Annotated in this window: 50 protein-coding genes and 2 tRNA genes (2 of these 52 cut by a window edge); 14 read left to right on the forward strand and 38 right to left on the reverse strand. The window is 66.8% G+C overall.

Features of this window, described 5'->3' with window-relative positions; translation table 11 throughout:
- On the forward strand, positions 1-475 hold the final stretch of the coding sequence (locus tag LT948_RS08015; protein WP_277600516.1) for a TonB-dependent receptor. The gene continues 2,462 nt to the left of window position 1, outside the view; 475 of the gene's 2,937 nt are visible here — the last part of the coding sequence; the start codon falls outside the window, past its left edge; the stop codon is at positions 473-475.
- A 144-nt stretch (positions 476-619) separates the two neighbouring features.
- Here LT948_RS08015 and LT948_RS08020 read toward each other — a convergent pair whose 3' ends face one another.
- From LT948_RS08020 to mdlC, 4 genes are all read right to left on the reverse strand, one after another.
- Positions 620-1,873, reverse strand: a complete 1,254-nt coding sequence (locus LT948_RS08020; RefSeq protein ID WP_009314331.1) for an OprD family porin — start codon at positions 1,871-1,873, stop codon at positions 620-622.
- 107 nt (positions 1,874-1,980) lie between these two features.
- Positions 1,981-3,450, reverse strand: coding sequence for an aldehyde dehydrogenase family protein (locus tag LT948_RS08025; RefSeq protein WP_073657328.1), 1,470 nt, complete (start codon positions 3,448-3,450; stop codon positions 1,981-1,983).
- 22 nt (positions 3,451-3,472) lie between these two features.
- Positions 3,473-4,813, reverse strand: coding sequence for an MFS transporter (locus tag LT948_RS08030; protein ID WP_103119279.1), 1,341 nt, complete (start codon positions 4,811-4,813; stop codon positions 3,473-3,475).
- 86 nt (positions 4,814-4,899) lie between these two features.
- A complete protein-coding gene (gene mdlC / locus LT948_RS08035) occupies positions 4,900-6,486 on the reverse strand; it encodes a benzoylformate decarboxylase (protein WP_023098163.1) in 1,587 nt (528 codons plus the stop codon).
- 100 nt (positions 6,487-6,586) lie between these two features.
- Between mdlC and LT948_RS08040 the strand changes: the two genes are divergently transcribed.
- Positions 6,587-7,483, forward strand: a complete 897-nt coding sequence (locus LT948_RS08040; RefSeq protein WP_011666777.1) for a LysR family transcriptional regulator — start codon at positions 6,587-6,589, stop codon at positions 7,481-7,483.
- 14 nt (positions 7,484-7,497) lie between these two features.
- Here the strand turns inward: LT948_RS08040 and LT948_RS08045 are convergent, their stop codons facing one another.
- Entirely contained in the window at positions 7,498-8,832 is a 1,335-nt protein-coding gene (locus tag LT948_RS08045) for an MFS transporter (protein WP_003095547.1), read from the reverse strand.
- A 378-nt stretch (positions 8,833-9,210) separates the two neighbouring features.
- On the opposite strand from LT948_RS08045, the gene LT948_RS08050 reads away from it, so the two are divergent.
- Positions 9,211-10,266, forward strand: a complete 1,056-nt coding sequence (locus tag LT948_RS08050; protein WP_003095551.1) for an aromatic ring-hydroxylating dioxygenase subunit alpha — start codon at positions 9,211-9,213, stop codon at positions 10,264-10,266.
- A gap of 14 nt (positions 10,267-10,280) precedes the next feature.
- Positions 10,281-11,234 carry a PDR/VanB family oxidoreductase gene (locus tag LT948_RS08055; RefSeq protein ID WP_003161300.1) on the forward strand — a complete coding sequence of 318 codons (954 nt, stop codon included), beginning with the start codon at positions 10,281-10,283 and terminating at the stop codon, positions 11,232-11,234.
- On the opposite strand, the gene LT948_RS08060 is transcribed toward LT948_RS08055, so the two are convergent.
- From LT948_RS08060 to LT948_RS08095, 8 genes are all read right to left on the reverse strand, one after another.
- Positions 11,231-11,944, reverse strand: a complete 714-nt coding sequence (locus LT948_RS08060; RefSeq protein WP_003109450.1) for a GntR family transcriptional regulator — start codon at positions 11,942-11,944, stop codon at positions 11,231-11,233. The two genes, LT948_RS08055 and LT948_RS08060, sit on opposite strands and share 4 nt — an antisense overlap.
- Positions 11,945-12,007: 63 nt before the next feature.
- Positions 12,008-12,769, reverse strand: coding sequence for an SDR family oxidoreductase (locus tag LT948_RS08065; protein ID WP_003095557.1), 762 nt, complete (start codon positions 12,767-12,769; stop codon positions 12,008-12,010).
- Positions 12,770-13,126: 357 nt separating this feature from the next.
- Complete coding sequence (locus LT948_RS08070) at positions 13,127-14,059, reverse strand: ornithine cyclodeaminase family protein (protein WP_023092677.1); 933 nt, start codon at positions 14,057-14,059, stop codon at positions 13,127-13,129.
- A gap of 70 nt (positions 14,060-14,129) precedes the next feature.
- Positions 14,130-14,846 (reverse strand): ABC transporter ATP-binding protein, encoded by a 717-nt coding sequence (locus tag LT948_RS08075; RefSeq protein ID WP_003095563.1) that lies wholly within the window; start codon positions 14,844-14,846, stop codon positions 14,130-14,132.
- Entirely contained in the window at positions 14,843-15,715 is an 873-nt protein-coding gene (locus tag LT948_RS08080; RefSeq protein WP_003095566.1) for an ATP-binding cassette domain-containing protein, read from the reverse strand. Before LT948_RS08080 ends, LT948_RS08075 begins: the two co-directional genes overlap by 4 nt.
- Positions 15,712-16,989, reverse strand: coding sequence for a high-affinity branched-chain amino acid ABC transporter permease LivM (gene livM, locus LT948_RS08085; RefSeq protein ID WP_003099983.1), 1,278 nt, complete (start codon positions 16,987-16,989; stop codon positions 15,712-15,714). The genes LT948_RS08080 and livM overlap by 4 nt, the downstream gene beginning before the upstream one ends.
- A gap of 10 nt (positions 16,990-16,999) precedes the next feature.
- Complete coding sequence (locus LT948_RS08090) at positions 17,000-17,914, reverse strand: ABC transporter permease subunit (RefSeq protein ID WP_003095571.1); 915 nt, start codon at positions 17,912-17,914, stop codon at positions 17,000-17,002.
- A gap of 234 nt (positions 17,915-18,148) precedes the next feature.
- On the reverse strand, positions 18,149-19,273 hold the full coding sequence (locus tag LT948_RS08095; protein WP_003135508.1) for a branched-chain amino acid ABC transporter substrate-binding protein: 1,125 nt from the start codon (positions 19,271-19,273) through the stop codon (positions 18,149-18,151).
- Positions 19,274-19,892: 619 nt separating this feature from the next.
- On the opposite strand from LT948_RS08095, the gene LT948_RS08100 reads away from it, so the two are divergent.
- Positions 19,893-20,831, forward strand: a complete 939-nt coding sequence (locus LT948_RS08100; protein WP_003095575.1) for a LysR substrate-binding domain-containing protein — start codon at positions 19,893-19,895, stop codon at positions 20,829-20,831.
- 56 nt (positions 20,832-20,887) lie between these two features.
- Positions 20,888-22,513, forward strand: a complete 1,626-nt coding sequence (locus LT948_RS08105) for a methyl-accepting chemotaxis protein (RefSeq protein ID WP_003095577.1) — start codon at positions 20,888-20,890, stop codon at positions 22,511-22,513.
- A gap of 46 nt (positions 22,514-22,559) precedes the next feature.
- On the opposite strand, the gene LT948_RS08110 is transcribed toward LT948_RS08105, so the two are convergent.
- Both LT948_RS08110 and LT948_RS08115 read right to left on the reverse strand, forming a co-directional pair.
- A complete protein-coding gene (locus LT948_RS08110; RefSeq protein WP_003095579.1) occupies positions 22,560-23,255 on the reverse strand; it encodes an NUDIX domain-containing protein in 696 nt (231 codons plus the stop codon).
- 14 nt (positions 23,256-23,269) lie between these two features.
- Positions 23,270-23,872, reverse strand: a complete 603-nt coding sequence (locus tag LT948_RS08115) for a nicotinate-nicotinamide nucleotide adenylyltransferase (RefSeq protein ID WP_073657330.1) — start codon at positions 23,870-23,872, stop codon at positions 23,270-23,272.
- Positions 23,873-23,981: 109 nt separating this feature from the next.
- Here LT948_RS08115 and LT948_RS08120 point away from each other — a divergent pair, with 109 nt between their 5' ends.
- From LT948_RS08120 to choE, 4 genes are all read left to right on the forward strand, one after another.
- Entirely contained in the window at positions 23,982-24,641 is a 660-nt protein-coding gene (locus LT948_RS08120) for a nicotinamidase (protein ID WP_003141693.1), read from the forward strand.
- Positions 24,642-24,643: 2 nt separating this feature from the next.
- The gene (gene pncB / locus LT948_RS08125; RefSeq protein WP_023096208.1) at positions 24,644-25,843 is read left to right on the forward strand and encodes a nicotinate phosphoribosyltransferase; all 1,200 of its coding nucleotides are present in this window, start codon (positions 24,644-24,646) and stop codon (positions 25,841-25,843) included.
- 28 nt (positions 25,844-25,871) lie between these two features.
- Positions 25,872-26,699 carry an ammonia-dependent NAD(+) synthetase gene (gene nadE / locus LT948_RS08130; protein ID WP_003109458.1) on the forward strand — a complete coding sequence of 276 codons (828 nt, stop codon included), beginning with the start codon at positions 25,872-25,874 and terminating at the stop codon, positions 26,697-26,699.
- Positions 26,700-26,832: 133 nt separating this feature from the next.
- Entirely contained in the window at positions 26,833-27,756 is a 924-nt protein-coding gene (gene choE / locus LT948_RS08135; protein WP_004347688.1) for a cholinesterase ChoE, read from the forward strand.
- 68 nt (positions 27,757-27,824) lie between these two features.
- Here choE and azu read toward each other — a convergent pair whose 3' ends face one another.
- Positions 27,825-28,271, reverse strand: a complete 447-nt coding sequence (azu, locus tag LT948_RS08140) for an azurin (RefSeq protein WP_003095591.1) — start codon at positions 28,269-28,271, stop codon at positions 27,825-27,827.
- Positions 28,272-28,546: 275 nt separating this feature from the next.
- Here azu and LT948_RS08145 point away from each other — a divergent pair, with 275 nt between their 5' ends.
- Positions 28,547-29,134 (forward strand): TIGR00730 family Rossman fold protein, encoded by a 588-nt coding sequence (locus LT948_RS08145; RefSeq protein WP_003109460.1) that lies wholly within the window; start codon positions 28,547-28,549, stop codon positions 29,132-29,134.
- Positions 29,135-29,146: 12 nt separating this feature from the next.
- On the opposite strand, the gene LT948_RS08150 is transcribed toward LT948_RS08145, so the two are convergent.
- The 5 genes from LT948_RS08150 to LT948_RS08170 form a co-directional block, all read right to left on the reverse strand.
- Positions 29,147-29,842 carry a peptidoglycan DD-metalloendopeptidase family protein gene (locus LT948_RS08150; protein WP_003095596.1) on the reverse strand — a complete coding sequence of 232 codons (696 nt, stop codon included), beginning with the start codon at positions 29,840-29,842 and terminating at the stop codon, positions 29,147-29,149.
- 186 nt (positions 29,843-30,028) lie between these two features.
- Positions 30,029-30,880: a mechanosensitive ion channel family protein gene (locus tag LT948_RS08155; protein ID WP_003095599.1), complete on the reverse strand. Its 852-nt coding sequence runs from the start codon at positions 30,878-30,880 to the stop codon at positions 30,029-30,031.
- A 250-nt stretch (positions 30,881-31,130) separates the two neighbouring features.
- The gene (locus LT948_RS08160; protein ID WP_003100003.1) at positions 31,131-32,066 is read right to left on the reverse strand and encodes a transglutaminase family protein; all 936 of its coding nucleotides are present in this window, start codon (positions 32,064-32,066) and stop codon (positions 31,131-31,133) included.
- Complete coding sequence (locus tag LT948_RS08165) at positions 32,066-34,564, reverse strand: circularly permuted type 2 ATP-grasp protein (RefSeq protein WP_033951291.1); 2,499 nt, start codon at positions 34,562-34,564, stop codon at positions 32,066-32,068. Before LT948_RS08165 ends, LT948_RS08160 begins: the two co-directional genes overlap by 1 nt.
- A 261-nt stretch (positions 34,565-34,825) precedes the next feature.
- Positions 34,826-37,069 carry a YgiQ family radical SAM protein gene (locus LT948_RS08170; protein WP_003162499.1) on the reverse strand — a complete coding sequence of 748 codons (2,244 nt, stop codon included), beginning with the start codon at positions 37,067-37,069 and terminating at the stop codon, positions 34,826-34,828.
- Between the two features lie 211 nt (positions 37,070-37,280).
- Between LT948_RS08170 and LT948_RS08175 the strand changes: the two genes are divergently transcribed.
- Positions 37,281-39,182 (forward strand): diguanylate cyclase, encoded by a 1,902-nt coding sequence (locus tag LT948_RS08175; RefSeq protein ID WP_009314344.1) that lies wholly within the window; start codon positions 37,281-37,283, stop codon positions 39,180-39,182.
- 1 nt (position 39,183) lies between these two features.
- On the opposite strand, the gene alr is transcribed toward LT948_RS08175, so the two are convergent.
- The 8 genes from alr to rnr form a co-directional block, all read right to left on the reverse strand.
- Complete coding sequence (gene alr, locus LT948_RS08180) at positions 39,184-40,260, reverse strand: alanine racemase (protein ID WP_003141709.1); 1,077 nt, start codon at positions 40,258-40,260, stop codon at positions 39,184-39,186.
- Positions 40,261-40,328: 68 nt separating this feature from the next.
- Positions 40,329-41,723, reverse strand: coding sequence for a replicative DNA helicase (dnaB, locus tag LT948_RS08185; RefSeq protein WP_003095622.1), 1,395 nt, complete (start codon positions 41,721-41,723; stop codon positions 40,329-40,331).
- Positions 41,724-41,851: 128 nt separating this feature from the next.
- The gene (gene rplI, locus LT948_RS08190; protein WP_003095627.1) at positions 41,852-42,298 is read right to left on the reverse strand and encodes a 50S ribosomal protein L9; all 447 of its coding nucleotides are present in this window, start codon (positions 42,296-42,298) and stop codon (positions 41,852-41,854) included.
- A 21-nt stretch (positions 42,299-42,319) separates the two neighbouring features.
- Positions 42,320-43,189 carry a hypothetical protein gene (locus LT948_RS08195; RefSeq protein ID WP_003095630.1) on the reverse strand — a complete coding sequence of 290 codons (870 nt, stop codon included), beginning with the start codon at positions 43,187-43,189 and terminating at the stop codon, positions 42,320-42,322.
- A 36-nt stretch (positions 43,190-43,225) separates the two neighbouring features.
- Positions 43,226-43,456, reverse strand: coding sequence for a 30S ribosomal protein S18 (gene rpsR / locus LT948_RS08200; protein WP_003095634.1), 231 nt, complete (start codon positions 43,454-43,456; stop codon positions 43,226-43,228).
- Positions 43,457-43,485: 29 nt separating this feature from the next.
- Positions 43,486-43,905 carry a 30S ribosomal protein S6 gene (rpsF, locus tag LT948_RS08205; RefSeq protein ID WP_003095636.1) on the reverse strand — a complete coding sequence of 140 codons (420 nt, stop codon included), beginning with the start codon at positions 43,903-43,905 and terminating at the stop codon, positions 43,486-43,488.
- A 214-nt stretch (positions 43,906-44,119) separates the two neighbouring features.
- Positions 44,120-44,866, reverse strand: coding sequence for a 23S rRNA (guanosine(2251)-2'-O)-methyltransferase RlmB (gene rlmB, locus LT948_RS08210; RefSeq protein ID WP_003095638.1), 747 nt, complete (start codon positions 44,864-44,866; stop codon positions 44,120-44,122).
- Complete coding sequence (gene rnr / locus LT948_RS08215; protein ID WP_073657332.1) at positions 44,863-47,580, reverse strand: ribonuclease R; 2,718 nt, start codon at positions 47,578-47,580, stop codon at positions 44,863-44,865. Before rnr ends, rlmB begins: the two co-directional genes overlap by 4 nt.
- A gap of 204 nt (positions 47,581-47,784) precedes the next feature.
- On the opposite strand from rnr, the gene LT948_RS08220 reads away from it, so the two are divergent.
- Positions 47,785-47,871: transfer RNA gene (locus LT948_RS08220), tRNA-Leu, on the forward strand.
- 129 nt (positions 47,872-48,000) lie between these two features.
- Positions 48,001-48,087: transfer RNA gene (locus LT948_RS08225), tRNA-Leu, on the forward strand.
- Positions 48,088-48,243: 156 nt separating this feature from the next.
- Here the strand turns inward: LT948_RS08225 and LT948_RS08230 are convergent.
- The 9 genes from LT948_RS08230 to mutL all read right to left on the reverse strand — a co-directional run.
- Positions 48,244-49,536 carry an adenylosuccinate synthase gene (locus LT948_RS08230; RefSeq protein WP_003095642.1) on the reverse strand — a complete coding sequence of 431 codons (1,293 nt, stop codon included), beginning with the start codon at positions 49,534-49,536 and terminating at the stop codon, positions 48,244-48,246.
- A 51-nt stretch (positions 49,537-49,587) separates the two neighbouring features.
- Entirely contained in the window at positions 49,588-50,772 is a 1,185-nt protein-coding gene (locus tag LT948_RS08235) for an ATP phosphoribosyltransferase regulatory subunit (RefSeq protein ID WP_003095644.1), read from the reverse strand.
- A 34-nt stretch (positions 50,773-50,806) separates the two neighbouring features.
- The gene (locus tag LT948_RS08240) at positions 50,807-50,992 is read right to left on the reverse strand and encodes a DUF2065 domain-containing protein (protein ID WP_014603355.1); all 186 of its coding nucleotides are present in this window, start codon (positions 50,990-50,992) and stop codon (positions 50,807-50,809) included.
- 95 nt (positions 50,993-51,087) lie between these two features.
- Complete coding sequence (gene hflC, locus LT948_RS08245) at positions 51,088-51,957, reverse strand: protease modulator HflC (protein WP_003106429.1); 870 nt, start codon at positions 51,955-51,957, stop codon at positions 51,088-51,090.
- Positions 51,957-53,159: an FtsH protease activity modulator HflK gene (hflK, locus tag LT948_RS08250; protein WP_003106427.1), complete on the reverse strand. Its 1,203-nt coding sequence runs from the start codon at positions 53,157-53,159 to the stop codon at positions 51,957-51,959. Before hflK ends, hflC begins: the two co-directional genes overlap by 1 nt.
- A gap of 94 nt (positions 53,160-53,253) precedes the next feature.
- Complete coding sequence (gene hflX, locus LT948_RS08255; RefSeq protein WP_003095652.1) at positions 53,254-54,555, reverse strand: ribosome rescue GTPase HflX; 1,302 nt, start codon at positions 54,553-54,555, stop codon at positions 53,254-53,256.
- Between the two features lie 12 nt (positions 54,556-54,567).
- Positions 54,568-54,816 carry an RNA chaperone Hfq gene (gene hfq, locus LT948_RS08260; protein WP_003095657.1) on the reverse strand — a complete coding sequence of 83 codons (249 nt, stop codon included), beginning with the start codon at positions 54,814-54,816 and terminating at the stop codon, positions 54,568-54,570.
- 105 nt (positions 54,817-54,921) lie between these two features.
- Positions 54,922-55,893 (reverse strand): tRNA (adenosine(37)-N6)-dimethylallyltransferase MiaA, encoded by a 972-nt coding sequence (gene miaA, locus LT948_RS08265; protein WP_003135563.1) that lies wholly within the window; start codon positions 55,891-55,893, stop codon positions 54,922-54,924.
- Between the two features lie 57 nt (positions 55,894-55,950).
- Positions 55,951-56,651: the 3' end of a DNA mismatch repair endonuclease MutL gene (gene mutL / locus LT948_RS08270; protein ID WP_003106411.1), read on the reverse strand. Its footprint extends 1,201 nt past the window's final position; only the last 701 of its 1,902 coding nucleotides appear in the window; its start codon lies off the right edge, out of view — the gene reads right to left on this strand; its stop codon occupies positions 55,951-55,953.

Raw genomic sequence — 56,651 nt, forward strand, 5'->3', positions numbered from 1 at the left:
CGACCTGTCGGCGACCTACTACCTGAAGACCGAGACCTGCGACGCCGCCTTCGCCGCCAGGCTGCGCGCCGGCGCCAACCGCTACCAGCGCACCGAGAACACGCCGAACTGCACGCCGGGCAGCTTCATGGGCTCCTATACCAACACGCAGAACCCGCCGCGGCTGGCGACCAACCTGACCGCCGGCCTGCGCTTCTTCGACCAGGCCCTGACCCTGGGCGGGCGCATGACCTATACCTCCGGCCCCACCGCCACGGCGGACAAGCCCTGGCAGGTCGGCGCCACCACACCGCAGATCGAGTACCGCTCGGTGCAGCTGTTCGACCTGTTCCTCAAGTACAAGCTGTTCGAGCACACCGAACTGAATGCCTCGCTGCAGAACCTTACCGACCGCTATTACCTCGACCCGCTGGCACAGAGTTTCATGCCCGCGCCCGGGCGTACCCTGCGGGTGGGGATGCAGGCGAAGTTCTGAGCCGCCCTCTCCCCCTCCAGGCGTTGTCGGCGGAGCGCCGCTCCGGTAGGGCGGATAACCGCCCAGCGGTTATCCGCCGAAGCACCGGGCCTCCCGCTCCCCGTCCCTCCGGAACTGTCCGGAGGAGCGGCGAGACAGCGTCCGTCACCACGACAACGGGTAACTCACCACCAGCCGCGTCTGGTCGAAGTCGCTGTTGAAGCTGCGTCGGTTGCTGGCGTGGTTGAGGCGCACGTTGAGCCGCGCCAGCGGACCGCTCTGCACGGTGTAGCCGAGTTCGACATCGCGCTCCCATTCCTTGCCACCGCTACCGGCCTTGGTGGTGGCGTTCGAGCCATGGCCGTAGCGGACCATGCCGATCAGGCCGGGCCAGCCGAGGCCGACGAAATCGTAGTCGTAGCGAACCTGCCAGGAGCGTTCGTCGGCGTTGGTGAAGTTGCCGTTGAACATGTCGTTGCCCATGCTCCGCCCACTGCTGCCGTAGACCGACTGCCAGCCGCTGTCGCCGCCGACCTTCTGCAGGCCAAGGTAGAAGGTGTGCAGGCCGATGCCGGCAGAAAATAGGCCGTAGACGGTATGGCTGTCGATCTCGCCGGCGCGCGCGGCGCCGTCGTCGCGGTCGACGAACAGGCCGAGGTTGGCGCCCAGGGTCCAGTCGCCGACACGCTGCTTGTGCAGCAGGTTGGCGTAGCTCTGCCGGTAGACGTCCTCCAGTTGCCCGTGCCACAGGCCCAGTTGGGTGCGCTCGCGGTTGAAGCGGTATTCGGCGCCGGCGTAGTTGAAACCGTCCGATTTCTGCGTCGGCGCGCTCCAGGCCGACAGGTCCTGCATGTCCGCCGAATTGCGCAGGCTCACCGCGTCGAAGCGTCCGGCCTGCAGGGCCAGGCCCGGCAGCTCTCGGGAAACCACGGCGAAGCCGCGGAACGTCTGCGGCAGCAGGCGTCCGTCGTCGTAGCGCAACAGCGGAATGTCCGGGAGCATCTCGCCGATCTTCAGTTCGCTGGCCGAAACGCGCAGCTTGGCGGCCACGCCGACACGCCCATAGTCGTCCGCCGCGCGACCGTCGTCGTGCAACGGAAGAAGCTCGGAATTGCTGGTGCCACGTCCGCTGTTCAGCTTCACGCCGAACAGGCCGATGGCGTCGAGGCCGACGCCGACCGTGCCCGGGGTATAGCCGGAACTGAACTTGAGGATGAAGCCCTGCGCCCACTCGTCCACCAGGCTCTTGCCGGCATCGTGGTCGCGGAAATCGCGGTTGAAGTAATAGTTGCGCAGGACCAGGTCGGTCTTCGCATCCTCCAGGAAGCCGCCCTCGGCAGCTTGCGCGGCAAGACAGGCGAGCATCGGCAGGACCGCCCCTGCGTTGCGCGGGACTGCGGTTTTACGACGGATTTTCATTGTTATTGTGCTCCGTTTTTCAGGGACGACCGGGCCCCGGCAGCCTCTGCGGGCCACCTGGCGACGACGGTCGGGTCAGCGGCGGGGCGCGGGCCCCGCCGCCAGGGTCAGAACGGGTACTGGCGCGGCGCGTGCTGCACGCTGATCCAGTGGTCGGTGGTGAATTCCTCGATGGCCCAGTCGCCGTTGAAGCGGCCAAGTCCGGAGTTCTTCTCGCCGCCGAACGGCGCGTTGGCCTCGTCGTTCACCGGAATGTCGTTGACGTGGGTCATCCCCGCGCGAAGCTGGCGGGCAAAGCGAACCGCGCGTTCCAGGTCGCGGCTGAACACCGCGCTGGACAGCCCGTATTCGCTGGCGTTGGCCAACTCCAGCGCATGCGCCTCGTCGCGCGCGCGGAGCAGGCCGACCAGCGGGCCGAAGATTTCATCGCGGGCGATCTCCATCGTCGCGCTGACCTCGCCGAATACGTGCGGAGCCAGCAACTGCCCATCGACGCCGCCCTCGTACAGCGGCTTGGCGCCTTCCTGGCGGGCCAGGCGGATCTTTTCCAGCAGGCCTTCGAGCTGGCGCGCGTTGACGATCGGCCCGACCGCGGTATCGGCGCGCTGCGGATCGCCGACCCGGAGACCCTTGACCCGCTCGACGAAGCGCGCGGCGAAGGCGTCGTAGAGGATGTCCTCGACGATGATGCGGTTGATCGCCATGCAGATCTGCCCCTGGTGGAGGAACTTGCCGAACACCGCGGCATTCACCGCCTGCTCCAGGTCGGCGTCGCCGAGCACCACGAACGGACTGTTGCCGCCCAGCTCCAGCGCCACGTGCTTGAGGTGCGCGCCGCCGCTGGCGATGCGGCCGATGTTGCGGCCCACCGGGGTCGACCCGGTGAAGGTCACCAGGCCCGGCACCGGGTGCTCGACGAAGGTGTCGCCGATCTCGCTGCCGGGGCCGACCACCACGCTGAACAGCCCGGCCGGCAGCCCGGCCTCTTCGAAGATCCGCGCCAGCAGCAGTCCGCCGCAGACCGGCGTGTCGCTGGCCGGCTTGACCACCACCGCGTTGCCCAGCGCCAGGGCCGGGGCGATGGAACGCTGGGTCAGGTGCAGCGGGAAGTTCCACGGGCTGATCACCCCGACCACGCCGATGGCGCTGCGGTAGACCCGGCTTTCCTTGCCCGGCACGTCGGACTCGACGATGCGCCCGTGCACCCGTGCCGGGAACGACGCCGACTCCAGGGTGATCGCGCGCGCCGCGCCCCATTCGATCTCGGCCTTCAGGCGGGTGCTGCCGGACTCGCGGATGATCCAGTCGACGATCTCCTCGTGGCGGCGGTCGAACACCTCCACCGCCTTGTACAGCACCGCCGCGCGTGCCGAGGGGCCAAGCGCGGCCCATGCCGGCTGGACCTCGGCGGCCTTGGCGTAGGCGGCATCGAGGTCGTCGCGGTCGGCCTGCTCGATCTCCAGCAGCAGGCTGCCGTCGAACGGATTGCTCACCTTCAGCCGGCGGCCGGCCCGGCCGTGGCGCCACTCGCCGGCCAGGGGCTGGAGACCGAGGTCGGTATAACGGGAATCGCTCATCGCTCTTCTCCTCTTTCGAAAATCACAGGGGTTTCTTCGCCGTCGCGTCGACGGACGCTTCCGCCGGCACGCGCGGCCGCAGGTGGATGCAGGCGATCGCCAGCGCGCCGATCACGCCAGGCGCGGCGAAGGCCAGGAAGTTCTGCTGGAACGGCAGCTCCAGGGCCAGCAGGCTGCCGCCGAGCATCGGCCCGGCGATGGCGCAGAGGCGGCCGACACCGGCGGCCCAGCCGACCCCGGTGGAGCGCACCCAGGCCGGGTAGAACTGCGCGGCGTAGGCATGGATCACCGCCAGGGTGCCGATGGTGGTGGCGCCGGCCACCACCAGCAGGCCGTTGAGCAGCCAGGGGCCTGGCCCCAGGCCGAGGACCGCCAGGGAGGCCGCGGCCAGGGCGAAGAACAGCACCAGGGTGCGGCCGGCGCCGAGGCGGTCGGCCAGCCAGCCGCCGAACAACGCACCGAGGGTCGCCCCGACATTCAGGGTGACGAGGAACGCCAGGCTCGAACCGAGGGCGTAGCCGCCGCCGGCCATCAGCTTCGGCAACCAGGTGTTGAGCCCGTAGCTCATCAGCATGCACATGGCGAAGGCCACCCACAGCAGCAGGGTGCCCAGTGCCTGGCGCCCCTCGAACAACTGGGCGACCCGTCCGCTCGGCGCTTCGGCCGCGACAGCGTTCGCCCGCTCGGCGCCGGGCCGGTAGTCGGGATCGACCTTGCGCAGCAGCGCGTCCAGTTCGGCGCGGCGGCCCTTGAGTTCGAGGAACGCCGCCGACTCCGGCAACCAGCGCAACATCAGCGGCACCGCCAGCACCGGCAGCACCGCCACGTAGAACACCGATTGCCAGCCCCAGGCGGGGATCATGGCGATCGCCAGTAGCGCCGAGAGCACCGCGCCCACCGAGTAGAAGGCCGACATCACCGTGACCAGGGTGCTGCGCCGCCCGGCCGGAGCGAATTCGCTGATCAGGTTGATCGCGCTGGGCACCAGCGCGCCCAGTGCCAGGCCGGTGAAGAAGCGTCCGGCGCCCAGTTCCAGCGGGTCGCGGGCGTGCCCGGTGAGGAAGGCGGCGAGGCTCGCCAGCAGGGTGGTGGCGATCACCAGGCGGCGCCGGCCGAAGCGGTCCGCCAGCGGCGCCAGCAGGGTGCCGCCGAAGAGCATGCCGAACAGCGCGCAACTGCCGAGGGTGCCGGCCTGCACCGGGCTCAGCTGCCACTCCTGCATCAGGCGTGGCACCACCGAGCCGTAGATGACCATGTCGTAGCCGTCGAACAGCATGATGAAACACCCCCAGCCGAGGATCAGCCAGTGAGTACGGTTAAAGCGGGCAGCGTCGATCACCGCCGCAGCGGATTGCCTGTTCATACCAACCTCTCTCTTGTTCTTGTTATGGGCGCACGCGGGCGTCGGTCGGCACCGCCCACTCTGGCATGGGGCGGCGCCGTGGAACATCAGGGTTCGATGGTTTGCGTCGGCACCTCGATCAAAACCGGGCGATCAGCGGCCAGGGCATGCTCCAAGGCACTTTCCAGCTCTTCGCGGGTGGCTGCGTGGAGTGCCTCGACGCCATAGCCGCGGGCGATCGCGCAGAAGTCCAGGCCGGGCACGTCGAGCCCCGGCGCATCGGGCACCTCGAGCACCCCGGCGAACCAGCGCAGGGCGCCGTAGGTACCGTTCTTGAGGATGATGAACACCGCCGGCACACGGTATTGCGCGGCGCTCCAGAGTGCGGTGATGCCATAGTTGGCCGAGCCGTCGCCGATGATCCCGATCACCTGCCGCCGCGGCTGCGCCAGTTGCGCGCCGACCGCCGCCGGCAGGCCGAAGCCGAGTCCGCCGGCGGCCGGGAAGAAGTAGCTGCCCGGCTCGCGCATCTCCACGCGCTGCCAGAAGGCGGTCACGGTGGAAGTCGACTCCTTGACGAAGATGGCGTCGCGCGGCGCCAGCGCATCGATCACGTCGAACACGGTTTCCGGCCGCAGCGGTCCGCCCTCCTCGGCCAGCGCCGGCGGTCGCGGCAGCGCCTCGGGCAACGGCCGCGCACTGGGGCGGACCTGTTCGAGCAGTGCCTCGAGGGTCAGCGCGATGTCGCCGACCAACGCGTCGCCCATCGGCGCCCGTGCTGCTTCGCCGGGATCGCAGGTGACCTGCACCAGCTCGGCGCCGGCCGGCAGGTAATCGCCGGGGGCGAACTGGTGATAGCGGAACACCGGCGCGCCGACCACCAGGATCAGGTCGTGGCCGTCCAGCAGCCGGCTGATCCCGGCGATGGCCGCCGGCAGCACGCCGCGGAAGCAGGCATGGCGGGTGGGGAACGGACAGCGCGAGGCCGACGGCGCGACCCAGGCCGGCATCCGCAGCTTCTCCGCCAGTTGCACGGCCAGGCCGTTGGCATTCGCCCCGTCGACGTCCGGACCGAGCACCAGCACCGGGTTGCGCGAGCGCGACAGGCGCTCGCCGAGTTCGGCCAGCAATGCCGGCGCCGGCAGCGCGGCGCCGCTGACCTGGCGCGCGGCCAGGTGTTCGACGCCGGCCGGCGCCGGTTGCGCCCAGTCGTCGTAGGGAATCGACAGGTACACCGGCGCCCGCGGCGGCAGGCTCGCGGTCTGGATCGCCTGGCTCAACGCGCGCGGCACATCCTGGGCGCAGGCCGGCTCGTGGCTCCATTTCACCAGCGGCTTGGGCAGTTGTCCGGCATCGACGTTGGCGAGCATCGCCTCGACCCCGATCATCGAGCGCACCTGCTGCCCGGCGGTGATGACCAGGGGGCTATGGGAGTACCAGGCGTTGGTCAGCGCGCCCATGCCGTTGCCGGTGCCCGCCGCCGCATGCAGGTTGACGAAGGCCGGGCGGCCGCTGGCCAGGGCGAAGCCATCGGCCATGCCGACCACCGCGCCCTCGTGCAGGCCGAGGATGTAGCGGAAATCCTCGGGGAAGTCCTTGAGGAACGGCAGCTCGTTGGAGCCGGGGTTGCCGAAGACGGTGGTCAGGCCGTGGCGACGGAGGATCTCGTAAGACGCGGAATGGACGGTTTTCATGCAGGCCTTCAAGCTCGTTTCCTGGATTTGCGCTACTGTTGCAGCCGCTCGATAATCAATCAAATCGATACTCTTTCTATAAAAAATAGAACTGGTCTATATGAGTCCGATCGATCTCAACCTGATCCGCACCTTCGTCACCCTCTACGAAGCGGGCAGCGTGACCCTCGCCGCGGAGCGCCTGTTCGTCACCCAGCCATCGGTGAGCTACGCCCTGGCGCGCCTGCGCGAACTGTTCGACGACGCGTTGTTCACCCGCACCCGCGACGGCATCCAGCCGACCTTCGTCGCCGAGCAGCTCTACGGCACCTTCCGCGAGTCGCTGACGCGCATCGAGGGCGCGGTACAGAGCGTTCGCCACTTCGATCCGGCGACCACCGAGCGACGTTTCCGCATCGCCCTCACCGATCTCGGCGAGGTGGGTTTCCTCTCGCTGATCCTCGAACGCCTGACCCGCGACGCGCCGTTCGCCGAAGTGGAAGTGCTGCCGCTGCAGGTGGACGAGGTCGGCGCCTGGCTGAGCAGCGCCAAGGTCGACGCGGCGATCTGCCGCCAGCCGGTGCCCGGCGCGCGCAGCCAGCGGGTCCTGCACGAGCGCTACGTGTGCCTGCTCAGCGACCGCCACCCACGGATCGGCGACAGCCTGAGCCTGGAGCAGTACCTGGCCGAGCGGCACATCGTGGTGACCCGCACCTCCGGCCACGGCATCGCCGAGGACGTGCTCGAGGCCATGCAGGTGCGGCGCCGCATCAGCCTGCGGGTGCCGCACTTCTCGGTGCTGCCGAAGATCATTCCCGGTACCGAGCTGCTGACCATCCTGCCGGCGCAGATCGCCTATCGCTTCGTCGCCGAAGGCGGCATGCGCATGCTCGAACTGCCCTTCACCCTGCCGCCGTTCGACGTCTCCCTGCACTGGCACGAGAGCAGCGAACGCTCGGCGGCGCTGAACTGGTTCCGCACCACCATCGCCGAGGCGATCATCGCCGCCCAACGCTGAAACGCCGGCGGCCCTCACGCAGCGTCTCCCAGCGTCGGCGAGCGCTCGCGACGCCGCGCACCGAGCAGCGGCAACACGGCGGCCGCGGCGACGAACACCGCCGCGAACGCCCCATAGAGGGACAGCGGCTGCCAGCCGTCGTCGAGCAGGAGCCCGGCCACCAGCGGCGAGAGGATCGCCCCACCGCGACCGACGCCGATCCCCCAGCCGACCCCGGTGGCGCGCACCGAGGCGTCGTAGAGGCTCGGCGCCAGGGCATACAGGCCGGCCACGCAGGCGTTGGCGCAAAGCCCGATCAGCAGTCCCAGCGGCAAGGCCGCGCCGGGCAGCCCGGCGCTCAGCGAGAACAGCGCGAGCAGAGCGGCGGTAAGCAGCATGAACAGCGCCAGCACCCGTTCCAGGCGAAAGCGCGCGGCAAGCCCGCCGAGCAAGGCGGCACCGAAGATCCCGCCGATGCTCAGCAGGGTGCCGCCGGTGATGCCCTGGGCGGTGGACAGGCCGGCGGCGACCAGCAGCTTCGGCGTCCAGCTCATGATGAAGTAGAAGCCGAACATCACCAGGAAGAACAGCGCCCAGAGCAGCAGCGTGGTGCGTCGCTGGGCGACGCAGAGCAACCGGGCGAGGCGGCTACCGTGCTCCGCTCCGCCGCCAGGCGGGCTCGGCAGTTCGGCGAGCGCCGCGCGGCCCAGGCGCCGGGCCAGCGCGTTGACCCGTTGCAACGCCCGCGGCGGCCGGCGCGCCAGGAGGAAGTCCAGCGACTCCGGCAGGCACAGGCAGACCAGCGGGATCACCGCCAGGGTCAGGCCAGCGCCGAAGACGAACACCGAGCGCCAGCCCCAGGCGCCGATCAGCCATACCGCGAGCAGTCCGCCAAGGGTCGCGCCGAGCGCGTAGCCGGTGGATTGCAGGCTTACCGCCAGGCCGCGCCAACGGCGCGAGGCGTACTCGCTGGCGATCACGTTGCTGCTGGCGAGGATGCCGCCGATACCCAGCCCGGTCAGCCCGCGCAGCAACGCCAGTTGCCAGGCCGCCTGGCTCAGCGCCGAGGCGAGCATGCCCAGGCCCGACAGCGCCAGGCAGGCGAGGATCAGCGGGCGGCGCCCCCAGCGGTCGGCCCAGGGCGCGATGAACAGCGAGCCGGCGGCCATGCCGAAAAGGCCGGCGCTGAGCAGCAGGCCGATCTCGGCGCCGCCCAGGTTCCATTCGGCGGCCACCGAAGATGCGGTGAAGGCCATCACCAGCACGTCGAAGCCATCGATCAGGTTGAGCACGATGCACACAGCCACCGCCAGCCACTGGAACGGCCGCATCGGTTCGTCGTCGAGAGCGCGGCGCAAGTCCCGGTTCATGGGCGGCCCTCCCCGAGCGGACAGGAAAGAAGCGACGGCAGGCGGGAGCGAGGCGCGGGAATGCAGGAATCCATCATCGGGAAGACCCTTTTTCTTGTTGTTGTAGGCACGGCAAGCGCAGGCACCCTGGCACCGTTGCGTCGATGCCGCAATCCTATTGGATCCATTTGTGCGACAAGAAAACGGAAGGCCAACGGATATCCCACTGTCAGCGAAATCTGAGAAAGGCTCTGGAACGAGATAATTGAGCGATTTATTCCTGAAGTTTTTTATGTGCGACTATCGAACGGATTATTTTTTGTACAGAAGCGGTTGACTTGGAAAAGTTGCCTCGCGAATCATTGGATCCAATTACAAAAACAACGAGAGGATCCGACGATGTTTCCGAAGAACGCCTGGTACGTGGCCTGCACCCCCGACGAACTGGCCGGCAAGCCGCTCGGCCGACGCATCTGCGACGAGCCGATGGTTTTCTACCGAGGCGAGGACGGCCGCGTGGCGGCCCTCGAGGATTTCTGCCCGCACCGTGGCGCGCCGCTGTCGCTGGGCTTCGTCGAGGACGGCGTGCTGGTCTGCGGCTACCACGGCCTGGCGATGGGCGAGGACGGTCGCACCCGCGCGATGCCCGGCCAGCGGGTCCGCGGCTTCCCCTGCATCCGTCGCTTCCCGGTGCAGGAGCGGCACGGCTTCGTCTGGGTTTGGCCGGGCGCGGAAGAACAGGCCGACGCCGCGCTGATACCCCGCCTGGAATGGGCGGAAAGCCCCGATTGGGCCTATGGCGGCGGGCTGTACCACATCCACTGCGACTATCGCCTGATGATCGACAACCTGATGGACCTGACCCACGAGACCTACGTCCATGCGTCCAGCATCGGCCAGAAGGAAATCGACGAGGCCGCGCCGGCCACGCGGGTGGAAGGCGACGAGGTGATCACCAGCCGCCACATGCAGAATGTCATGGCCCCGCCGTTCTGGCGCATGGCCCTGCGCGGCAACGGCCTGGCCGACGACGTGGCGGTGGACCGCTGGCAGATCTGCCGCTTCACGCCGCCCAGCCACGTGTTGATCGAGGTCGGCGTGGCCCACGCCGGCCACGGTGGCTACCAGGCGCCGGCGGAGCGCAAGGCGGCGAGCATCGTGGTCGACTTCATCACCCCGGAGAGCGCCACCTCCATCTGGTACTTCTGGGGCATGGCGCGCAACTTCCAGGCCCACGACCGGGCGCTCACCGAGAGCATTCGCGAAGGCCAGGGAAAGATCTTCGGCGAAGACCTGGAAATGCTCGAAAGCCAGCAGCGCAACCTGCTGCGCCATCCACGGCGCGACCTGCTGAAACTGAACATCGACGCCGGCGGCGTGCAGGCCCGGCGCATCATCGAGCGCCTGCTGGCGGACGAGCGCCAGGCCGCCGCCCCCAACCGCGCCCAGGCCTGACGGGAGCCTTCGCCATGATCGAGGTCATCGTCGGCGCCATCCGCCTGGAGGCGCAGGATATCCACAGCTTCGAACTGTTCCGGGCCGACGGGGCGGCCCTGCCGTCCTTCGAGCCGGGCGCACACATCGACCTGCACCTGCCCAACGGCCTGGTCCGCCAGTACTCCCTCTGCGGCCCCGCCGAACGGCCGCGCCACTACCGTATCGCCGTACTCCGCTGCCGCGACTCGCGCGGCGGCTCGGCCACGCTGCACGCCGAACTGCGGGTCGGCCAGCGGCTGCGCATCGGCGAGCCGCGCAATCTCTTCCCGCTGTCGCCGGAGCCCGGTCCGCGCCTGCTGTTCGCCGGCGGCATCGGCATTACGCCGCTGCTGGCGATGGCCGAACGCCTGGCCCGCGATGGCGCCAACTTCCAGTTGCACTACTGCGCGCATTCCGCCGAGCGCGCGGCCTTCGTCGACTATCTTGACCGGTGCGCCTTCGCCGACCGCGTGTACTGCCACTTCGACCACGGCGACAGCAGCCGCCGCGCGGACCTTCGCGCCCTGCTGGCGGCCAGTCCACGCGACGCCCAGCTATACCTTTGCGGGCCGGCGGGCTTCATGCAGTGGATCGAAGAAAGCGCCCGCGAACTGGGCTGGGAAGCAAGCCGCTTGCATCGCGAGCACTTCGCCGCCGCGCCACGGGACGCCAATGCGGACGGCACCTTCGAAGTGCAGTTGGCGAGCAACGGGGCGCTGATCCGGGTCGCCGCCGGGCAGACCGTGCTGGCGGCCCTGCGCGAAGCCGGGGTGGACCTGCCGGCCTCCTGCGAGCAGGGCATCTGCGGCACCTGTCTGACCCGCGTGCTGGACGGCGAGCCGGAGCATCGCGACCTCTACCTCAGCGAAGAGGAGCAGGCCGCCAACGATTGCTTCACGCCCTGCTGTTCGCGTTCGCGCAGCCCACGGCTGGTGCTGGATCTCTAGTCGGCGGCGACGTCGCCGTGAAGCACGGTGACGCCCTTCCGCGCCGGATCGAAGTAGTCGGCGTAGCGCAGGGTCGCGTTGGCGTGCTCGCGCATGATCGCCTCGGCGCGCGCCCCCTGGCCGTTGACCAGCGCGTCGACCACCGCGTGGTGCTGCATGTGGGCGAAGTTGAAACGGCGGAATTCCTGCTCGAGATTGTCGCGATCCACCGCCAGGGCGCTCACCGAGGCGAACGGCAGGTGGTCGTTGCGCGCCAGCGCCACGGCGATCGCCGGGTTGCCGCTGGCCTCGATGATGGTGCGGTGGAAGCGCATGTTCATGCGCTGGTAGCGCTCCAGCTCCTCCAGCAGGACCTGGCCGTTGGCGAACAACCGGTCGCCCTCGGCCAGGCATTCCTCCAGGGTCGCCCGTGCCTCGGCGGACAGCCCGCGCTCGGCCGCCTGGCGTGCCGCCAGGCCTTCCAGAACGCCGCGCACCTCGACCGCGCCGGCGATATCCTCGCGGGTCACCGCGCGCACCCTGTAGCCGCGCCCGGTCTTGCACAGCAGGCCTTCCTGCTCGAGGGTACGCAGGGCGATGCGCACCGGCATGCGCGAGACCTGCAGGCGTTCGGCGGTGGGAATCTCGACGATGCGCTCGCCGGCGGCGAGTTCGCCGGAAGCGATCAGCTTGCGCAGCTCGGCCAGCACGCGTTGGCCCGGTTTGCTCATGGAATTCGCTTATTCGATCGGGACGACCGGGGCATCATAGCGCGCCCCGGCCGCCTCCGCCGGTCAGCTTTCGCGGTGGATGGCGAAGCCGGCCCAGGACTGGCTCACCGGCATGATCTCGAGGCTGTTGATGTTCAGGTGGGCAGGCTGGTTCATGATCCAGAAGATGGTCTCGGCGATGTCTTCCGGCTGGATCGGATGGGCCCCGGCGTAGGTCTTGTCGTAGCGCGCCTGGTCGCCGCCGAAGCGGACCAGGGAGAACTCGCTCTCGCACAGCCCCGGCTCGAGGTTGGTCACGCGCACCCCGGTGCCCTGCAGGTCGCAACGCAGGTTCAGGGAGAATTGCTCGACGAAGGCCTTGGTGCCGCCGTAGACATGGCTACCCGGATAGGGCCACTTGCCGGCCACCGAACCCAGGTTGACGATGCTCGCCCCGGCGCCGTGGGCGATCAGCCGCGGCAGCAGCAGGCGCGTGCTGTAGAGCAGGCCCTTGATGTTGGTGTCGACCATGGTGTCCCAGTCGTCCAGGTCGCAGGACTGCGCCGGGTCGGTGCCCAGCGCCAGGCCGGCGTTGTTGATCAGGCCGCGCAGGGTGGCGAACTCTTCCGGCAGGTTGTCCACGGCCGCGCTCATCGCCGCGCGGTCGCGCACGTCCAGGGTCAGCGGCAACACCCGGGTCTTCGCCGAAAGCTCGCCGGCCAGGGCCTGCAGACGCTCCTCGCGACGGCCGGTGAGCACCAGCGACCAGCCGGCCTCGGCGAAACGACGGGCGCAGGCTTCGCCGAAGCCTGAGGTGGCGCCGGTGATGAACAGGGTGGACGACATGGGCATCTCCTCGTACGGGGCGGAAAAACGATATCCGGGGATTCTAGAGCCTCGCCGTGCCCGGTTGGCCATACAGTTGCGCACGAGTTTGCCGAGGCGCCTGCTCAAAAAACGACCAACCTCGCGGAACCCGCACCGTGCTTGGGCCGCAGCGAACAGCCACCAACTTGTCCACAGGGCGTCGCACAGTTTTCCTGAACAACTGTGGCAGCGGCATGACCACGCGCTGGGGATAAGTGCCCCGGCGCGAGCACTGATCATTTTCTGACCAGCCACGCCTAACCCTCGCCAATTCAAGGGCTTGGCGGTTCTTACCCACCTTATCCACAAGCCCCCGCACAGAAATCCTGAACAACCTCAGGCGGCGTTATCCACAACCCGGCGCGCGGCGACCAGGTCCTCCAGCGCATAACCCACCGACTTGAACAGGGTGATTTCCCCGGGATCGCCGCGCCGCCCTGCCCCGCCCAGCAAGTCGCGCAGTTCGGTGGATATCGCCTCGCGCCCGATGGCGCCTTCGGCGATCGCCTGCAACAGGTCGCCAGCCTCTTCCAGCGCGCCTGCGCGGGTATCCACCACGACCCGCGCGCGCGCCACCGCCAGGGCGTCAGTCTCGCGCATGGACGGCAGGAAGGCGCCGACCAGGTCGAGATGGACGCCCGGCTTCAGCCATGCGCCGCGCACCAGCGCTTCGCGGGAGGTGGTAACGCAACTGACGCAATCGGCCGCCTCCACCGCCGCGCGCAACCCGTCGGCCGCTCGCGCCGGGTAGCCCTCCTCGCGCAGCCGGGCGGCCAGCGCGGCGGCCTTGGCCGGATCGCGGCCCCAGATGTCGATGTGGCGATAGTCGCGCACGCAGGCGTGGGCCCGCACCATGTGCGCAGCCAGGGTTCCGCAGCCGACCACCAGCAGGCGCCGCGCATCGTCCCGCGCCAGGTAGTCGGCGGCCAGCGCCGAGCTGCAGGCGGTACGCCGGGCGGTCAGCTCCGAAGCCTCCAGCAACGCCAGCGGGCGACCGTCTTCGCCGTCGAACAGAGCGAACACCGCGGCCACCGCCGGCAGGCCACGCGCCCCATTGCCAGGGAACACCGTCACCAGTTTCACGCCGATCCCCTCACCGGCCTGCCACACCGGCATCTGTAGCAACGAGGCCTGCCCCGGCAAGGCATGGCAGCTGCGCAGCGGCGCACTGCAAGGCTTGGCCAGGCCGATGCGCAACGCCTCGATCAGTTGTGGATAAGACAGGCGCTCGGCGACCTCGGCGTTGCTGAAAAAGCGCAGGCTGTGCATAAGTCGAGTTTCCTCCGTCGCTGCAGGACAGCGCCCGCCCCGGCGGCCAGAGCGCCGAGGCGGGGCGCGCTCAATGTCCGCCGAGATAGGCGTTGCGCACCTCCTGGTTGCCGAGCAGTTCTTCGCCGCTGCCGCTCATGCGGATTTCCCCGGTGACCATCACGTAGGCGCGGTCGGAGAGCTTCAGCGCATGGTTGGCGTTCTGCTCGACGAGGAAGATGGTCATGCCGCTCCTGGCCAGCTCGCGCAGGGTCTGGAAGATCTGCTTGACCACGATCGGCGCCAGGCCCAGGGAGGGCTCGTCGAGCAACAGCAGCTTCGGCCGGCTCATCAGCGCGCGGGCGATGGCGAGCATCTGCTGCTCGCCGCCGGACATGGTCATGGCGCGCTGGTTGCGCCGCTCCTTCAGGCGCGGGAACAGCTCGAACATGCGCTGCATGTCCTCCTCGGCGTGGTCCATGCCGATGGGAATGGTACCCATCAGCAGGTTTTCCTCGACGCTCATGTCGGGGAACACCCGGCGTCCTTCCGGCGACTGCGCGATGCCGTTGGACGCCACGTAGTGCGCCGACTTCTGGCGGATGTCCTGGCCGCGATAGAGGATCTGCCCGGCCGCCGCGCGCGGCTGGCCGAAGATCGACATCAACAGCGTCGACTTGCCCGCGCCGTTGGCACCGATCAGGCTCACCGTCTCGCCCTCGTTGACCTGCAGCGAGACCTTCTTCAGCGCCTGGATCGGCCCGTAGAACACGTCCACCTCACGGAATTCCAGCAACGCCGCGCTCATGACAGCTCCTCTTCGTCGGCACCGAGATAGGCGGCGATCACCTTCTCGTCATGGCGGATCTGTTCGGGGTTGCCACGGGCGATCACGTCGCCGTGGTCGAGCACGATGATGTGGTCGGAGATGTTCATCACCATGCCCATGTCATGCTCGATCAGCAGTACGGTGATCCCGTGGTGGTCGCGCAGGTAGCGGACGATGTTGCTCAGGGCGTGGGTCTCGGCCGGGTTGAGGCCGGCGGCCGGTTCGTCCAGGCAGATGAGTTCCGGCCGCGTGCACATGGCCCGGGCGATCTCCAGGCGCCGTTGCTGGCCGTAGGACATCTCGCCGGCCAGGCGGTTGGCGCAGTCCACCAGGTCGACCACCTCCAGCCAGTAGAACGCGTGGTCCAGCGCCTCGCTCTCGGCGCGGCGATAGCCGGGAGTGTTGAGGATGCCGGCGAGCAGGTTGCGGTTGACGAACATGTGCTGCGCCACCAGCAGGTTCTCCACCACCGACATGTCCTTGAACAGGCGGATGTTCTGGAAGGTCCGCGCCAGCCCGGCGCGGTTCACCAGGTGGGTGCCGCCGAACATCTTGTAGTAGAGGCGACTGCCCAGTTGCGGCGGCTTGACGAAGTCGTCCAGCTGGAACGGCTCGCCGAGCACCTGGATGACGTCCGTGGTGCGCCCCTGGGTGTTGAGCAGGATGTTGCCGCCGGTGGCCTTGTAGAAGCCGGTGAGGCAGTTGAACACGGTGGTCTTGCCGGCGCCGTTGGGGCCGATCAGCGCGGTGATCGAACCGCGCTCGACGTCGAGGTTGACGTCGTTGAGCGCCTTGATGCCGCCGAAGTGCATCATCAGGTGCTCGACGCTGAGGATCTTGTCGCTCATGGCGCCACCCCCTTGCGCGGGGCGAAGCCCACCCGGCTGATGCGGATCAGCCCGCGCGGCCGCCAGATCATCATCACCACCATGAGTATCCCGAGCAGCAGCACGCGGATGTCGGCGAAGCTGCGCAGCAGCTCCGGCGCCACGGTGAGGACGAAGGCGGCGATCACCACCCCGACCGTCGAGCCCATGCCGCCGAGCACGACGATGGCGAGGATCAGCGCCGACTCGAAGAAGTTGAACGAGGACGGGTTGACGAAGCCCTGGTAGCTGGCGAAGAACACCCCGGCCAGTCCCGCGGTGGAGGCGCCGAGCATGAACGCCGAGAGTTTCACCAGCACATGGTTGAGGCCCATCGCGCGACAGGCGATCTCATCCTCGCGCAGCGCCTCCCAGGCGCGCCCGACCGGCATCCGGGTCAGCCGGTGCTTGATGTAGAGCACCAGCAGCACGACCAGGAACAGCACCACGTAGATGAACAGGAACTTCATGTTGGGGTTGTAGGCGATGCCGAGGAACTCGTGGATCGGCACCCCGCCATCCTTGGCCCGGCGGCCGAACTCCAGGCCGAGGAAGGTCGGCGCCGGCGCCGGCATGCCGTTCGGCCCGCCGGTGAAGGACAGCCAGTTGTTCAGTACCAGGCGGATGATCTCGCCGAAGCCCAGGGTGACGATCGCCAGGTAGTCGCCATGCATGCGCAACACCGGGAAGCCGAGGATCGCCCCGGCCACCGCGGCGGTCAGCGCGGCCAGCGGCAGGACGGTCCAGAAACCCAGGCCGAGGTACTGGTAGCCCAGCGCCAGGCCATAGGCGCCAATGGCGTAGAAGGCCACGTAGCCGAGGTCGAGCAGCCCGGCGAGGCCGACCACGATGTTCAGGCCCAGGCCCAGCAGCACGTAGATCAGGCCGAGGATGACCACCGCCAGCAGGTACTTGCTGGCGAAGAACGGGAAGATCACCGCGGCCACCAGGATCAGCGGCACGATCCAGCGCAAGCGGGTCTTGTAGCCCGGCGGCAGGACGTGGACGCCGCTGCCAGCCCCCTCGAAGCGCTCCAGCACGGCCCGCCCGCCGCGGGTCTGCAGGTAGAGGCTGAGCAGGAAGCGCCCGGCCATCACGATCGCGATGATCCAGCCGACCCGCTCGTAATGCAGGTTGAAGCCGTAGCCGTCGAGGACCACGCCGACGATGGGGCCGAACACCACCAGGGCGATCAACCCGGAGAGCACGGCATCGAGGACGCACTGCTTGAGATCGATGGAAGTCTCGTTGCTCATCGTCGTCCCCTTACACCTTGGCGATCTGCGGGCGGCCGAGCAGGCCCTGGGGACGGAAGATCAGGATCAGTACCAGCAACGAGAAGGCGAACACGTCCTTGTAGTCGGTGTTGACCATCCCCGAGAACTGCGCCTCGGCCACTCCCAGCACCAGGCCGCCGAGCATCGCCCCGGGCAGCGAGCCGATGCCGCCGAGCACCGCCGCGGTGAACGCCTTGATGCCGATGATGAAGCCGGCGTAAAAGTCGAAGGTGCCGTAGTTCATGGTGATCAGCACCCCGGCCAGGGCGGCCATCGCCGCGCCGATGACGAACACGTAGGAGATCACCCGGTCGGTGTTGATCCCCAGGATCGAAGCCATCTTGCGGTCCTGCTGGGTCGCCCGGCACATGCGCCCGAGCTTGGTGTAGCGGATCACGTAGGTCAGCACTGCCATGCCGATCAGCGAAGCGATCAGGATGAACAGCTTGGTGTAGGTGAGCTGGACGAAACCGTCGCCGACGTGGAATTTCAGGGCGCCGTCGAGCAGGGTCGGGATCCCCTGCTGGCGCGGTCCCTGTGCCACCTGCACGTAGTTCTGCAGGATCAGCGACATGCCGATCGCCGAGATCAGCGGCGCCAGGCGCGTGGAGTTGCGCAGCGGCTTGTAGGCGATGCGCTCGATCACCCAGCCGTAGGTGCAGGTCACCAGCACGGTGAACAGCAAGGTGCCGAGGATCAGCAGCGGGAAGTTCTGCAGGCCGAAGAAGGCCAGCAGGGCAAGGGCGATGGCCGACAGGTAGGCGGAGATCATGTACACCTCGCCGTGGGCGAAGTTGATCATGCCGATGATGCCGTAGACCATGGTGTAGCCGATGGCGATGAGGCCGTAGACCGAGCCGAGGGTCAGCCCGTTGATCATTTGCTGGAGGAAGATGCCGTCCATTTTTCAGTCTCTTCAGGGCGAATCGCGACGGCCTTTGTAAGGCGCGCCGGCGCTCGCCGGTGAAAGCGGACGGGTGCTACTGAAACGGCCCCGGATCGCGGGACTCCAGACCGACCACACGCAGACGTCTTCGGTGAATCCGCACTACGGCGGCAAGCACGGGCGAGCACTTCAGCAGCTCCCGGACTTACCCATGCGCCGAGCCTGTGCCCGGCGCATGGCGGTCGAGCGCGATCAGGGCAACTGGTGGTACTTGCCCTTGTCGTCCCACTCGTAGACCACGTAGTCGGAGACTTTCAGGTCGCCCTTCTTGTCCCATTCCTTCTTGCCCATCACGGTCTGCACCGGATGCGACTTCAGCCACTCGGCGGCCTTGGCCGGATCGTTGGCGCCGGCGCCGTTGAAGGCCGCCGCCAGGGACTGGATCGAGGCGTAGGAGTAGAGGGTGTAGCCTTCCGGCTCGAAACCGCCGGCACGGAACTTCTCCACCACCGCCTTGCCGTCGGGGATCAGCCGCGGGTCGGCGCCGAAGGTCATCAGCACGCCCTTGACGTACTGCGGACCGCCGGCGGTGGTCGCCAGTTCGTCGGTGACCACGCCGTCGTCGGACATGAACCTGGCGGTCAGTCCCTGTTCACGCATCTGCCGTACCAGCGGACCGGCTTCCGGATGCAGGCCGCCGAAGTAGACGACCTCGGCACCGGAGGCGCGGATCTTGGTAACCAGCGCGTTGAAGTCCTTCTCGCCGCGGGTCAGGCCCTCGTAGAGAACCTCTTTCACGCCGAGCTTGTTCAGTTGCGCCCTGGTGGCGTCCGCCAGGCCCTGGCCATAGGTGTCCTTGTCGTGGATCACCGCGACCTTCTTGGCCTTCAGCACCTTGACGATATAGTCGCCGGCGACCACGCCCTGCTGGTCGTCGCGGCCGCACATGCGAAACATCCCGGAGAGTCCGCGCTCGGTGACCTGCGGGTTGGTGGAACCGGGGGTGATGGCGATGATCCCGGCCTCGTCGTAGACCTCGGATGCGGGGATGGTCGAAGAAGAGCAGAAATGGCCGACCACGGCGATGGCCTTGTCCTGGTCTACCAGGCGGTTGGCCACGGCCACGGCCTGCTTCGGTTCGCAGGCGTCGTCGGCCTTGACCAGCTTGATCTTCTCGCCGTTGATCCCACCCGCCGCGTTGATGTCTTCCGCCGCCTGGGACGCGCCGCGCCAGTATTGCTCGCCGAAGGAGGCGTTGGCGCCGGTATGCGGTCCGGCCACGCCGATCACGACGTCGGCCAGCGCATGCGTGGAAAGACCCATCACGGATGAAACCGCGAGAGCCAGGATGCCTTTTCTGAACAGCTTCTTGGACATGGGGTGTTGCTCCTGAGGATGATGTTGGCGCTCGTAACTACGATGTTGTTGTTGTGTTTCGCTCAACAGGCAGAGCAAGCGGCGTGCCATTCGTTTTTTTCCTGAGTGGCCGGCCACAAGAACTTTAGCCCTCCTTTCCGTTTTTATCTTTGTTATTGGAAATCAGTCATTTAGACATTTCTCCGAATCCCCTTCGGAGAGCTACAGCCCAGGCTTCACAAGGCCTGAACCGTTCCTAGGAATAACTCTACAACGATATTGAAGCGGTTAGAAACTGCACGTCACTGGTGCGCTGCACGCACTAATTGAGGTCCTCTTTTTCAATAAAAGTGCAGGACAGAGCGGTTTTTAAAATTAATATGAACATGAACTTCCCGGGATTCGGTACTTGGCGGAAAAAGTCGATTCGAATACGACATGGACATATCCGTGAGCGACGCCACGTTCGGCGCAAAGCGCTGTGACGGATTCGTCATAAGCCAGCGAATGCTCTATCGCGAGACTTGCCGGCAGTAATAAGCGTCGCCCGGCACTCCGGCAAGCGAGCTTTCCTCCCCACGTCATTCCGTTTATTCATATAACGCGTTCCGCCCGCTCCACCCGCGCCAGGAAACCCTCCATGCTGAACAAACGCCGCCTGCCGTCGATGACCGCCCTGCAATGCTTCGAAGCGGTAGCCCGGCACCTGAGCTTCACCCGCGCCGCCGAAGAGTTGAGCCTGACCCAGAGCGCCATGAGCAAGCAGGTCGCGCAACTCGAGGAGCAGTTGCAGCACGCCCTGTTCCGCCGGGTGCGCAAGCGCTTGCAACTGACCCCGGCCGGCGAGCTGTACCTGGCCGAGGTACGACGCATCCTGCAGCAGGTAGAGCTGTCCACCCGCTTCCTGCTTTCCTACGGCGGCGAGACCGAAGTGCTGCGAGTGGCGACCCCGCCGACCTTCGGCGCGCGCTGGCTGATCCCGCAACTGAACGGCTGGCGCCACCGCCACCCGAACATCCACCTCGACCTGCGCCAGGAACTGGAACCGGACGACCTGCGCCAGGGCCATTGCGACCTGGCGTTCTTCTTCGGCCCCGGCACCCTGCCGGGCGCCGAGTGCATACGCCTGTTCGGCGAACAACTGGTGGCGGTCTGCGCGCCATCCCTGCTGCCGGCCGGCGGACTGGACGAACCGACCCAACTGGCGGGGCTGGTGCTGCTGCAGAACGCCAGCCGCGCGGAGGCCTGGCACGACTGGTTCGCCAGCCTGGAGCGAAATTGCCAGGGTTGCTACCACGGTCCACGCTTCGACACCTTCTACATGTGCATCCGCGCCGCCCAGGCCGGTTGCGGGGTAGCCCTGCTACCGCGCTTCCTGGTCGAGGAGGAACTCGCCGAAGGCAAGCTGGCGATCGCCTGGCCGCACGCCCTGCCCAGCCAGGAGGCTTACTACCTGGCCTATCCCGAGCATGCCGCGGAAGTCCCCAAGGTGCGCCATTTCATCGAGTGGATGGTAGAGCGCCTGGAGCAGGAGCAACCCTCAGCGGGCCCCCGCCAGACGCGCCACGGCCCGGTTTGACGTTTCCGCTGCGCGGAACCATCTTTACTCTCACTCGGTTCACCTCGGAACGTCCCATGCTCACTGGCGTCACGGTTCGAATCCGCCTGCTGGTCCTGGCGTTGCTGCCCCTGACGATGCTCGTCACGGTCATCGCGATGGCGCTGGCCAACGCCAGTCGACTCGATGCCAGCTTCCAGGACCTTTTCAACAACCGGATGAAGCCCATCAGCCAGCTCAAGATCGTCGCCGACGCCGTTGCGGTCAGCGTGGTCGACGCCCTGCACAAGTACCGTGCGGGTGTCTTCGATGAAGAGCGCCTGCAGCAGGAGTTGAGTGGGGCGCTGTCGCGCATCGAGAAGTCGTGGGCCGACTATTCCGCAGACCACCGGACTGCCGCCGAGAAGGAAATCATCGAGTCGCTGGTCCCCACCCTGGAACAGGTCAAGCGGATGACCCTGGCATACGGCGAGCAGGCCAGGGCCGGAAGCCTGCGAAACGTCGAGGCCGGAACGTTCAATCGCGAGATGTATGGTGCGTTCGATCCCCTGGGAACCGCGCTGTCGACGCTGATCGACCTGCAGCTCAGCGAAGGCGCCAAGCTCAACGAGCAGATGGAGAAACGCTACGACTCCATGCGCACCACCTTCCTGCTCATCGGCGCCGCAGCCCTGGTCCTCATCGTCGCCGCGGCCTGGTTCATCAGCCTGTCGATCATGCGCCCGCTTTCCGATCTGCGCGGGGTAATCCGCCGCGTGCAGGACTCCTCGAATCTCACGCTCCGCGCCGATGCGCGCGGGCGCGACGAAGTGTCCGATACGGCGCGCGCATTCAATATGATGCTGGAAAGCCAGCAGGCGCTGCTCCGCCATCTCGCCGAAACGGCCAGGAAGCTGACCGTCACCTCGGACGAGATGAGCGCCATCAGCAACCAGGTCAGCCATGTCGCCACGTCCCAGGGCGACCAGACCGACATGGTCGCCACGGCGGTACACCAGATGAGCATGGCGGTCCAGGACGTGGCGCGGAACGCCCAGGCCGCCGCGGCCAGCGCGGAATCGGCGAACAGCGAGGCGCACACCGGAACCGGCCTCGTGCATGCGAACCTCGACGCCATCCAGGGCCTGTCGGTCATGGTCGGAGAGGCGGGAGCCGTCATCGACACGCTGCGCAACAAGACCGAGGAAATCAGCACCGTTCTGGAAGTCATCCAGAACATCGCCCAGCAGACCAACCTGCTCGCCCTCAATGCCGCGATAGAAGCCGCACGGGCGGGCGAGGCCGGACGCGGGTTCGCGGTGGTCGCCGATGAAGTGCGCAGCCTGGCCACCAATACGCACAAGGCCACCGAAACCATCCGCGAGATGATCGAAGCCCTGCAGGCAGGCGCCAGCAGCGCGGTCAGCGTGATGCAGCAGTCACGCGAGCAGGCCCAGGTCAGCGTCCAGCGCGCCCACGAGGCGGGAAAGGCGCTCGGTCTCATCGCCCAGGCGATCGAAGGCATCGCCCAGAGCAACGCGCAGATATCCACGGCGACGGAAGAACAGACCGCCACCGCGAGCGAGGTCAGCCAGAACATCGACTCGCTCAATGCCAGCATCGGCGAAGTCGCCGAGGGCGCGGTGAAGACCTCCACCTCCAGTGTCGAGCTGGCGAAGCTGGCAAACGGGCTGGAGCAGCAGATCCAGCGCTTCACCGTCTAGCAAGCGCGGCAGGGAGCGGCCTCACCGGCCCTGCCGCACCCGTTTGTCAGGACGCCAGCAGGCTGCGGTCGAAAACGAAGGCGCCGCCCGGCTTCGGGGTGAAATGCAGGACGTGTTGCGGGCGCCCCATGGGCGGACGCTGGCGTTCGCCGGTGTCCTCGACCCAGCCAGCCTCCTTCATCCGCTCCAGGCGGCCGCGCAGGCTGGAATGCTGGACTTCCTGGCCGATGGCGCACTCGAAGGCCTTCAGCGCCTCGGCCACGGTGAAGCGCGGCGCCAGCAGGAACAGCGGCAGGGCGCTGTACACCGACTTGCTCGCCAGGCGCTCGCAGGCCTGCTGTACCAGTTGGGCGTGGTCGAACGGCAGGGCGAAGCGCTCGCTGCGAACGTCGCGCAGCGGCACGAAGTCGAGGTCGTCGTCCTCCACCCGGGTGTCCGGGCCGACCAGCACCAGGTAGAACACGCTCAGCGACCAGCCGCGCGGGTCGCGTACCGCGTTGCCGACCGTGGCCACCTGCTCGATGTAGGCCGGCTCCAGCCGCGCCTTGTCGCGCAGGGCGCGCACCGCCGCGTCGTCGAGGCTGTGGTCGGCGCTGCGGCCGTTGACCAGCACGCCGGGCAAGGCCCACTGGCCGGCGAAAGGCGCCTGGGCGCGGCGGATCAGCAACAGCTCCAGTCCGTGCCCGGGGTTCAGGCGCAACGCCACGATATCCACGCTGGCCAATACTTCCGCTGAACTCATCGTCACTCCTCTCTTCAGACCGCCTGGCGTTCGCCGCCATAGCAGTGCAGTTCGTCCTTCACTTCCGGCAGGCACCAGGCCTCCGGTATCGCCAGTCCTTCGCGCAGGCGCTGGCGGATCATCGAGCTGTGCAGCGGCAGCCGCTCCTCCGCCACCAGCCGGCCGAAGCGCCAGCACAATTCGGCGGCGCGTTCGAAGCGCGGCAGCTCCGCCTCGTTGTCGGCGCCGATCAGCAGGGCGATCCGCGCTGACGCCAGGCCGCTACGCGCGGCCAGCGCTTCCAGCAGGTCGATGCTGTAGACCGCCGGACGATCGGGCATCAATCCTGCTTCGATCGGCTCGCAATACACCCGCCGCGGATCGATCCGCCGGGCCAGCCGCGCCAGCCAGCGGCAGCGCAGCTCGAAATCGCCCATGCGCTTGCCGAAGGCGTGGCGGTGGCTCGGCACCAGGGCGACCCGTTCGGCGTAAAGCAGCGCCCGGCGGATCACCGACTCATGGCCGGGGTGCGGCGGGTCGAACGCCCCACCATAGACCGCGAGAGCGAAGTCGGGGGCGCGTCCGCCGCTCATCCCGGCAGGCAGTCGGCGAATCCGGTAACTTATTTCATCACGCATAGAAAATACCTTCCACTGCGAAATTTTGTAGTACAAGTGCTTGACGACTTATTTCACGTGATGAATTATGTACCCACATTCAGCCCCAACCCGTCAAGCGGAGGCTTCCATGAATCGCCCCAGCAAGATCGCCAGCTTCGATGTCGACGCCCAGAAAGGCTTCACCCCGCTGTGCCCGGACGAACTGCCGGTGCCCGGCGGCGACGCCATCGGCGCCGCCCTCAACCAACTGGCCAGCCGCGCCGCGCTGCGCCTGGGCAGCAAGGACGCGCACAGCCCGAAGGCTGCCTGGGTAGTGGAAAGCGCCGAGCAGATGCTGCGGCCGCTGGCCTATCCGGATGCCGACCTGACCTGGGTGAGCCACTGCGTACCGGGTACGCCGGGTTTCGAGCTGCTCGACGAACTGCCGCGGCCGATCGACTACGACTTCTTCGTCTGGAAGGGCGTGGAGCCGGACCTGCATCCCTACGGCGCCTGCTACCACGATCTGGCGGAACGCCGCAGCACCGGGGTCATCGAATACCTGAGGCAGAATGGCGTGAGCCATGTGCTGGTGGGTGGCCTGGCGCTGGACTACTGCGTGAAGAACACCGCCCTGCAACTGCGCCGCGCCGGTTTCGAGGTGCTGCTCTACCTGCCCGCCTGCCGGGCCATCGCCGAGGACACCGCGCAGCGGGCCTGCGACGAGATGCGCGACGCCGGGGTGATTCTCTGCGCCGACCTGGAACGACTGGATAGCGCCCTCACCGGCGCCGACAAGGAGAAGTGAACATGGCCGAAAGCGTCTTTGCCGAGCGCATCGTGCAGAACCTGCTCGATACCGATTTCTACAAGCTGACCATGATGCAGGCGGTGCTGCACAACTACCCCAACGCCGAAGTGGAGTGGGAATTCCGCTGCCGCAACGCCGAGGACCTGCGTCCGTACCTGGCGGAGATCCGCTACCAGATCGAGCGCCTCGCCGAAGTCGAGGTAACCGCCGACCAACTCGCCTTCCTCGAACGCATCCCGTTCATGAAGCCGGACTTCATCCGCTTCCTCAGCCTGTTCCGCTTCAACCTGCGCTACGTGCACACCGGCATCGAGGATGGCCAACTGGCAATCCGCCTGCGCGGCCCATGGCTGCACGTGATCCTCTTCGAGGTGCCGCTGCTGGCCATCGTCAGCGAGGTGCGCAACCGTTATCGCTACCGCGAAGTGGTCCTGGAACAGGTCGGCGAGCAGCTCTATCGCAAGCTCGACTGGCTCTCCGCCCAGGCCAGCAGCGAGGAACTCGCGGAATTCCAGGTCGCCGACTTCGGCACCCGCCGGCGCTTCTCCTACCGCACCCAGGAGGAAGTGGTGCATATCCTCAAGCGCGACTTCCCCGGGCGCTTCGTCGGCACCAGCAACGTGCACCTGGCCCGCGAGTACGATCTCAAGCCGATCGGCACCATGGCCCACGAATGGCTGATGGCCCACCAGCAGCTCGGCCCGCGGCTGGTCGACAGCCAGCAAGCGGCGCTGGACTGCTGGGTCCGCGAGTACCGCGGACAGCTCGGCATAGCCCTGACCGACTGCATTACCATGGATGCCTTCCTCGACGACTTCGACCTGTACTTCGCCAAGCTCTTCGACGGCCTGCGCCACGATTCGGGCGACCCGCTGGCCTGGGCGGAGAAAGCCATCACCCACTACCGCCGCCTGGGTATCGACCCGCTGAGCAAGACCCTGGTGTTCTCCGACGGGCTGGACATGCCCAAGGCGTTGCAGCTGTTCCGCGCGCTACGTGGCAAGATCAACGTCAGCTTCGGCATCGGCACCAACCTGACCTGCGACATCCAGGGAGTCGAGCCGATGAACATCGTCCTGAAGATGACGGCCTGCAACGGCCATCCGGTGGCGAAGATATCCGACGCCCCGGGCAAGACCCAATGCCGCGACGAGAACTTCGTCGCCTACCTCCGCCACGTCTTCAACGTGCCGGCCTAATCCTTTCGCACCTAACGGGAGCCCGAACATGCAACAGATCCAACGCGACATCGCCCAAGCCCTGCAGGTCCAGCCGCCGTTCCAGTCGGAGGCCGACGTGCAGGCGCAGATCGCCCGGCGCATCGCCTTCATCCAGCAGTGTCTGAAGGATGCCGGGCTGAAGACCCTGGTGCTGGGGATCAGCGGCGGCGTCGACTCGCTCACCGCCGGCCTGCTGGCCCAGCGCGCCGTCGAGCAACTGCGCGAGCAGACCGGCGACCAGGCCTACCGCTTCATCGCCGTGCGCCTGCCCTACCAGGTGCAGCAGGACGAGGCCGATGCCCAGGCTTCGCTGGCGACCATCCGCGCCGACGAAGAGCAGACCGTCAACATCGGTCCTTCGGTGAAAGCCCTGGCGGAACAGCTGGAAGCCCTGGAAGGACTCGAGCCGGCGAAGAGCGACTTCGTCATCGGCAATATCAAGGCGCGCATCCGCATGGTCGCCCAGTACGCCATCGCCGGCGCCCGCGGCGGCCTGGTGATCGGCACCGACCATGCCGCCGAGGCGGTCATGGGGTTCTTCACCAAGTTCGGCGACGGCGCCTGCGACCTGGCTCCGCTCAGCGGCCTGGCCAAGCATCAGGTACGCGCCCTCGCCCGCGCCCTCGGCGCTCCGGAGAACCTGGTGGAGAAGATCCCCACCGCCGACCTCGAGGACCTGCGCCCCGGCCATCCGGACGAGGCTTCCCACGGCGTCACCTATGCCGAGATCGACGCCTTCCTGCACGGCCAGCCGCTGCGCGAGGAAGCCGCGCGGGTGATCGTCGACACCTACCACAAGACCCAGCACAAGCGCGAACTGCCGAAGGCGCCCTGAGCCTCCCGGCCCGTGCGGCAGGCCCGTCGTCGACGGGCCTTTGTCGCGGGCGGGAATGTGCCTGTCGCAACCAGGTCTTCAAGTCCGCGCGGCGGCGCGCTAGAAGGAAGCTGAATCCCTGCGAAGGCCAGCCATGCGCACCCGTCTCCCCGCCCTGCTCCTCGGTGTCCTGCTGGCCGGCCAGGCCTGCGGACACACGTCCCCGCTGCTCGCGCCGGTACGGCAGATCCACGCCTTCGGCGACAGCTATTCGGACAACGGCGAAAGCCAGCGACTGACCCGCGAGATGCTCGCCAAGGGCATCGCCGGCGCCCAGGCATTGCCCGGCGAAGTCTACTGGCAGGGCCGCTGGAGCAACGGCCCGACCGCCGTCGAGGTGCTCGCCCGCCAGCTCGGCGCACAACTGGCCGACCATGCGGTGGGCGGCGCCAAGAGCGGAGCGGACAACTACTACGGCTGGATGAGCGCCTACCGCCATACCGGCCTCGCCGGCCAGGTCGACGCCTACCTCGCCACGCTGGACGGCAAGCCGGCCGACGGCCAGGCGCTGCACTTCATCTTCGTCTCCGCCAACGATTTCTTCGAGCACGAGGATTTCGCCGGCGAGCAGACCCTGGAACAACTGGCCGGCAGCAGCGTGGCGAACATCCGCGCCGCGGTGCAGCGTCTCGGAGAGGCCGGCGCACGACGCTTCCTGGTGGTCAGTTCGACCGACCTGAGCGTGGTCCCGGCGGTGGTCGTCGGCAACCGGGTCGAGCGTGCGCAGCGCTACCTGCAAGCGGTCAACGCCAGCCTGCCGATCCAGCTCGCCGCCCTGCGCAAGACCCGCGGCCTGGAGCTGAGCTGGTTCGACCATCTCACCTTCAGCCGCCACTTGCGGCGCAACCCGGCACGCTACGGCCTGGTGGAACTGGACGCGCCCTGCCAGCCGACCCAGCCCAGCGTCCGCCCGGCCTGCGCCAACCCGGACCAGTACTACTTCTGGGACGAGTGGCATCCGACCCGGCGCGTGCACCAACTGGCCGGCGAGGCGATGGCGGCGCGCTACGCGCGCTGAGCCCGGCGCGCACCCATGAAAAAGCCCGGCAGCGGCCGGGCTTTTTCATGCAGCGGATCGCTCGCGCATCACTTCAGGGTCAGGGTGCCCTTCATCAGCGCGGAGTGGCCCGGGAAGGTGCAGAAGAACATGTACTGCTCGCCTTCCTTCAGCTTGGAGACGTCGAAGGTCACCGAGTCCTTCTCGCCCGAGCCGATCAGCTTGGTGTGGGCGATGACACGGCTGTCGTCGGGCTTCAGGTAATCCTTGTCCAGGCCGGAAGCCATGCCGTCGGTGACCACGCCCTGCATGTCGGCGGCGGTGCTCAGTACCCAGTTGTGGCCCATGACGTTCTTCGGCAGGTTGCCGGGGTGGGACAGGTTGACGGTGAACTGCTTGCAGCTCTTGTCGACGGTGATGGCATTGGTGTTGAACTGCATCTGGTCGTTACCCTGGATGTCCACCGAGCACTCGGCAGCCAGCAGCGGCGCACTGAGCAGGGACAGCAGGGATACCGCAGCGAGTTTACGTAGCATGGAGCAGCCTCCTAGGCAGGTTGGGCGATGAATCCTGAAAGAGCAGACTGCCCGATCGGGCACCGAGTTCCACTGATTCAGGTCAAACCCGAACCGGACGTGGCGGGGCATCGAGCGGGATCTGCCCGGCGTTTACTACGGGGAACTCCTGTTTTAGCACAGATGTGCCGCTTCGCGCCTGCGACGCAACGTCCGGCAACGCTTCGCACGGCTTGGTCGAAGCGCTCCCAGCCGCTACCCTGTGCGCCTTTTTCCACCCCCGACAGGAGTCGATCATGACCTTGCGTTCCGTCTGCGTATTCTGTGGCGCCAGCCCCGGCGCTTCCCCGGTCTACCAGGAAGCCGCCGTGGCACTCGGCCGGCACCTGGCCGAGCGCGGCCTGACCCTGGTCTACGGTGGCGGCGCGGTCGGTCTGATGGGCACCGTGGCGGACGCCGCATTGGCCGCCGGCGGCGAAGTGATCGGGATCATCCCGCAGAGCCTGCAGGAGGCCGAGATCGGCCACAAGGGCCTGACCCGCCTGGAAGTGGTAGACGGCATGCACGCGCGCAAGGCGCGCATGGCCGAGCTGGCCGACGCCTTCATCGCCCTGCCCGGCGGGCTCGGCACCCTGGAAGAGCTGTTCGAGGTCTGGACCTGGGGCCAACTGGGCTACCACGCCAAGCCGCTGGGCCTGCTCGAAGTGAACGGTTTCTACGATCCGCTGCTGACCTTCCTCGACCACCTGGTCGACGAACGCTTCGTCCGCGCCGAACACCGCGGCATGCTGCAGCGCGGTGCCAGCCCGGAGGCGCTGCTCGATGCCCTCGCCGCCTGGACGCCAAGCGTGGCGCCGAAGTGGGTCGACCGCACCCCGCAGTGATCCGCTCCTCTCTCAGGACGGCGGCAGCAGGCTCAGCGGATCGAGCGGCCGGCCGTTCTGGCGGATCTCGAAGTACAGCTGCACCCGGTCGGCATCCGAGGAACCGGCCTCGGCGATCTTCTGGCCCTTGCTGACCATCTGCCCCTCCTTCACCAGCAAGCGGCTGTTGTGCGCGTAGGTGCTGGTGTACGAGGTACCGTGCTGGATGATCACCAGGTTGCCGTAGCCACGCATGTTGTTCACCGCGAACACCACCTTGCCGGCCAGCGAGGCCTGTACCGGCTGGCCCAGGGTGCCGGCGATGCGGATGCCCTTGTTGAGCTTGTCGGAACTGGAGAAGCGGCGGATCACCGGCCCCTTCATCGGCCACTGCCAGCCGCGCAGGGTCACCGACGGCGGCGGAGGCGGCGGCTTGCGCGCACGGCTGCTCGACGAGGAGCGGCTGCTGGCGACGTAGGTCGACTTGCGCCCGTCGAAGCGCACTACCTGGCCGACCTTGACCGCGTAGGGCGGGCGGATGCCGTTGGCGCGCGCCAGGTCCTTGTAGTTCCAGCCGTGCCGGGTGGCGATCGAATAGAGGGTGTCGCCGCGCTTGACGCGATACTCGCCGCGCACGACCTTCGGCACCGACGCCCCCGGGCCGGGAGCCTTGGAGCTGCACGCGGATACCGCCAGCAGGACGGCGATCAAGAGCAATCTGAAGAACACACGGAATCCTTTTCCCGATGAAACCCGGCCGGCTGCGGCGACGGTTGCAGGCCCGCACTATACCTTGTTCGCCGGGGTGCCCGTTGGACTCGCCGATGGCCCGTTTTCTCCGCGCGGCCCGCCACCCGGTCCGCGCACAAACGCCAACGCCCCGCAGGACGGGGCGTCGGTGCCGAGCGGGAAACGTCAGGCGCCGGCGGACTGCTGCACGATCACCGTCTGCGCCGGCATCGGTGCCGGGAAGTCGGCGCCGAGGGCGTCCTTGATCACCTTGTTGGTATCGAAATAGACCTGCCAGTAATGGTCGTTGTGGCAATACGGGCGCACCGCCAGCACCGGCCCGACCAGGTTGAACTCGAGGATTTCCACGTCCACCGGCGGCTCGCCGAGCACGTTGGGAATCGCCGCGACGCGCTGCTTGAGCAGGGCGATGGCCGCCTGGTAGTCGGCGGCACCGGAAAGCTGCGCCTTCAACTCGACCCGGCGGAACGGGTTGTGGGTGAAGTTCTGGATGTTGTCGCCGAATATCTTGTTGTTGCCGACCATGGTCAGCACGTTGTCCGGAGTGTTGATCGCCGTGGTGAACAGGCCGATCTCCTTCACCGTGCCGGTCACTCCGCCGGCGCAGATGAAGTCGCCGACCTTGAACGGCCGCAGGACGATGATGAAGCCGCCGGCCGCCAGGTTCGCCAGCAATCCCGACCAGGCCATGCCGATGGCCAGGCCGACCGCCGCGATCAGCGCCGCCAGGCTGGTGGTCTGGATGCCGAAGAAACCGAGGATGCCCACCACCAGCAGCACGTTCAGGGTCACCGTGATGAACGAACCCACGTAGCGCAGCACGGTGGGATCGACCTTTTGCCGCTCGAGGGATTTCTGCACCATGCCGACGGCGAAGCCAATCAGCCAGCGGCCGATCACCCAGAAGGCGATGGCCGCGAGAATCTTGATGCCGAAGGCGAAGGCGTACTGGGACACCGTCGCCCAGAGCGCGTTGATCTTCTCGGTACCTACGTTGACGATCGTCGTGTCATCCATATCGCTCACCGTGCGCAAGGAAGGAGTCTGGCTCCGTACGAGAACCGCCCCTGGCACCGGAAAGGCAGGCTCCGGCCCTTGGCCCGACAACGTCCGTAGCGGATTCTGGAAAAGCTAGCACGGCGCCGCGAATTTGCCGGAGCACCGCTTCGTTGTCCCCAAACGGCGTGGGCGAGGCTGTGGACAACCTGGGTGAAAAGGTCCGGGAGTCCCGGGCGGCAGGGCCTCCGCGGGACCGATCACTTTTTGATCAGCCGGCTGTTTCCTGTAGCGGCAGCACCGTCACCCGCACCTCCGGGTCATGGCTACCGCCACCGAGGATCACCCCGCGCAGCGGCGACACATCGGAAAAATCCCGCCCCCAGGCCAGGGTGATGTGCTCCAGGTCGGGCAACAGGTCGTTGGTCGGGTCGAAGTCCACCCAGCCGTTCTCCGGGCAATACAGCGAGACCCAGGCATGCGAGGCGTCGGCGCCGATCAGTCGCGCCTGTCCGGGCGGCGGGCGGGTCAGCAGGTAGCCGCTGACGTAGCGCGCCGCCAGTCCGCGCGCGCGCAGGCAGGCGAGCATCAGGTGGGCGAAGTCCTGGCAGACCCCGCGACGGCGCTCCAGCACTTCGTCCAGCGGCGTCGCCACCTGGGTGGCCTGCGCATCGAAGGCGAACTCGCGGAAGATCTTCTCCATCAGTGCCGCCGCCGCCACCAGCAACGGCCGTCCGGGCGGGAAGCAGTCGGCGGCGAACTCGGCGAATCGCCGCTGGATGCGCACATAGGGCGACTCGACGCGATAGCGGCAGGCTTCCAGCTCGGCGGCGGACAGCGCCCGCCCGGAAAATGCCAGCCCGGCGGCGACGGTTTCCCATGCCGGCGACGCGGTCAGTTGCGCCGGCGCATGGGCGAACACTTCGACCTGCAGTCGCGCGCTGACCCGCAGCGCCTCGTGGGGACGCTCGAAGGCCAGCCGGCTCAGCGGATTGCCGAATGCGTCGTGGCCATCCTCGCGCCGGCTCGGCCCCGGCTCGATCAGCAGTGCCCGCTCATGACAGGCCTGCCAGGCGCATTCGCGTGGCCAGAGATGCGCCAGTTGCCGCGACAGCGAGACCGGCGTCGCATAGCGGTAATGGGTGTCGTGCAGCACCTGGTAGCGGGCGCCCTGGAGCGGAACGGAGCGAAGCGCGGGTGCGGACATCAGGTGGATACCGTTCTCTGGCTGACATCGTCGACATGGGCGAAATAGCGCAAGCCTAGCCGATCGGAGACCTGTCCGGCGCAGGCGGCGATGTCGCGCAGCAGTCGCGCCAGCCCGACGAGCACCTCGTCGAGTCCTGCCGCGCCGAACAGCGGGCTTTCCAGGGCCGCCAGATCGAAGCTGCGCAGGCGTTCGCCCAGGGTCCTGAGTTCCCGCTCGCGTGGCGCGCCGAACTCCTCGTGCAGGCGCTCCAGCGAACGCTCCAGGGCCTGCAACTGGAAGCGCAGCGAGTGCGGGTTCTGCTCGTGCAACAGGAGCAGGTCGAGCACCGGGACCAGTTGCGGCGACGCCAGGTAGCGCGAGCGGTAGGTGATGCCGCTGTTACCCAGTTCCAGCAGCCATTCCAGCGCGCCGGCGTCCCAGGCGCTACCGCCGTCGAGGAAGGCGGCGATGCTCTCGGCGAAGAAGCGCACGCGCTCGATGCGCCGGCCGATCATCAGGAAACGCCAGCCGTCGTCGCGGGTCATGTCGTCGAGGGCGAAACCGGACAACGCGGCCAGGGACATCACTAGCCGGTTGAGGAAGTCCAGCGCTTCGCCGAGGTCGGTGCGTGCCGGATCGAGCGCCTGCATGTCGCGTTGCAGCTCCAGCAAGGCCAGCCAGTTCTCCCCGGACAAGCGCCCGCGCACCTGCGCCGCCGCCCAGTGCAGGCGCCGCAGGTTGGCGCACAGGCTCGCCGGCCAGTGCTCGTCGAGCAACGCCCGCAACAGGCACCTTTCCAACGGCTCGCCATCCCCGGGCAGCAGGCCGATGCCGCCGGCCAGGGCCAGGGCGCTGCGCAACGCCTCTTCGTCGCCATCGGCATCCACGTAGCGCGACAGCACCACCCGCAACAGGCGCGCATGGTCGTCGCAACGCTCGGCATAGCGGCCGTACCAGAACAGGTTCTCCACCACCCGCGACGGCAGGTAGGGGTCTTCGCGGACCAGGTCGCGCACGCCGAGCCGGCGCGGTCGCAACGGCTCGCCGCCGACTGCTCGCTCGGCCAGCACCCAGGTGTCCTTGCTCGCCCCGCCGCGTTGCATCGACACCACCTCGGCATCCGCCGCCGAGGCTACGCGGGTCAGGCCGCCGGGCATCACCCAGTAGCGGCCGTCGCTGGCGGCGACGGCGAATACGCGCATGCCGATGGCCCGCGACTGCAGGCCGACGCCGGCCTTGCCGTCGCGCCAGACCGGTGCCTGGGACAACTGCGCCAGGCGTTGCGCCACGTAGGCCTGCGGGCGCTCGCGCAAGCGCTCGCCGAGGGATGCCAGGCCGGCACTGTCGAGGGCGTGGCCGAACAGCGGTTCGCAGCGCTGGCCGGGAAAGGCCGGCTTGATCACCAGGTCGGGCAGTGCCGCGAGTATCGCCTCGAGGGCTTGCGGCTCGCCGCACCAGCGGGTGTCGAGCGAGGGCAGCGCCAGTTCCTCGCCGAGCAGGCGGCGACAGGCCTGCGGCAGGAAGCCGAGCAGGCCGGGCGACTCCAGCACTCCGCTGCCCAGTGCGTTGGCCACCAGCACGCGTCCCTGGCGTACCGCCTCGAGCAGGCCGGGAATGCCCAGCGCCGAGTCGGTACGCAATTCCAGCGGATCGCAGAAGTCGTCATCGAGGCGCCGCAATACCGCATGCACCCGTTTCAGGCCGCCGAGGGTCTTGAGATAGAGGGTGGCGTCGCGCACCGTCAGGTCATGCCCCTCGACCAGCGGGAAACCGAGCTGGCGCGCCAGGTAGAGATGCTCGAAGTAGGTTTCGTTGAAACGTCCGGGAGTCAGCAGCACCACCAGCGGCGTCTCGCCGTCGCCGGCGGCCTGGCTGGCGAGGGTCTCCTGCAGGGTGCGGAAATACCCGGCGAGATGCTGCACGCGCAGGTCGCGATAGAGTTCCGGCAAGGCCCGCGAGACGATCTGCCGGTTCTCCAGCGCATAGCCCGCGCCGGACGGAGCCTGGGTGCGGTCGGCAAGGACCTGCCAGCGTCCGTCGGCATCGCGCGCCAGGTCCACGGCATAGCTGTGCAGGAAGATCCCGCCGGGCGGCCGGATGCCGAGCGCCGGCCAGAGGAAGTTCGGATGGCCGAAGACCAGTTCGCTGGGCAGCAGCCCTTCGGCGAGCAGACGCTGCTCGCCGTACAGGTCGGCCAGCAGCGCGTTGAGCAGCCGAGCACGCTGTGCCACGCCGGCGGCGATCGGCTGCCACTCGGCGGCGGACAGCAGGTTCGGCAGAAGGTCCAGCGCCCAGGGGCGGTCGGTGCCCTTGGGATCGGCGTAGACGTTGTAGGTGACGCCGTTCTCCTGGATCTGCCGTTCCACCAGGGCCTGGCGCTGGCGCAGTTGCTCAGGGCTGCTGCGCTCCAGTTGGCGGAACAGCCGCTGCCAATGGGGACGCACGCCACCCTGGCGATCGAGCAGCTCATGGTAGGCCGTATCGGTGAACGGATAGTGGGCAAGCAGCTCGGGCATCGAAGGCTCGCGGGGCTGGGGTTGCGGTCACTGTAGCGGAGTCGGCGACGCGCCGCCGGAGCGAAGCGACGAGGCGTTGCCGGGTCCGCCAGCGCGGTTCTCCGCGAAGACCGGGTTGCCCCGGAAGCGCAAGACTTGTGCCAGCGCCGCCAGCCCCGGGCGGCCAGGAGGTCGCGCCACGGCGATGCACCGCGACGGTGCGCGACCGCTGGCAGGGTTGCAGCCACGCACCCTTTGCGGGCGGCAGGGCCGCCCCGGCGATCAGCGCGGGATGTTCGGCTGGCGCGACTTCTTCTTGCCCTTGGCGAAGGCCGTCGCCTTGTTCTGCTGGCCCTTGCTCCACGGCTTGCCGCCGTCGCTGGCGCGTGGCGGCAGGCCGGTATGCTGGGTCAGCAGCTTGCCGGCCTTCTTGCTGCCGGCCGGCGTCGAGTTCTTCCGCCGGGCGCTCTGGTATTCGCCGGTATCCGGCTGGTAGGTCGGGACCAGGTGGTGCTTGCCATTGCCGATCAGGTCGGCGCGCCCCATCCGCTCCAGCGCCTCGCGCAGCAGCGGCCAGCCTTTCGGGTCGTGGTAGCGCAGGAAGGCCTTGTGCAGGCGCCGCTGCTGGTCGCTCTTGACGATGGTCACGCCATCGCTCTTGTAGGTGACCTTGCGCAGCGGGTTCTTGCCCGAGTGATACATCGCGGTGGCGGTGGCCATCGGCGAGGGATAGAACGCCTGGACCTGGTCGGCGCGGAAGCCGTTGCGCTTGAGCCACAGGGCCAGGTTCATCATGTCTTCGTCGGTGGTCCCGGGGTGGGCGGCGATGAAGTACGGGATCAGGTACTGCTCCTTGCCGGCTTCCTTCGAGAACTTCTCGAACATCTGCTTGAAGCGGTCGTAGGTGCCGATCCCCGGTTTCATCATCTTGTCCAGCGGACCGCGCTCGGTGTGCTCCGGGGCGATCTTCAGGTAGCCGCCGACGTGGTGGGTCACCAGTTCCTTGACGTACTCGGGCGACTCGACGGCGAGGTCGTAGCGCAGGCCGGAGGCGATCAGGATCTTCTTCACCCCCGGCAGCGCCCGGGCCTTGCGGTACAGCTCGATCAGCGAGCTGTGGTCGGTATCGAGGTTCTCGCAGATGCCGGGGAACACGCAGGACGGCTTGCGGCAGTGCCGCTCGATGTCCGGGCTCTTGCAGGCGATGCGGTACATGTTCGCCGTCGGTCCGCCAAGGTCGGAGACCACGCCGGTGAAGCCGGGCACCTTGTCGCGCATCTCCTCGATCTCGCGGATGATCGAGTCGTGCGAGCGGTTCTGGATGATCCGTCCCTCATGTTCGGTGATCGAGCAGAAGGTGCAGCCGCCGAAGCAGCCACGCATGATGTTCACCGAGAAGCGGATCATCTCGTAGGCGGGAATCTTCGCCTTGCCGTAGGCCGGGTGCGGTACGCGGGCATAGGGCATGCCGAACACGTAGTCCATTTCCTCGGTGCTCATCGGAATGGGCGGCGGGTTGAACCAGACATCCACTTCGCCGTGCTTCTGCACCAGGGCACGGGCGTTGCCCGGGTTGGTCTCCAGGTGCAGCACGCGGTTGGCGTGGGCATAGAGCACCGGGTCGTTGCGCACCTTCTCGAAAGACGGCAGGCGGATCACGGTCTTCTCCCGGGTCAACCTGGGGTTCGCCAGCAACTGCACGACCTTGGCTTCCTGCGGGTCCTCCTGCGCGCCCTTTTCCTGCTCGATGGCGCAGGCGGCGGTGTCCTGGGTGTTCACGTAGGGATTGATGATCTTGTCGATCTTGCCCGGCCGGTCGATCCGCGTGGAATCGATCTCGAACCAGCCCTCCGGGGTGTCGCGACGGACGAAGGCGGTGCCGCGCACGTCGGTGATCGCGCTCAGCGGTTCGCCCTGGGCCAGGCGCTGGGCGATTTCCACCACCGCACGCTCGGCGTTGCCGTAGAGCAGGATGTCGGCCGTGGCGTCCATCAGGATCGAGCGGCGGACCTTGTCCTGCCAGTAGTCGTAATGGGCGATACGGCGCAACGAGGCCTCGATCCCGCCGAGGATCACCGGCACATGGCTGTAGGCCTCCTTGCAGCGCTGGCTGTAGACCAGGCTGGCACGGTCCGGGCGCTTGCCGGCCAGGCCGCCGGGGGTGTAGGCGTCGTCGGAACGGACCTTCTTGTCCGCGGTGTAGCGGTTGATCATCGAGTCCATGTTGCCGGCCGCCACGCCGAAGAACAGGTTCGGCTCGCCGAGCTTCATGAAGTCGTCCTTCGACTGCCAGTCCGGCTGGGCGATGATGCCGACGCGGAACCCCTGGGCCTCCAGCAGGCGGCCGATGATGGCCATGCCGAAGGACGGGTGGTCGACGTAGGCATCGCCGGTGACGATGATGATGTCGCAGGAGTCCCAGCCGAGCTGATCCATCTCTTCCCTACTCATAGGCAGGAAGGGCGCCGGACCGAAACACTCGGCCCAGTACTTGGGATAGTCGAACAGCGGCTTGGCGGCTTGCATCACGGGCACCAGGGGGTATCTCTAGGAATAGGGGGTCGCGAAAACGCGGGCGCGGAATATAGCACAAAAAATGAGCAATTCCGACGTTTTCACTGGGCATTGCCTGCCGTCGGCCGGCCTCAAAAAATGCCATCATTTCGCCACCTTGTTTCTATACTCCATTCATCGTCATCTCACCCGGCCTCTAAGGCAGGCCCCCGGGAGAGTCATCGTGCGCCATCCTCTTGCCCTGCTCGCGGTCATCTTCTTGCTACTGGCCAGCGCCGTTTCGCGCGCCGCGCCGGAGTTTCCAGCGCCCCCGGCCAGCGGCGCCTGGTTGAACGGCTCGCTGGACCTGCTCGAAGACCCCGATGGCAACCTGGCGGTGGAGGACCTCGAACAAACGGAGCAGGCCGGCCGCTTCGTCGCCGCCGCCGGCCGCACCAGCGTCGGCCTCAGTCGCAGCGTCTGGTGGCTGCGCCTGGACCTGCCGAGACGCGAGGCGGTATCCGGCGGCTGGTGGCTGGAAGTCGCCAGCGCCAGCCTGCACGACCTGCGCCTGTACCTCCCCGACGAGCGCGGCGGGTTCCGCGAACATCGCAGCGGCGAAGCGGTGCCCTTCGCCGAGGGCCGCGACCACGCCTATCGTCATCCGCTGTTCCAGCTCCCTCCCGGCGATGGGCCGTTGCGCGTCTACCTGCGCAGCTACGATCCCGGCGGCAACGCCTTTCCGCTGAGGCTCTGGAGCCACGACGAACTGCTGGAATACCGCAGCCAGGGCAACCTGCTGTTCGGCATGGCCTACGGGCTGATCCTCGCCCTGCTGCTGTACAACCTGTTCCTCTTCACCAGCCTGCGCGATCGCGCCTATTTCTGGTACGTGCTGACCGCTGCCAGCGCGCTGGTGCTGACCCTGAGCATCAGCGGCCATGGTTTCGAGTATTTCTGGCCCGAGCGGGCGGTGCCCTGGTGGCTTGACCGCCTGGCGCTGCTGGCGATCTGGGGCATCTGCGTGATCCGCTTCAGCCAGAACCTGCTGCAAAGCCGGCAGCACGCACGCTGGGCCCACCACCTGCTGAACGCCTGTTGCCTGCTGTTCCTTGCCTGCCTGGCGTTCAACGCCGCCGGCTGGCGCTGGCAGGCGGCCGGCGTGCTGGCGCTGACCCTGCTGGCCAACCTGCCGATCGCCATCGGCCTGGCAGTGCAGCGCTGGCGCCAGGGTTCGGCCACGGCGCGCCTGTACCTGGTCGGCTTCGGCCTGGTGCTCGGCAGCGTCAGCCTTGGCGTGATGCGCGCCACCGCGCTGGTCCAGCCGACCTCGGCCAACGCCATGGTCTTCCCGCTGGCGCTGACCCTGGAGGCCCTGCTGTTTTCCCTGGCGCTCGCCTCGCGCATCCAGGACCTGAAGCAGGAAAGGGCCCTGGCCCTGGACCAGGCCGACCAGGAAAAGAATGCGCGCCTGGCCCTGCTGCACAGCGCCCAGCGCGACCTGGCACGCGCCGTGGAAGTCCGTACCAACGAGCTGAGCGAGGCCAATCGCCAGTTGCAGATGCGCGAAGCGCAACTGCAGTACGCCGCCCATCACGACCCGCTGACCGGGCTTGGCAACCGCAGGCACCTGATGGAGTTCGCCGAAAGTGCCCTGGACGACGCGCGCCGCCACGGCAACAGCATGGCGCTGCTGCTGATCGATCTGGATCACTTCAAGCCGATCAACGACACCCATGGCCACGATGCCGGCGACTTCGTCCTGCAGAACGTGGCCCAGCGGCTGCGCCATTGCGTGCGCACCGAGGATTGCGTGGCGCGCCTCGGCGGCGACGAATTCGCCGTGCTGGTCGGCGGGTCGAATGCCGAGCAGCATGCCCGCGACATCGCCGAACGCCTGCTGCGAGAACTGGCGAAACCGGTGGAGTTCGCCAAGCAGTGGCTGGTGATCACACCGAGCATCGGCGTCGCCCTGTTTCCCGGCGACGCCCTGCAGTTCGGCAAACTCTACAAGGCCGCCGACCAGGCGCTGTACCGGGTCAAGGGCGCCGGGCGCGCCGGCTATGCGATGGCTGCCGACGATGAACGCGAGACCGCGCCGGCGCTCCCCTGGCCGACCGCCCTGGCACCGGAGCGTATCTCCTGAATCAGTGGCTGTAGCGTCGCGGAACCCGAGCCGTGACCTTGCTCAGAAGCTCGTAGCCAAGGGTGCCGCAGGCACGGGCGACCTCGTCCACCGACAACCCAGCGCCCCACAACTCCACCGGGTCGCCAACGCGAGCCTCCGGCAGGTCGGAGAGGTCGACCGCCAGCATGTCCATCGAGACCCGCCCGGCCAGGGTCGCGCGGCGTCCCCCGACCAGTACCGGAGTCCCGGCTGGCGCGGTGCGCGGGTAGCCGTCGGCGTAGCCGCAACTGACCGTGCCGATCCGCGCCGGCCGCTCGGCGATCCAGGTGGCGCCGTAGCCGACGCTCTCGCCCACGGCCACCTCGCGCAGCGAAATCAACTGCGCGCCCAGGCTCATGGCCGGCCTCAGGCCCAGTTCGGCGGCACTCAGGTCGGCCAGCGGGGTCGACCCGTAGAGCATGATCCCCGGCCGTAGCCAATCCATGTGGGCGGCCGGGATGGTCAGCACCGCCGCCGAGTTGGCCAAGCTGCGCTGGTCGAAATCCAGGTCGAGCAGGCCGAGGAAACTCTCCAACTGCTGCTCGGTGAGCGGATGGTTGCGTTCGTCGGCGCAGGCGAAATGGCTGATTAGGTTCAGTTCGCGCACACCGGGATGGTTGCGCAGGCGCGCATGCCAGGCGCGCAGCGCGACGGGATCGAAGCCCAGGCGGTGCATGCCGGAGTCGAGCTTGAGCCAGACGTTGAGTGGAATATCCAGGCCGGCGGCGAGGAACGCCTCGCCCTGTTCCGCGCCCTGGATCACCAGGTCCAGGCGCAATTGCCCGGCGAGGGCGTATTCGCTCGCCTCGAAGCAGCCTTCCAGCAACAGGATGCGCGCGCTGGCGTGCAAGGCGCGGACTTCCGCGGCCTCCTCCAGGCAGGCTACGGCGAAGCCATCGGCATCGTCGTGCAACGCGGTAACCACTTCGCGCGCACCGTGGCCATAGGCGTTCGCCTTGACCACCGCGAACGCCTGGCGCTGCGGCGCGCAGCGCTTGGCCAGGGCATAGTTGTGGCGAATGGCGGAAAGGTCGACGGTGGCAACGAGGGGACGCATGGCATCGGGTCCTGCAACTGAAACGGGTGCCTATGGTAAGGCGCCCGCCGGGCAAGACCCAAGCCGAGTCATTCGTCCTCGAAGTTGTACATGCCGGCGGCAAGGTTCTCGAAGCGCGTGTATTTGCCGATGAAGGCCAGGCGCACCGTGCCGATCGGACCGTTACGCTGCTTGCCGATGATGATTTCGGCGACGCCCTTGAACTCGGTCTCCGGGTGGTACACCTCGTCGCGGTAGACGAACATGATCACGTCGGCGTCCTGCTCGATCGCCCCGGATTCGCGCAAGTCGGAGTTCACCGGGCGCTTGTTGGGTCGCTGCTCCAGGGAGCGGTTGAGCTGCGACAGGGCGATCACCGGGCAGTTGAATTCCTTCGCCAGGGCCTTCAGCGAGCGGGATATCTCGGAAATCTCGTTGGTCCGGTTGTCGCCGCTGGAGCCGGGTATCTGCATCAGCTGCAGGTAGTCGATCATGATCAGCGCCAGGTCGCCGTGCTCGCGCACCAGGCGACGGGTCCGCGCACGCATTTCCGAGGGGCTGATGCCGGCGGTGTCGTCGATGAACAGCTTCTTGTCGTTGAGCAGGTTGATCGCCGAGGTCAGGCGCGGCCAATCCTCGTCGTCGAGCTTGCCGGAACGGACCTTGGTCTGATCGATGCGACCGAGCGACGAGAGCATACGCATCACGATCGAGTCGGAGGGCATCTCCAGGGAGTACACCAACACGGCCTTGTCGGTGCGCATCACCGCATTCTCGACCAGGTTCATGGCGAAGGTGGTCTTACCCATCGACGGACGCCCGGCGACGATGATCAGGTCGGCCGGCTGCAGGCCGCTGGTCTTCTCGTCGAGGTCGGTGAAACCGGTGGACACCCCGGTCAGCGCCTCGCTGGTGTTGAACAGGTAGTCGATGCGGTCGATGGTCTTGACCAGGATATCGCTGATCCCCACCGGCCCGCCGGTCTTCGGTCGCGCTTCGGCGATCTCGAAGATCTTCCGCTCGGCCTCGTCGAGGATCTCGTTGGCGCCGCGCCCTTCCGGGTGGAAGGCGCTGTCGGCGATCTCGTTGCTGATGCCGATCAGTTGGCGCAGGGTGGCGCGCTCGCGGATGATCTGCGCGTAGGCCTTGATGTTGGCGACCGACGGAATGTTCTTCGCCAGTTCGCCGAGATAGGCCAGGCCGCCGACCTGGGCCAGTTGTCCTTCCTTCTCCAACTGCTCGGAGAGGGTCACCACGTCGATCGGCTGGTTGGCCTCGGCCAGCTTGTAGATGGCGCGGAAGATCAGGCGATGGTCATGGCGGTAGAAATCGCCGTCGGACACCGAGTCCGACACCCGCTCCCAGGCGTTGTTGTCCAGCATCAGGCCACCCAGCACGGCCTGCTCGGCCTCGATCGAGTGCGGCGGCACCTTCAGGGCTGTGGTTTCCAGGTCGTATTGCTCGGGGCTGGTGATCTCGTTCATAGACTCGACGCAAGAAAAAGGAACAGCGGAAAAAACAACGGGCACGGTGCCGTTGCCGGTACCGTGCCCGATGTTAGCGGACTGCCGCGGACACGCATATGCCCGCCCAGCCCTACCGATCGGATCGCTTACTCAGCGACGATGATCAGCTTCAGAGTGGTTTCCACGTCGGTGTGCAGGTGCACGGCGACGTCGAACTCACCGGTGTTGCGCAGCGCGCCGTTGGGCAGGCGAACTTCGGCTTTTTCCAGCGGGTAACCGGCAGCGGAAACGGCTTCGGCGATGTCGCGGGTGCCGATCGAACCGAACAGCTTGCCTTCGTCGCCAGCGTGGGCGCCGAGGGTTACCACCAGCTCGGAGAGCTGGGCAGCACGGGCTTCGGCAGCGGCCTTCTTCTCGGCGGCAGCCTTTTCCAGCTCGGCGCGGCGGGCTTCGAACGCAGCGACGTTCTCGGCGGTGGCGACGGTGGCCTTGCCCTGCGGCAGCAGGAAGTTACGGGCGTAACCGCCCTTGATGTTCACCTTGTCGCCCAGGTTGCCCAGGTTGGCGACTTTTTCCAGCAGGATGACTTCCATTTGAGTCTTACCTCTTAACTTTTAACCTTCACCGTTCGTGGAACCCTGGCGCCGGGCCAGGCGTCCACGAAAATCAAACAGACTGTCGACAACCGCTAAAAGACAGATCAGGTTCCCCAGCAGCAATACAGCCAGGTACAGGCCCACCAGCCAACCACCCGCGAGGCGCTTCAGGGCGATCAGGCCATGCCCGAGCGCCACGCCGGCGATGATCAGCGGCACGCTGCACAACGGGCCGAGCACCGCGGCCTGCACTTCCAGCGCCGGGACCACGACGGCCCCCAGCAGCAGGATCACGGCAACCGCCGGCGCCAGCCGCAAACTCCGGAATTCGCGGCCGAAGCCGCCCGGGTTGTACAGCGAAGCCTGCCAGTACCGCGCGAGCATCAGGCAGAGCAGGCAGGTCACCTGCAGCGAGGAAGCCATGACCCCGGTCAGGGTCGGCACCAGCGCCACCTGCAACTTGTCCAGCTCTTCGCCCGACAGCTGGGACTCCCCGCGAAGCTGGGTCAGGACCTTGGTGACTTCCGTCGCCAGGGCGCCGATCAGCTCGCTGGAGGTATGCCCCAGCACCAGCGCGAATACCACGCCAACTGCAACACTGCCCAGCAGCACATGGCTCCAGGACGTGCTGGCGCGCAGGATCTGCGCCAGCGTCAGGGTACCGAGCAGGACCAGAAGGATGCTCGGATCGCCCAGGTACCACCAGAACATCGCCGGTAGCACCGCCCAGGCCAGGACGCCGAAGGCGTCGCCGAATCCGCGCCGCAGCAGCACCAGGCTACCGGCGGCGGCACTCAGCCAGAACAACAGTGGAACAACCGCGGAGCCTGCCACGGCGAGCGTGGCCTGCATGCGGCCGCGCATGGTGAACTCAGCCAGTGCGCGCATGCGATCTATCCCTTACCAGCGTTCGACTGCCCGATCTCAACGGCCGTGGCTGTCGGTGTAAGGAAGCAGGGCCAGGTAGCGGGCGCGCTTGATAGCGGTCGCCAGCTGACGCTGGTACTTGGCCTTGGTGCCGGTGATACGGCTCGGAACGATCTTGCCGGTTTCGGAAACGTAGGCCTTCAGGGTGTTGAGATCCTTGTAATCGATCTCTTTCACGCCTTCGGCGGTGAAGCGGCAGAACTTACGACGACGGAAGAAACGTGCCATGTGATTGGCTCCTCAATACTGGTCCGGAATTACTCGTCAGCGTTATCGCTATCGCTGTTGTCGTCGCCATCGGCGCCTTCAGCGTTATCGTTCGGACGCTCACGACGCTCGCGACGCTCGTTGCGGCTTTCTTCAGCCTTGAGCATCTCGGACTGCTCGGTGACAGCTTCGTCGCGACGCATGACCAGGTTACGGATCACGGCATCGTTGTAACGGAAGTTGTCTTCCAGCTCAGCCAGGGCCTTGGCGCTGCACTCGACGTTCATCAGAACGTAGTGGGCCTTGTGCACGTTGTTGATGGCGTAGGCCAGCTGACGACGGCCCCAGTCTTCCAGACGGTGGATCTTGCCGCCGTCTTCTTCGATGGCCTTGGTGTAACGCTCGACCATGCCACCGACTTGTTCGCTCTGGTCCGGGTGAACCAGGAACACGATTTCGTAATGACGCATAAATGCTCCTTACGGGTTGCAGCCTGCCGCAGAACGGTCAGGCAAGGAGTGAATGTTTTCTTGGCTTGCCTGGCGGAGAGGCGAACGAACGCCTGCCCGCGCGGCAAGGGGCGACATTCTAGAGAAGGGCAACCGGCGAAGCAAGGAAGATTGGCGAATATTTGTACAGCGGATGGAATGGCGCGGGGCCGCGCCGCGGCGGCCCCGCACGCGCTCACTCCAGCGGGGTGCGCTGACGGAGGATCTCGAACAGGCAGACGCCGGTGGCGACCGAGACGTTCAGGCTGCTGACGCTGCCGGCCATCGGCAACCTGGCGAGGAAGTCGCAGTGCTCGCGGGTCAGCCGGCGCATGCCCTTGCCTTCCGCGCCCATCACCAGCACGGTCGGCCCCTTGAGGTCGAGCTGGTAGAGGGTCTTGTCCGCCTCGCCAGCGGTGCCGACCACCCACAGGCCGCGCTGCTGGAGCTTTTCCAGGGTGCGCGCGAGGTTGGTCACCGCCACCAGCGGGATCACCTCGGCGGCGCCGCAAGCGACCTTGCGCACGGTGGCGTTGAGGGTCGCGGACTTGTCCTTGGGCACGATCACCGCCTGCACCCCCGCCGCATCGGCGGTACGCAGGCAGGCGCCGAGGTTGTGCGGATCGGTGACGCCATCCAGGGCCAGCAGCAGCGGCACGCCCTCGCTCCGCTCGAGCAGTTCCTCGAGCATGTTTTCGCCCCAGACCTGGCTGGGGCTGACTTCCGCGACCACGCCCTGGTGGACGCCTTCCGCCCACTCGTCGAGTTCGCGCCGATCGCGCTGCCCTACCGGAATACGGAACCCGGCGGCCAGCTCGGTGAGCACCTGGACCCGCGGATCATGCCGCCCCTCGGCCAGCCACAACTGCTTGACCCGCTTCGGGTGATGACGCAACAACGCTTCCACGGCATGCACGCCGTAGACCTTTTCCCACTGACTCATGACTTGGCCTTACGTTTGCGCGCCCCGGTGGCGGCCGGAGCGTTGTCGGCCTTCGGCTTGGAAGGCCCCTTGCGATGCTTGGTCGGCTTTCCCGGCTTGGCGGCAGCGGCGGGCTTGCCGCCCTTGGCCTTGCCCTTCGCGCTCTTGCCCGCAGGAACGACCTTGCCCTTCTTCCCGCCCTTGTCCTTGCCGCCGCCGACGCGCGCCTCGGCGAGCAGCGCCTGCTTCACCTCGCGACTCTTGCGCACGTCGGTGTTGCCGAGCATCTCCGCGGCCTGCGCCAGCAGCTCCGGCGCGACCGGCGGCAGCGCCTGCACCTTGCCGGCCTTGCGCCGCGGCACCACCGCGGCGTCGGGACTGGCCAGCGCCGGCTCCAGGTCGACCTCGGGCACGGATGCGCCCTTGCGCCCCTTCGGCGCCTTGCCGGCGTTCGCCGACTTGTCGCCGTTGCGCTTCTTGCGTCCGATCGGCGCGCTCAGCACGTTTCCGGCCAGCTCGAAATCGATCTTCCGCTCGTCCAGGTCGACCCGCGCCACTACCACTTCCGTGGTGTCGCCGAGACGGAAGCTGCGCCCGGTGCGCTCGCCGCTGAGGCGATGGTGCACGGCGTCGAAATGATAGTAATCGCCGGGCAGCGCGGTCACATGGACCAGGCCTTCGACGAAGATGTCGGTCAGCTCGACGAACAGACCGAAACCGGTGACCGCGGTGATTACGCCAGGGAAGGTCTCGCCGACCCGCTCGCGCATGTATTCGCACTTCAGCCAGTTGGTCACGTCGCGGGTGGCCTCGTCGGCACGCCGCTCGGTCATCGAGCACTGCTCGCCCAACTGGTCCAGGCGCAATTCGTCGTACGGATAGATGCGCGCCTTGGGCATGCTCGCCGCGCCGGCCCGCTCCACGTGCGGAGTCTCCGCCTTGGAGCGGATCACACTGCGGATCGCACGATGCACCAGCAGGTCCGGGTAGCGCCGGATCGGCGAGGTGAAGTGGGTGTAGGCGTCGTAGTTGAGGCCGAAGTGGCCATTGTTGTCCGGGCTGTACACCGCCTGGCTGAGCGAACGCAGCATGACCGTCTGGATCAGGCGGAAGTCGGCGCGGTCGTGGATCTTCTCCAGCAACTCCTGGTAGTCGCCCGGGGTCGGCGCGGCCTTGCCGCGGCCGAGGCTCAACCCCAGCTCGCCGAGGAACTGGCGCAGGTTGTTGAGCTTCTCCTGCGGCGGGCCGTCATGCACCCGGTACAACGCCGGGATGGCGTGCTTCTGCAGGAAGCGTGCGGTCGCCACGTTGGCGCAGAGCATGCACTCTTCGATCAGGCGGTGCGCATCGTTGCGCTGGGTCGGGCGGATTTCCGAGATCTTCCGGTCGGCGCCGAAGACGATGCGGGTTTCCTGGGTCTCGAAATCGATCGCGCCGCGGACATGGCGGCCGGCCAGCAGCGCTTTATACAGCGCATACAGCTGCTGCAGGTGCGGCACCACGCCGGGCAACTGCTGGCGCAGGTTCTCGGCCTCGACGCTGTCGGGATGCTCGAGCAACTGGCTGACCTTGGTGTAGGTCAGGCGCGCATGGGAGTGGATCACCGCTTCGTAGAACTGATAGCCGGTCAGCTTGCCGGCCTTGGACAGGGTCATCTCGCAGACCATGGCCAGCCGGTCGACCAGCGGATTCAGCGAGCAGAGACCATTGGACAGCACCTCCGGCAGCATCGGGATCACCCGCTCGGGGAAATACACCGAGTTGCCGCGCCTGGCCGCCTCTTCGTCCAGCGCCGAACCGACCTTCACGTAGTGCGAGACATCGGCGATTGCCACGAACAGGCGCCAGCCGCCGCCGCGCTTGGCCTCGGCGTACACCGCGTCGTCGAAGTCGCGGGCATCCTCGCCGTCGATGGTGACGAAGGGCACCTGGCGCAGGTCGACACGCTTTTCCTTATCCTTCTCCGCCACTTCCGGCTTGAGCTTGGCCGCTTCCTTCTCCACCGCGGCCGGCCAGACGTGGGGGATATCGTAGCTGCGCAGGGCGACTTCGATCTCCATCCCCGGCGCCATGTAGTCGCCGAGCACCTCGACGATCTCGCCCTGGGCCTGGCGGTGGATGCTCGGCCATTGCTCGATGCGCACCTGGACGAACTGGTTGTGCCTGGCCTTGCCGGCCTTGCCCGGCGGGATCAGGACTTCCTGCTGGATCTTCGGGTTGTCCGCGACCACCACGCCGATGCCGCTTTCCTCGAAGTAGCGGCCGACCACGATCTCGTGGGCCCGCTCGATCACCTCGACCAGCTGGCCTTCGCGGCGTCCGCGCCGGTCATGGCCGGACACCCGGGCCAGGGCGCGGTCGCCGTCGAACACCAGGCGCATCTGGGTGGGGCTGAGGAACAGGTCGTCGCTGCCATCGTCGGGGATCAGGAAGCCGAAGCCATCGCGGTGCCCGCTGATGCGGCCGCGGATCAGGTCCAGCTTGTCCACCGGCGCGTAGGCGCCACGACGCGTATAGATAAGCTGCCCGTCGCGCTCCATGGCGCGCAGGCGACGACGCAAGGCCTCTTCCGGCTCCTCGCCGGCGAGCCCGAACTCGTCGAGCAACTGGGAGCGAGTCGCCGGAGCGCCTCGCTCGGATAGGTGAGCCAGGATCAGTTCCCGGCTGGGGATGGGGTTTTCGTACTTTTCCGCTTCGCGAGCGGCCTCGGGATCGAGGTTTTGCCAATCGGCCATTAGAGGTAGGTCACCTTTTCTTCTTTAGCGTTTGCTGCCATTGCTCTATTGAAGCGCGAAAACGCTTCGTCGGTCAGCTTCGGCAGCAGAATAATTTTTATCGCATCAGGGGTTTACAAGCAGAATACGTACTCGTATAGTTCGCGCCCACAACGTTGCTGAGACGTTGTAACACGGAAACGATGAGCGATCATCGACTCCAGTGCCCAGGTGGCGGAATTGGTAGACGCACTAGGTTCAGGTCCTAGCGGTGGCAACACCGTGGAAGTTCGAGTCTTCTCCTGGGCACCATATTTCAGACAAAGCCGGACATTAGACCGTTTTTGTTTCAGCAGTTCAGCCACTACCAGGCATTGAAACTGCGACAAGGTTTGCAACACCCAAGTCGATGAGCGATCATCGCACAATGCTGAAAAGCATGCCCAGGTGGCGGAATTGGTAGACGCACTAGGTTCAGGTCCTAGCGGTGGCAACACCGTGGAAGTTCGAGTCTTCTCCTGGGCACCATCTTCAAGACAAACAGCCGAGCATCGCTCGGCTTTTTGTTGTCCGCGATTTTTCCCTTCGAGCCACGCCACCTCCCCCCGCTCGCCGCGGCGCCGACCCCGGAAATGAAAACGGGCCGCATGCGCAGCCCGTTCCGTCATCGCCCCGCTATCCGCCTCAGGCGAATGGATGGCGCAGGATGATGGTTTCGTTGCGATCCGGACCGGTGGAGATGATATCGATCGGCGCACCCACCAGTTCTTCCACGCGCTTGATGTAGGCGCGGGCGTTGGCCGGCAACTCTTCCAGGGTCTTCGCACCCACGGTCGACTCGCTCCAGCCGGGCATTTCCTCGTAGACCGGCTGCAGGCCGATGTAGCTGTCGGCATCGGTCGGCGCTTCCAGCACATCGCCATCGGCATTCTTGTAGCCGACGCACAGGCGCACCACGTCCAGACCATCGAGCACGTCGAGCTTGGTCAGGCACAGGCCGGAGATGCTGTTGATCTCGATGGCGCGGCGCAGGATCACGGCATCGAACCAGCCGCAGCGACGAGCGCGACCGGTGGTGGCGCCGAACTCGTGGCCGCGCTTGGCCAGGTAGGCGCCGACGTCGTCGAACAGCTCGGTCGGGAACGGACCGGAGCCGACGCGAGTGGTATAGGCCTTGGTGATACCCAGTACGTAGTCCAGGTACAGCGGGCCGAAGCCGGAACCGGTGGCGGTACCGCCAGCGGTGGTGTTGGAACTGGTCACGTAGGGATAGGTGCCATGGTCGATGTCCAGCAGCGATCCCTGGGCGCCTTCGAACATGATGTCCTTGCCGTGCTTGCGCAGGTCGTGCAGGGTCGCAGCGACATCGGCCATCATCGGCTTGAGCAGCTCGGCATACTCCATCGCCTCGTCCAGGGTCTTCTGGAAGTCGATGGCCGGCTCCTTGTAGTAGTGCTGCAGGACGAAGTTATGGTAGTCCAGCAGCTCGCCCAGCTTGGCGGCGAAGCGCTCGCGGTGGAACAGGTCGCCGACGCGCAGGCCGCGACGCGCCACCTTGTCCTCGTATGCCGGGCCGATGCCACGACCGGTGGTGCCGATCTTGGCTTCGCCGCGGGCCTTCTCGCGCGCCTGGTCGAGGGCGACGTGATAGGACAGGATCAGCGGACAGGAAGGACTGATGCGCAGGCGCTCGCGCACCGGCACGCCCTTCTCTTCCAGCTTGGTGATTTCGCGCAGCAGCGCATCCGGCGCCAGCACCACGCCATTGCCGATCAGGCACTGCACGCCTTCGCGCAGGATGCCCGATGGAATCAGGTGCAGGACGGTTTTCTCGCCATCGATCACCAGGGTGTGGCCAGCGTTGTGACCACCCTGGTAGCGAACTACGGCAGCCGCCTGCTCGGTGAGCAGGTCGACGATCTTGCCCTTGCCCTCATCACCCCATTGGGTGCCCAGGACTACGACATTCTTACCCATAACACTTGTCCCCATCGTGGAAGTTCGATGCCGGCCGCGGCCGGCGGAATCTCAGGACGCCAGCGGCGCCACCTGCCAATTGCCATCGCGCAGCGCCAGCTGCCGGTCGCAGCCCGCCTCGCGCGCAGAAGCCGCATCCTGCCCGGGCAGAGCCTGGACGACACGCTGCCCGTCGCGGCGCAGTCGTTGCACCGCCTGCCAGAGCCCGGCCCCTTCGGCCGGCGCCCAGATACCCGATACGGCCTGGTCCAACCGGGCCTGGCCGAGAGTGACCAGGCTTTTCAGATCGGTGGAGAAACCGGTGGCCGGGCGGGCGCGCCCGAAATCGGCACCGATATCATCATAGCGACCGCCCTGGGCGATGGACTGGCCAACGCCGGGCACGAAGGCCGCAAACACCACGCCGGTGTGATAGTGATAGCCACGCAGCTCGCCGAGGTCGAAATACAGCGGCAAGCCGGGGAAACGTCCAGCCAGCGAATCGGCGATCTCGATCAGCTCGTTCAGCGCCACCTGGACATCGGCCGGCGCCGCCGCCAGACGGGCACGGCCCTGCTCCAGCGCATCGCGGCCGCCGCATAGCTCGGCCAGCGCACGCAACATGCCGCGCAGCTCGGCAGGCAGGTCTGCAGTCAGCGCCTCGACCTCGTCCACTGCCTTGCGCTGCAAGGCATCGAACAACTGCTGCTCGACTTCGCCGGACAGCCCTGCCGCGCGCGCGAGGCCGCGGTAGATACCGACATGGCCGAGATCCATGTGCACGTCCGGCACTTCCGCCATCTCGAGCATTTCCAGCATCAGGCTGATCACCTCGACATCGCTGGCAGGGCTCGGATCGCCGTACAGCTCGGCGCCCAGCTGGATCGGACTACGCGAAGTGGACAGCGCGCGCGGCTGCGCATGCAGCACGCTGCCGGCATAGCACAGGCGGCTCGGTCCCTCGCGGCGCAGGCTGTGCGCATCCATCCTCGCCACTTGCGGCGTAATGTCGGCACGGAAACCCATGAGCCGGCCGGACGCCGGGTCGGTCACCTTGAAGGTGCGCAGGTCAAGATCCTGTCCCGCGCCGGTGAGCAGCGACTCCAGGTATTCGATATGCGGGGTCACGACGAACTCGTAACCCCAGCGGTGGAACAGATCCAGCACCTGACGGCGGGCTGCTTCGATGCGCGCCGCCTCCGGGGGCAGCACCTCTTCGATCCCATCTGGCAGCAGCCAGCGGTCTACCGTTGCCATTTCGCCTCTCCCCTTTCAGCCGGGCGGCACATCATCAGTGAATCCAGTAAAGAAGCAGGGTGCCGAGCAGCATGCTGCCCAGCCCCACGAGACGCAGGTGACGGTCGCTCAGCCGGCCGACGCCGGTGACCGCCTCGCGCCATTGTCGCGGACACAGGAACGGCAGGATGCCTTCCAGCACCAGCACGAGACAAAAAGCGATGCCGAATTCCTGCCACATGATTCTCGCGGACGCAAAAAAGCCGGGATTTCCCGGCTGGCTCATCATAACACGATTTCTCCGGCGGGCGCTGCCGCCCGCCGGAGAACCGAGTATTACTTGTTGGCCTTGTTCAGATAGCGGAAGAACTCGCTGCTCGGATCGAGCACCAGTACGTCGCGCTTCTCGGCGAAGCTTTCGCGATACGCCTTCAGGCTACGGTAGAAGGAATAGAACTCCGGATCCTGGTTGTAGGCCTTGGCATAGATCGCGGCAGCCTTGGAGTCGCCGTCACCGCGGGTCTCTTCCGACTCGCGGTAGGCTTCGGCAACGATTACCCGGCGCTGGCGATCGGCGTCGGCACGAATGCCTTCGGCCAGTTCGCGACCCTTGGCGCGGTGCTCGCGGGCCTCGCGCTCACGCTCGGTGCTCATCCGCTCGAAGACGCTGCGATTGACTTCCTTCGGCAGGTCGATGGCCTTGACCCGCACGTCGATCACCTCGATACCCAGCTCCTTCTGCGCCATGCGGTTCAGCGAAGCGGTGATGTCGCCCATCAGCGCGTCGCGCTCGCCCGATACCACTTCATGCAGGGTACGCTTGCCGAACTGGTCGCGCAGACCCGCTTCGAGACGCCGCGACAGGCGTTCGTCGGCGATCTGCTTGAGGCCCGAGGTGGCGGTGTAGAAGCGCTCGGCATCCGCCACCCGCCACTTGGCATAGGCATCCACCATCACCGCTTTCTTTTCCAGGGTCAGGAAGCGCTGGGTCGGGGCATCCAGGGTCAGCAGGCGAGCGTCGAACTTGCGCACCTGGTTGACGTACGGGATCTTGAAGTGCAGGCCCGGCTTGACGTCGGACTCGACCACCCGGCCGAAGCGCAACATGACCGCGCGCTCGGTCTGCTGGACTACGTAGACGCTGTTCCACAGGACGATGGCGGCGACGACACCGACGATCAGAGCGATCAAAGACTTGTTGCCCATCAGCGGCTCTCCCTCGTACGCGCGTCTTGCTGGCGCAGATCGTTGACGATCCGCGACCCCAGGTCGGAAGCGCTGGCGCTGCCACCACCGGCGGAAGCACCGGCACCCGTAGCAGGCGCGGCGTTACGACCATCGATCATCTTGTCCAGCGGCAGGTAGAGCAGGTTGTTCTGCCCCTGCTGACCGGTCACCAGCACCTTGCTGGTCTGGCTGAAGACTTCCTGCATGGTGTCCAGGTACAGACGCTCGCGCGTCACTTCCGGAGCCTTGCGATATTCCACCAGCAGCTTGGAGAAGCGATCCGCCTCACCCTGGGCGCGCGAAATCACCTCGTCGCGGTAACCGTTGGCTTCTTCGATGATGCGCTGAGCCTGGCCACGCGCCTCCGGCACCACGCCGTTGGCATAGGCTTCGGCCTGGTTCTTCTCGCGCTGCTCGTCCTCGCGGGCCCGGATCACGTCGTCGAACGCTTCCTGCACCTCACGCGGGGCCTGGGCGCTCTGGATGTTCACCTGGGTCACGGTGATACCGGTCCTGTAGGTATCCAGGAAGCGTTGCAGGCGCTCGCGCACCTCGGTCGCCATCTGCTCGCGGCCTTCGGTGAGGATCCGGTCCATGGTGGTGGAGCCGGCGACATGCCGCAGCGCGCTCTCGGTCGCCTGCTGCAGGCTGACCTCGGGCTGGTCGACGTTGAGCACGAAGTCCTGCAGGTTGCTGATCTTGTACTGCACGGTCAGCGGCACTTCGACGATGTTCTCGTCCTCGGTGAGCATCTGCCCCTGCTTGCTGTACGCACGCTCGCGGGTGACGTTCTCCTGGAAGCGCTTGTCGATCGGCGGGAAGTAGAAGTTCAGGCCGGGACCGACCGTCTCGTAATACTTGCCGAAGCGCAGGATGACCGCCTGCTCCTGCTCGTCCACCACATAGATGGCGTTGTACAGCCAGAGCACGGCGAGGATCGCCAGGCCGATACCGAACAGGCCCAGGCCACCGCCCTTGCCGCCGGAACCGGAGCCGGAACCGTTGCCACTGCGTTTTTTTCCACCGAACAGCCCGTTCAGGCTGTCCTGAAGCTTGCGGAAAGCCTCATCCAGGTCGGGCGGCCCCTTGCGGTCACCACCGCCGCCACCACCACCGCGGCGGCCTCCCCACGGGTCTCGATCGTTGTTGTTCGAGTTGTCACCCGGCTCGTTCCAAGCCATAGCGCTCTCCATCTAGTAACGCGAAACGCGCCTGCGGCGCGGCCACCCATGCTACCGAATGCCCTGCCCGCTGCCAAAAGCAGCGATACGGGCTTTATTGCAAAGTGTGTTGCGCAACGAACTCCGCCGGCTGCCAGCCAGCGCGGCTCGCCAGGCGGTTCAACTCGGCCCGCGGCAGGCGCACCTGCAGCAGGGTACAACCTTCCTCATCGTGCGCCTCGGACTGCACCGCGCCCAGTTCGAACAACTGGGCGCGCAGGCGCCCGAGCCGCTGGGGCAGGCGCAAGGTCCCGACGAACAGGTCCTCGCCGAGCAGCTCGGCGATGGCCTGGCGCAACAGGTCGAGGCCTTCGCCGGTCTGCGCCGACAGCCAGACGCGCACCGGCTTGCCGGAATCGTCACGCTGGATGTGCGGCTCGACCGAGGGTAGCAGGTCGACCTTGTTATAGACCTCGAGCATCGGCAATTCGTTGGCGCCGATCTCGCCGAGCACCGCCAGCACCTGCTCGACCTGCGCATCCCGTTCGGGCTCGTAGGCGTCGATCACGTGCAGCAGGAGGTCGGCGTTGCTCGACTCTTCCAGCGTAGCGCGGAAGGCCTCCACCAGCTTGTGCGGCAGGTGACGGATGAAGCCCACCGTGTCGGCCAGCACCACCGGCCCGAGATCGTCCAGTTGCAGGCGACGCAGGGTGGGGTCGAGGGTGGCGAACAACTGGTTGGCGGCATACACCTCGGAGGCGGTGAGCGCATTGAACAGGGTCGATTTGCCGGCGTTGGTATAGCCGACCAGGGAGACCGCCGGGATATCCGCGCGCTTGCGCCCGCGTCGAGCCTGCTCGCGCTGGCTGCGGACCTTCTCCAGGCGCTGCTTGATCTGGCGGATGCGCACGCGCAGCAGGCGTCGGTCGGTTTCCAGCTGGGTCTCGCCCGGACCGCGCAGGCCGATACCGCCTTTCTGCCGTTCGAGGTGGGTCCAGCCGCGTACCAGCCGCGTGCTCATGTGCTCCAGTTGCGCCAGTTCCACCTGCAACTTGCCTTCGTGGGTACGTGCGCGCTGGGCGAAGATGTCGAGGATCAGCCCGGTCCGGTCGAGTACGCGGCACTCGAACGCTCGCTCGAGGTTGCGCTCCTGGCTGGGCGTCAAGGTGTGGTTGAAAATCACCAGCTCGACGTTTTCGGCCTTGACCAGGTCGTGCAACTCCTCGACCTTGCCACTGCCGATAAGATATTTGGCGCTCGGCTGGTGGCGGGAGACGCTGACGAATGCCACCGTTTCCGCGCCGGCCGAACGCACCAGCTCCTGGAACTCCTGCGGGTCTTCACGCGCCTCGGGGTTCTGCCCTTCCAGATGCACCAGAACAGCCTGTTCCCCACCACCTGGGCGCTCAAAGAACAAAGCGGACTCCCGTCAAGCGTTGCCCGGCTCGGCCGGCTGGTCACCGCTCGGCAGACGCACCGGACGGCTCGGTACCACGGTGGAGATCGCGTGCTTGTAAACCATCTGGCTGACGGTGTTCTTCAGCAGGATGACAAACTGGTCGAAGGACTCGATCTGGCCTTGCAGCTTGATGCCGTTGACCAGATAGATGGAAACCGGGACGCGTTCTTTCCGCAGGGTATTGAGGTAAGGGTCTTGTAGCGAATGCCCTTTTGACATGTGCCGCACTCCTTTAAGGATCGTAGTTTGAAGTAGTCGAATAGGGTGACTTGGCGCCGTCCAAACTCCGGTCTCGCTCCGGAAACAGACGGACAAATTAAGGTCTCAGGCCAATATGGAGACCGTTTTCAGGTATTTCAAGGCACGCGGCAGATTGTCACCTGCTAGGCTGTCCATCCAGTGTAGATGGCTCCAGCTTCGCAGCCAGGTGAACTGGCGCTTGGCCAACTGGCGGGTAGCGATGATGCCGCGTTCGGTCATTTCAGCGTAGGACAGCTTGCCATCCAGGTAATCCCACACCTGACGGTAACCCACGGCTCTAATAGACGGTAATCCTGCATGCAAGTCACTTCTGGCATGCAGTGCTTCGACCTCGGCGATGAAACCCTGTTCCAGCATCTGGCGAAAACGCTGCGCAATCCGCGCGTGCAACACCTGGCGCTGCTCGGGAGCAATCGCCAGCTGAGCGACAGTATACGGCAATTGATTCCTGCCTGACGCGTCAAAATCCGCCTTTTCAGCGCTTTGCCGGCGACGCAGGTCGCTCATCGACACCCCGCCGAGGCGATACACCTCGAGCGCCCGCATCAGTCGCTGCGGGTCGTTGGGGTGGATGCGCGCAGCCGACTCCGGGTCGACCTCGGCGAGTTGCCGGTGCAGCGCCTCCCAACCTTCGGCCAGGGCCTCGGCCTCGATCGCCGCGCGCACCTCGGGATCGGCGCCGGGCATGTCGGCCAGGCCCTCGAGCAACGCCTTGTAATAGAGCATGGTGCCCCCCACCAGCAGGGGAATCCTGCCGCGCGCGGTGGCCTCGGCCATCGCCGCCAGGGCGTCGGCGCGGAATTCCGCGGCCGAATAGCTCTCCGCCGGGTCGCGGATATCGATCAGGCGGTGCGGATAGCGCGCCAGCAGCTCCCGGGAAGGCTTGGCCGTACCGATATCCATGCCGCGGTAGATCAGCGCCGAGTCGACGCTGATCAGCTCGCAGGGCAGCGCATCGGCCAGCGCCATCGCCAGGTCGGTCTTGCCGGCGGCGGTCGGCCCCATGAGAAAGATGGCGGGAGGCAGGGAAGACATCGGAACGCTCTTGGACAAAGCGCATAGCTTCGGGCTTTGCGCCCGAAGCTGCAAGGCTCAGCGTCCGCGCAGGAAGAGCTTGTCCAGCTCGTCCAGGCCCAGTTGGGTCCAGGTCGGACGCCCATGGTTGCACTGGCCGCTGCGTTCGGTGATTTCCATGTCGCGCAACAGGGCGTTCATTTCCGGCAGGGTCAGGCGCCGGTTGGCGCGCACCGCGCCATGGCAGGCCATGGTGCCGAGCAACTCGTTCAGGTGTGCCTGGATACGGTCGCTGGTGCCGTACTCCAGCAGGTCGGCGATGACATCGCGCACCAACTGGGTCGCCTCCGCCTGCTTGAGCAGCGCAGGGATCTGCCGGATCGCCAGGCTTTCCGGCCCCAGGCGCTGCAGCTCGAAGCCCAGGCGCTGGAACCAGCTGGAATGCTCTTCCGCGCAATCCGCCTCGCGCTCGCTGACCGCGATCGACTCCGGCACCAGCAACGGCTGCCCACGCAAGCCTTCGCTGGCCATCGCCACCTTGAGGCGCTCGTAGGTGATCCGTTCGTGGGCCGCGTGCATGTCCACCAGCACCAGGCCGTGGGCGTTCTCGGCGAGGATGTAGATGCCCTTGAGCTGCGCCAGGGCGTAACCCAGCGGCGGGATGTCCTGGGCGCTCTCGGGCAACGCGGCTGGCGCCTCGCCCGCGGGTAACGGCGCGAAGTAGGCCTTGTAGGCGCCACCGGCCTCGGCCAGAGAAGGCGGCGCCTCCGGCCGGGTGT

This window comes from Pseudomonas sp. CP-1 (genome assembly GCF_021213715.1).
GTDB classification, from domain to species: domain Bacteria; phylum Pseudomonadota; class Gammaproteobacteria; order Pseudomonadales; family Pseudomonadaceae; genus Pseudomonas; species Pseudomonas aeruginosa.

What these genes read in the sequence shown, in the direction of transcription:
- LT948_RS08020 (WP_009314331.1), bottom strand. Translation starts at nt 1,873, where the DNA reads ATGAAAATCCGTCGTAAAACCGCAGTCCCGCGCAACGCAGGGGCGGTC.
- LT948_RS08025 (WP_073657328.1), bottom strand. Translation starts at nt 3,450, where the DNA reads ATGAGCGATTCCCGTTATACCGACCTCGGTCTCCAGCCCCTGGCCGGC.
- LT948_RS08030 (WP_103119279.1), bottom strand. Translation starts at nt 4,813, where the DNA reads ATGAACAGGCAATCCGCTGCGGCGGTGATCGACGCTGCCCGCTTTAAC.
- mdlC (WP_023098163.1), bottom strand. Translation starts at nt 6,486, where the DNA reads ATGAAAACCGTCCATTCCGCGTCTTACGAGATCCTCCGTCGCCACGGC.
- LT948_RS08040 (WP_011666777.1), top strand. Translation starts at nt 6,587, where the DNA reads ATGAGTCCGATCGATCTCAACCTGATCCGCACCTTCGTCACCCTCTAC.
- LT948_RS08045 (WP_003095547.1), bottom strand. Translation starts at nt 8,832, where the DNA reads ATGAACCGGGACTTGCGCCGCGCTCTCGACGACGAACCGATGCGGCCG.
- LT948_RS08050 (WP_003095551.1), top strand. Translation starts at nt 9,211, where the DNA reads ATGTTTCCGAAGAACGCCTGGTACGTGGCCTGCACCCCCGACGAACTG.
- LT948_RS08055 (WP_003161300.1), top strand. Translation starts at nt 10,281, where the DNA reads ATGATCGAGGTCATCGTCGGCGCCATCCGCCTGGAGGCGCAGGATATC.
- LT948_RS08060 (WP_003109450.1), bottom strand. Translation starts at nt 11,944, where the DNA reads ATGAGCAAACCGGGCCAACGCGTGCTGGCCGAGCTGCGCAAGCTGATC.
- LT948_RS08065 (WP_003095557.1), bottom strand. Translation starts at nt 12,769, where the DNA reads ATGTCGTCCACCCTGTTCATCACCGGCGCCACCTCAGGCTTCGGCGAA.
- LT948_RS08070 (WP_023092677.1), bottom strand. Translation starts at nt 14,059, where the DNA reads ATGCACAGCCTGCGCTTTTTCAGCAACGCCGAGGTCGCCGAGCGCCTG.
- LT948_RS08075 (WP_003095563.1), bottom strand. Translation starts at nt 14,846, where the DNA reads ATGAGCGCGGCGTTGCTGGAATTCCGTGAGGTGGACGTGTTCTACGGG.
- LT948_RS08080 (WP_003095566.1), bottom strand. Translation starts at nt 15,715, where the DNA reads ATGAGCGACAAGATCCTCAGCGTCGAGCACCTGATGATGCACTTCGGC.
- livM (WP_003099983.1), bottom strand. Translation starts at nt 16,989, where the DNA reads ATGAGCAACGAGACTTCCATCGATCTCAAGCAGTGCGTCCTCGATGCC.
- LT948_RS08090 (WP_003095571.1), bottom strand. Translation starts at nt 17,914, where the DNA reads ATGGACGGCATCTTCCTCCAGCAAATGATCAACGGGCTGACCCTCGGC.
- LT948_RS08095 (WP_003135508.1), bottom strand. Translation starts at nt 19,273, where the DNA reads ATGTCCAAGAAGCTGTTCAGAAAAGGCATCCTGGCTCTCGCGGTTTCA.
- LT948_RS08100 (WP_003095575.1), top strand. Translation starts at nt 19,893, where the DNA reads ATGCTGAACAAACGCCGCCTGCCGTCGATGACCGCCCTGCAATGCTTC.
- LT948_RS08105 (WP_003095577.1), top strand. Translation starts at nt 20,888, where the DNA reads ATGCTCACTGGCGTCACGGTTCGAATCCGCCTGCTGGTCCTGGCGTTG.
- LT948_RS08110 (WP_003095579.1), bottom strand. Translation starts at nt 23,255, where the DNA reads ATGAGTTCAGCGGAAGTATTGGCCAGCGTGGATATCGTGGCGTTGCGC.
- LT948_RS08115 (WP_073657330.1), bottom strand. Translation starts at nt 23,872, where the DNA reads ATGCGTGATGAAATAAGTTACCGGATTCGCCGACTGCCTGCCGGGATG.
- LT948_RS08120 (WP_003141693.1), top strand. Translation starts at nt 23,982, where the DNA reads ATGAATCGCCCCAGCAAGATCGCCAGCTTCGATGTCGACGCCCAGAAA.
- pncB (WP_023096208.1), top strand. Translation starts at nt 24,644, where the DNA reads ATGGCCGAAAGCGTCTTTGCCGAGCGCATCGTGCAGAACCTGCTCGAT.
- nadE (WP_003109458.1), top strand. Translation starts at nt 25,872, where the DNA reads ATGCAACAGATCCAACGCGACATCGCCCAAGCCCTGCAGGTCCAGCCG.
- choE (WP_004347688.1), top strand. Translation starts at nt 26,833, where the DNA reads ATGCGCACCCGTCTCCCCGCCCTGCTCCTCGGTGTCCTGCTGGCCGGC.
- azu (WP_003095591.1), bottom strand. Translation starts at nt 28,271, where the DNA reads ATGCTACGTAAACTCGCTGCGGTATCCCTGCTGTCCCTGCTCAGTGCG.
- LT948_RS08145 (WP_003109460.1), top strand. Translation starts at nt 28,547, where the DNA reads ATGACCTTGCGTTCCGTCTGCGTATTCTGTGGCGCCAGCCCCGGCGCT.
- LT948_RS08155 (WP_003095599.1), bottom strand. Translation starts at nt 30,880, where the DNA reads ATGGATGACACGACGATCGTCAACGTAGGTACCGAGAAGATCAACGCG.
- LT948_RS08160 (WP_003100003.1), bottom strand. Translation starts at nt 32,066, where the DNA reads ATGTCCGCACCCGCGCTTCGCTCCGTTCCGCTCCAGGGCGCCCGCTAC.
- LT948_RS08165 (WP_033951291.1), bottom strand. Translation starts at nt 34,564, where the DNA reads ATGCCCGAGCTGCTTGCCCACTATCCGTTCACCGATACGGCCTACCAT.
- LT948_RS08170 (WP_003162499.1), bottom strand. Translation starts at nt 37,069, where the DNA reads ATGCAAGCCGCCAAGCCGCTGTTCGACTATCCCAAGTACTGGGCCGAG.
- alr (WP_003141709.1), bottom strand. Translation starts at nt 40,260, where the DNA reads ATGCGTCCCCTCGTTGCCACCGTCGACCTTTCCGCCATTCGCCACAAC.
- dnaB (WP_003095622.1), bottom strand. Translation starts at nt 41,723, where the DNA reads ATGAACGAGATCACCAGCCCCGAGCAATACGACCTGGAAACCACAGCC.
- rplI (WP_003095627.1), bottom strand. Translation starts at nt 42,298, where the DNA reads ATGGAAGTCATCCTGCTGGAAAAAGTCGCCAACCTGGGCAACCTGGGC.
- LT948_RS08195 (WP_003095630.1), bottom strand. Translation starts at nt 43,189, where the DNA reads ATGCGCGCACTGGCTGAGTTCACCATGCGCGGCCGCATGCAGGCCACG.
- rpsR (WP_003095634.1), bottom strand. Translation starts at nt 43,456, where the DNA reads ATGGCACGTTTCTTCCGTCGTCGTAAGTTCTGCCGCTTCACCGCCGAA.
- rpsF (WP_003095636.1), bottom strand. Translation starts at nt 43,905, where the DNA reads ATGCGTCATTACGAAATCGTGTTCCTGGTTCACCCGGACCAGAGCGAA.
- rlmB (WP_003095638.1), bottom strand. Translation starts at nt 44,866, where the DNA reads ATGAGTCAGTGGGAAAAGGTCTACGGCGTGCATGCCGTGGAAGCGTTG.
- rnr (WP_073657332.1), bottom strand. Translation starts at nt 47,580, where the DNA reads ATGGCCGATTGGCAAAACCTCGATCCCGAGGCCGCTCGCGAAGCGGAA.
- LT948_RS08230 (WP_003095642.1), bottom strand. Translation starts at nt 49,536, where the DNA reads ATGGGTAAGAATGTCGTAGTCCTGGGCACCCAATGGGGTGATGAGGGC.
- LT948_RS08235 (WP_003095644.1), bottom strand. Translation starts at nt 50,772, where the DNA reads ATGGCAACGGTAGACCGCTGGCTGCTGCCAGATGGGATCGAAGAGGTG.
- LT948_RS08240 (WP_014603355.1), bottom strand. Translation starts at nt 50,992, where the DNA reads ATGTGGCAGGAATTCGGCATCGCTTTTTGTCTCGTGCTGGTGCTGGAA.
- hflC (WP_003106429.1), bottom strand. Translation starts at nt 51,957, where the DNA reads ATGGGCAACAAGTCTTTGATCGCTCTGATCGTCGGTGTCGTCGCCGCC.
- hflK (WP_003106427.1), bottom strand. Translation starts at nt 53,159, where the DNA reads ATGGCTTGGAACGAGCCGGGTGACAACTCGAACAACAACGATCGAGAC.
- hfq (WP_003095657.1), bottom strand. Translation starts at nt 54,816, where the DNA reads ATGTCAAAAGGGCATTCGCTACAAGACCCTTACCTCAATACCCTGCGG.
- miaA (WP_003135563.1), bottom strand. Translation starts at nt 55,893, where the DNA reads ATGTCTTCCCTGCCTCCCGCCATCTTTCTCATGGGGCCGACCGCCGCC.